53 protein-coding genes and 1 tRNA gene (1 of these 54 cut by a window edge) are annotated in these 57,166 nt (G+C 60.6%); 32 read left to right on the top strand and 22 right to left on the bottom strand.

Features of this window, described 5'->3' with window-relative positions; translation table 11 throughout:
- A protein-coding gene (locus JJD66_RS06345) for an AraC family transcriptional regulator (protein WP_198715545.1) crosses the window boundary here: on the bottom strand, window positions 1-558 show its 5' portion. Its footprint begins 252 nt before the window's first position; the window shows 558 of its 810 coding nt (coding positions 1-558); it begins with the start codon at window positions 556-558; the stop codon falls past the left edge of the window.
- A gap of 187 nt (window positions 559-745) precedes the next feature.
- Between JJD66_RS06345 and JJD66_RS06340 the strand changes: the two genes are divergently transcribed.
- From JJD66_RS06340 to JJD66_RS06320, 5 genes are all read left to right on the top strand, one after another.
- Complete coding sequence (locus JJD66_RS06340; RefSeq protein WP_200647791.1) at window positions 746-2,371, top strand: APC family permease; 1,626 nt, start codon at window positions 746-748, stop codon at window positions 2,369-2,371.
- 11 nt (window positions 2,372-2,382) lie between these two features.
- Entirely contained in the window at window positions 2,383-3,309 is a 927-nt protein-coding gene (locus tag JJD66_RS06335) for a 4-hydroxyproline epimerase (RefSeq protein WP_105226922.1), read from the top strand.
- Window positions 3,310-3,346: 37 nt separating this feature from the next.
- The gene (locus JJD66_RS06330) at window positions 3,347-4,294 is read left to right on the top strand and encodes a dihydrodipicolinate synthase family protein (RefSeq protein ID WP_200647790.1); all 948 of its coding nucleotides are present in this window, start codon (window positions 3,347-3,349) and stop codon (window positions 4,292-4,294) included.
- A 163-nt stretch (window positions 4,295-4,457) separates the two neighbouring features.
- Window positions 4,458-6,023: an aldehyde dehydrogenase (NADP(+)) gene (locus tag JJD66_RS06325; protein ID WP_200647789.1), complete on the top strand. Its 1,566-nt coding sequence runs from the start codon at window positions 4,458-4,460 to the stop codon at window positions 6,021-6,023.
- Between the two features lie 2 nt (window positions 6,024-6,025).
- Entirely contained in the window at window positions 6,026-7,273 is a 1,248-nt protein-coding gene (locus JJD66_RS06320; protein ID WP_200647788.1) for an NAD(P)/FAD-dependent oxidoreductase, read from the top strand.
- 3 nt (window positions 7,274-7,276) lie between these two features.
- Here JJD66_RS06320 and JJD66_RS06315 read toward each other — a convergent pair whose 3' ends face one another.
- From JJD66_RS06315 to JJD66_RS06300, 4 genes are all read right to left on the bottom strand, one after another.
- The gene (locus tag JJD66_RS06315) at window positions 7,277-8,191 is read right to left on the bottom strand and encodes an ADP-ribosylglycohydrolase family protein (RefSeq protein WP_200647787.1); all 915 of its coding nucleotides are present in this window, start codon (window positions 8,189-8,191) and stop codon (window positions 7,277-7,279) included.
- Window positions 8,192-8,228: 37 nt separating this feature from the next.
- Window positions 8,229-9,212, bottom strand: coding sequence for a GlxA family transcriptional regulator (locus JJD66_RS06310; RefSeq protein ID WP_050516238.1), 984 nt, complete (start codon window positions 9,210-9,212; stop codon window positions 8,229-8,231).
- Window positions 9,213-10,135: 923 nt separating this feature from the next.
- A complete protein-coding gene (locus JJD66_RS06305; protein ID WP_034127532.1) occupies window positions 10,136-10,744 on the bottom strand; it encodes a LysE family translocator in 609 nt (202 codons plus the stop codon).
- Between the two features lie 122 nt (window positions 10,745-10,866).
- Window positions 10,867-11,316 (bottom strand): winged helix-turn-helix transcriptional regulator, encoded by a 450-nt coding sequence (locus JJD66_RS06300; RefSeq protein WP_198715539.1) that lies wholly within the window; start codon window positions 11,314-11,316, stop codon window positions 10,867-10,869.
- Window positions 11,317-11,412: 96 nt separating this feature from the next.
- Between JJD66_RS06300 and JJD66_RS06295 the strand changes: the two genes are divergently transcribed.
- Window positions 11,413-12,354 carry an aromatic alcohol reductase gene (locus JJD66_RS06295; protein ID WP_200647786.1) on the top strand — a complete coding sequence of 314 codons (942 nt, stop codon included), beginning with the start codon at window positions 11,413-11,415 and terminating at the stop codon, window positions 12,352-12,354.
- A gap of 50 nt (window positions 12,355-12,404) precedes the next feature.
- Here JJD66_RS06295 and JJD66_RS06290 read toward each other — a convergent pair whose 3' ends face one another.
- From JJD66_RS06290 to pvdQ, 4 genes are all read right to left on the bottom strand, one after another.
- A complete protein-coding gene (locus tag JJD66_RS06290) occupies window positions 12,405-12,572 on the bottom strand; it encodes a hypothetical protein (RefSeq protein WP_168220174.1) in 168 nt (55 codons plus the stop codon).
- 218 nt (window positions 12,573-12,790) lie between these two features.
- Window positions 12,791-13,510, bottom strand: a complete 720-nt coding sequence (locus JJD66_RS06285; protein ID WP_234452168.1) for an META and DUF4377 domain-containing protein — start codon at window positions 13,508-13,510, stop codon at window positions 12,791-12,793.
- 350 nt (window positions 13,511-13,860) lie between these two features.
- Window positions 13,861-13,934: transfer RNA gene (locus JJD66_RS06280), tRNA-Cys, on the bottom strand.
- A gap of 214 nt (window positions 13,935-14,148) precedes the next feature.
- Entirely contained in the window at window positions 14,149-16,428 is a 2,280-nt protein-coding gene (pvdQ, locus tag JJD66_RS06275) for a bifunctional acylase PvdQ (protein ID WP_198715536.1), read from the bottom strand.
- Window positions 16,429-16,666: 238 nt separating this feature from the next.
- On the opposite strand from pvdQ, the gene JJD66_RS06270 reads away from it, so the two are divergent.
- Window positions 16,667-17,047, top strand: coding sequence for a hypothetical protein (locus tag JJD66_RS06270; RefSeq protein WP_034127544.1), 381 nt, complete (start codon window positions 16,667-16,669; stop codon window positions 17,045-17,047).
- Window positions 17,048-17,057: 10 nt separating this feature from the next.
- Here JJD66_RS06270 and JJD66_RS06265 read toward each other — a convergent pair whose 3' ends face one another.
- Complete coding sequence (locus tag JJD66_RS06265) at window positions 17,058-17,252, bottom strand: hypothetical protein (protein ID WP_014718591.1); 195 nt, start codon at window positions 17,250-17,252, stop codon at window positions 17,058-17,060.
- A 174-nt stretch (window positions 17,253-17,426) separates the two neighbouring features.
- Between JJD66_RS06265 and JJD66_RS28260 the strand changes: the two genes are divergently transcribed.
- A complete protein-coding gene (locus JJD66_RS28260; protein WP_254914091.1) occupies window positions 17,427-17,558 on the top strand; it encodes a hypothetical protein in 132 nt (43 codons plus the stop codon).
- Between the two features lie 122 nt (window positions 17,559-17,680).
- Here the strand turns inward: JJD66_RS28260 and JJD66_RS06260 are convergent, their stop codons facing one another.
- The 5 genes from JJD66_RS06260 to JJD66_RS06240 are packed head-to-tail and all read right to left on the bottom strand — an operon-like array spanning window position 17,681 to window position 22,086.
- Window positions 17,681-18,442, bottom strand: a complete 762-nt coding sequence (locus tag JJD66_RS06260) for an ABC transporter permease (RefSeq protein WP_054897391.1) — start codon at window positions 18,440-18,442, stop codon at window positions 17,681-17,683.
- A complete protein-coding gene (locus JJD66_RS06255; protein WP_200647785.1) occupies window positions 18,439-19,638 on the bottom strand; it encodes an ABC transporter substrate-binding protein in 1,200 nt (399 codons plus the stop codon). The genes JJD66_RS06260 and JJD66_RS06255 overlap by 4 nt, the downstream gene beginning before the upstream one ends.
- A complete protein-coding gene (locus tag JJD66_RS06250; RefSeq protein ID WP_034127546.1) occupies window positions 19,625-20,428 on the bottom strand; it encodes an ABC transporter ATP-binding protein in 804 nt (267 codons plus the stop codon). Before JJD66_RS06250 ends, JJD66_RS06255 begins: the two co-directional genes overlap by 14 nt.
- Window positions 20,425-21,486, bottom strand: coding sequence for an acyl-CoA dehydrogenase family protein (locus JJD66_RS06245; protein WP_200647784.1), 1,062 nt, complete (start codon window positions 21,484-21,486; stop codon window positions 20,425-20,427). The genes JJD66_RS06250 and JJD66_RS06245 overlap by 4 nt, the downstream gene beginning before the upstream one ends.
- 39 nt (window positions 21,487-21,525) lie before the next feature.
- On the bottom strand, window positions 21,526-22,086 hold the full coding sequence (locus JJD66_RS06240) for a carboxymuconolactone decarboxylase family protein (protein ID WP_054897387.1): 561 nt from the start codon (window positions 22,084-22,086) through the stop codon (window positions 21,526-21,528).
- A gap of 103 nt (window positions 22,087-22,189) precedes the next feature.
- On the opposite strand from JJD66_RS06240, the gene JJD66_RS06235 reads away from it, so the two are divergent.
- Window positions 22,190-23,095 (top strand): AraC family transcriptional regulator, encoded by a 906-nt coding sequence (locus tag JJD66_RS06235; protein WP_057975801.1) that lies wholly within the window; start codon window positions 22,190-22,192, stop codon window positions 23,093-23,095.
- Here JJD66_RS06235 and JJD66_RS06230 read toward each other — a convergent pair.
- Window positions 23,092-24,003, bottom strand: coding sequence for a LysR family transcriptional regulator (locus tag JJD66_RS06230; protein ID WP_198715533.1), 912 nt, complete (start codon window positions 24,001-24,003; stop codon window positions 23,092-23,094). The genes JJD66_RS06235 and JJD66_RS06230 overlap by 4 nt on opposite strands.
- Before the next feature lie 116 nt (window positions 24,004-24,119).
- Between JJD66_RS06230 and JJD66_RS06225 the strand changes: the two genes are divergently transcribed.
- From JJD66_RS06225 to JJD66_RS28310, 19 genes are all read left to right on the top strand, one after another.
- Entirely contained in the window at window positions 24,120-25,115 is a 996-nt protein-coding gene (locus JJD66_RS06225) for an aldo/keto reductase (RefSeq protein WP_200647783.1), read from the top strand.
- A gap of 133 nt (window positions 25,116-25,248) precedes the next feature.
- Window positions 25,249-25,707: an SRPBCC family protein gene (locus JJD66_RS06220; RefSeq protein WP_200647782.1), complete on the top strand. Its 459-nt coding sequence runs from the start codon at window positions 25,249-25,251 to the stop codon at window positions 25,705-25,707.
- 93 nt (window positions 25,708-25,800) lie between these two features.
- The gene (locus tag JJD66_RS06215) at window positions 25,801-26,247 is read left to right on the top strand and encodes a DUF411 domain-containing protein (RefSeq protein WP_034127552.1); all 447 of its coding nucleotides are present in this window, start codon (window positions 25,801-25,803) and stop codon (window positions 26,245-26,247) included.
- A 3-nt stretch (window positions 26,248-26,250) separates the two neighbouring features.
- Window positions 26,251-26,694, top strand: a complete 444-nt coding sequence (locus JJD66_RS06210; protein ID WP_198715531.1) for a YqaA family protein — start codon at window positions 26,251-26,253, stop codon at window positions 26,692-26,694.
- A gap of 56 nt (window positions 26,695-26,750) precedes the next feature.
- The gene (locus tag JJD66_RS06205) at window positions 26,751-27,752 is read left to right on the top strand and encodes an alpha/beta fold hydrolase (protein WP_200647781.1); all 1,002 of its coding nucleotides are present in this window, start codon (window positions 26,751-26,753) and stop codon (window positions 27,750-27,752) included.
- 25 nt (window positions 27,753-27,777) lie between these two features.
- Window positions 27,778-28,731 carry a D-2-hydroxyacid dehydrogenase family protein gene (locus JJD66_RS06200; protein ID WP_200647780.1) on the top strand — a complete coding sequence of 318 codons (954 nt, stop codon included), beginning with the start codon at window positions 27,778-27,780 and terminating at the stop codon, window positions 28,729-28,731.
- Between the two features lie 455 nt (window positions 28,732-29,186).
- Window positions 29,187-30,743 carry a glycogen synthase GlgA gene (gene glgA / locus JJD66_RS06195; protein WP_073521523.1) on the top strand — a complete coding sequence of 519 codons (1,557 nt, stop codon included), beginning with the start codon at window positions 29,187-29,189 and terminating at the stop codon, window positions 30,741-30,743.
- A gap of 31 nt (window positions 30,744-30,774) precedes the next feature.
- Entirely contained in the window at window positions 30,775-32,520 is a 1,746-nt protein-coding gene (gene treZ / locus JJD66_RS06190) for a malto-oligosyltrehalose trehalohydrolase (RefSeq protein WP_200647779.1), read from the top strand.
- Window positions 32,517-34,601 carry a 4-alpha-glucanotransferase gene (gene malQ / locus JJD66_RS06185; RefSeq protein ID WP_105226946.1) on the top strand — a complete coding sequence of 695 codons (2,085 nt, stop codon included), beginning with the start codon at window positions 32,517-32,519 and terminating at the stop codon, window positions 34,599-34,601. Before treZ ends, malQ begins: the two co-directional genes overlap by 4 nt.
- On the top strand, window positions 34,598-37,348 hold the full coding sequence (locus JJD66_RS06180; RefSeq protein ID WP_200647778.1) for a malto-oligosyltrehalose synthase: 2,751 nt from the start codon (window positions 34,598-34,600) through the stop codon (window positions 37,346-37,348). The genes malQ and JJD66_RS06180 overlap by 4 nt, the downstream gene beginning before the upstream one ends.
- Before the next feature lie 23 nt (window positions 37,349-37,371).
- The gene (locus JJD66_RS06175; RefSeq protein ID WP_003191595.1) at window positions 37,372-37,641 is read left to right on the top strand and encodes a DUF2934 domain-containing protein; all 270 of its coding nucleotides are present in this window, start codon (window positions 37,372-37,374) and stop codon (window positions 37,639-37,641) included.
- 121 nt (window positions 37,642-37,762) lie between these two features.
- Window positions 37,763-39,922, top strand: coding sequence for a glycogen debranching protein GlgX (glgX, locus tag JJD66_RS06170; RefSeq protein ID WP_054897376.1), 2,160 nt, complete (start codon window positions 37,763-37,765; stop codon window positions 39,920-39,922).
- A gap of 1 nt (window position 39,923) precedes the next feature.
- A complete protein-coding gene (locus JJD66_RS06165; protein ID WP_200647777.1) occupies window positions 39,924-40,922 on the top strand; it encodes an acyl-CoA dehydrogenase family protein in 999 nt (332 codons plus the stop codon).
- A complete protein-coding gene (locus tag JJD66_RS06160; RefSeq protein WP_200647776.1) occupies window positions 40,919-41,677 on the top strand; it encodes a PIG-L deacetylase family protein in 759 nt (252 codons plus the stop codon). The genes JJD66_RS06165 and JJD66_RS06160 overlap by 4 nt, the downstream gene beginning before the upstream one ends.
- The gene (locus tag JJD66_RS06155) at window positions 41,674-42,273 is read left to right on the top strand and encodes an SAM-dependent methyltransferase (RefSeq protein WP_200647775.1); all 600 of its coding nucleotides are present in this window, start codon (window positions 41,674-41,676) and stop codon (window positions 42,271-42,273) included. The genes JJD66_RS06160 and JJD66_RS06155 overlap by 4 nt, the downstream gene beginning before the upstream one ends.
- Complete coding sequence (locus JJD66_RS06150) at window positions 42,270-42,929, top strand: glycosyltransferase (protein ID WP_200647774.1); 660 nt, start codon at window positions 42,270-42,272, stop codon at window positions 42,927-42,929. The genes JJD66_RS06155 and JJD66_RS06150 overlap by 4 nt, the downstream gene beginning before the upstream one ends.
- A gap of 337 nt (window positions 42,930-43,266) precedes the next feature.
- Window positions 43,267-44,028 (top strand): PIG-L deacetylase family protein, encoded by a 762-nt coding sequence (locus tag JJD66_RS06145; RefSeq protein WP_200647773.1) that lies wholly within the window; start codon window positions 43,267-43,269, stop codon window positions 44,026-44,028.
- Window positions 44,029-44,240: 212 nt separating this feature from the next.
- Entirely contained in the window at window positions 44,241-46,394 is a 2,154-nt protein-coding gene (locus tag JJD66_RS06140; protein WP_200647772.1) for a TonB-dependent siderophore receptor, read from the top strand.
- A 184-nt stretch (window positions 46,395-46,578) separates the two neighbouring features.
- Entirely contained in the window at window positions 46,579-48,066 is a 1,488-nt protein-coding gene (locus JJD66_RS28310) for a methyl-accepting chemotaxis protein (RefSeq protein ID WP_198715519.1), read from the top strand.
- 57 nt (window positions 48,067-48,123) lie between these two features.
- Here the strand turns inward: JJD66_RS28310 and JJD66_RS06130 are convergent, their stop codons facing one another.
- Both JJD66_RS06130 and JJD66_RS06125 read right to left on the bottom strand, forming a co-directional pair.
- The gene (locus JJD66_RS06130; protein ID WP_200647771.1) at window positions 48,124-49,029 is read right to left on the bottom strand and encodes a LysR family transcriptional regulator; all 906 of its coding nucleotides are present in this window, start codon (window positions 49,027-49,029) and stop codon (window positions 48,124-48,126) included.
- Between the two features lie 68 nt (window positions 49,030-49,097).
- Window positions 49,098-49,871 (bottom strand): SDR family oxidoreductase, encoded by a 774-nt coding sequence (locus tag JJD66_RS06125; RefSeq protein ID WP_105226955.1) that lies wholly within the window; start codon window positions 49,869-49,871, stop codon window positions 49,098-49,100.
- Between the two features lie 183 nt (window positions 49,872-50,054).
- Between JJD66_RS06125 and JJD66_RS06120 the strand changes: the two genes are divergently transcribed.
- The gene (locus tag JJD66_RS06120) at window positions 50,055-50,411 is read left to right on the top strand and encodes a VOC family protein (protein WP_034127570.1); all 357 of its coding nucleotides are present in this window, start codon (window positions 50,055-50,057) and stop codon (window positions 50,409-50,411) included.
- A 78-nt stretch (window positions 50,412-50,489) separates the two neighbouring features.
- Here JJD66_RS06120 and JJD66_RS06115 read toward each other — a convergent pair whose 3' ends face one another.
- Entirely contained in the window at window positions 50,490-51,011 is a 522-nt protein-coding gene (locus JJD66_RS06115) for a DUF2867 domain-containing protein (RefSeq protein WP_200647770.1), read from the bottom strand.
- Window positions 51,012-51,081: 70 nt separating this feature from the next.
- Here JJD66_RS06115 and JJD66_RS28420 point away from each other — a divergent pair, with 70 nt between their 5' ends.
- Window positions 51,082-51,324: a DUF6429 family protein gene (locus JJD66_RS28420; protein ID WP_442800173.1), complete on the top strand. Its 243-nt coding sequence runs from the start codon at window positions 51,082-51,084 to the stop codon at window positions 51,322-51,324.
- Between the two features lie 76 nt (window positions 51,325-51,400).
- Window positions 51,401-52,021, top strand: coding sequence for a LysE family translocator (locus JJD66_RS06110; RefSeq protein ID WP_200647769.1), 621 nt, complete (start codon window positions 51,401-51,403; stop codon window positions 52,019-52,021).
- A gap of 223 nt (window positions 52,022-52,244) precedes the next feature.
- On the opposite strand, the gene JJD66_RS06105 is transcribed toward JJD66_RS06110, so the two are convergent.
- Window positions 52,245-52,760 carry a GNAT family N-acetyltransferase gene (locus tag JJD66_RS06105; protein ID WP_200647768.1) on the bottom strand — a complete coding sequence of 172 codons (516 nt, stop codon included), beginning with the start codon at window positions 52,758-52,760 and terminating at the stop codon, window positions 52,245-52,247.
- 117 nt (window positions 52,761-52,877) lie between these two features.
- Entirely contained in the window at window positions 52,878-54,092 is a 1,215-nt protein-coding gene (locus tag JJD66_RS06100; RefSeq protein WP_200647767.1) for an aldose 1-epimerase family protein, read from the bottom strand.
- 498 nt (window positions 54,093-54,590) lie between these two features.
- Between JJD66_RS06100 and JJD66_RS06095 the strand changes: the two genes are divergently transcribed.
- Window positions 54,591-54,893, top strand: a complete 303-nt coding sequence (locus tag JJD66_RS06095; RefSeq protein ID WP_200647766.1) for a hypothetical protein — start codon at window positions 54,591-54,593, stop codon at window positions 54,891-54,893.
- A gap of 239 nt (window positions 54,894-55,132) precedes the next feature.
- On the opposite strand, the gene JJD66_RS06090 is transcribed toward JJD66_RS06095, so the two are convergent.
- Window positions 55,133-57,091, bottom strand: coding sequence for an AAA family ATPase (locus tag JJD66_RS06090; protein WP_200647765.1), 1,959 nt, complete (start codon window positions 57,089-57,091; stop codon window positions 55,133-55,135).
- Window positions 57,092-57,166: the final 75 nt, after the last annotated feature.

Genomic DNA, 57,166 nt, shown 5'->3' with positions numbered 1-57,166 from the left:
GCGCTCCAGTTGCGCCACGGAAATCCCGGCGATGCGGGTCAATTCACCCAGGGTGACACGGCGGTTGAAGTGGCTGCGGATGTGTTCGTCCACCGCCGCCAGACGCTGATAGGCCGGGTGGGTTTCACTGGCTGATTGCAGGTCTACCGAGATCCCGGCCAGGCCGATGATCGCACCGAGCTGGTTGTACAGCGGCCACTTGTGGGTCAGGCACCAGCCGGGTTCGCGGGTGCCGTAGAGATGCAATTCGAGTTGATCTTCCAACACCAGGCCCTGCGTCAGCACGCGCCGGTCCTGTTCGGTATAGCCGGGGCCCAATTGTGCGGGAAACACTTCAGCGCTGGTCTTGCCCAGCAGCGGTTGCAGTTGTTTGAGGCCGCAGCGTTGCACCAGGGTGCGGTTGGCGAGCACGTAGCGAGCGTCGATGTCCTTGATGAAAATCGCAGCATTGGGCAGTACATCAAGCATCGGCAGCAACTGCTCTACCCCGCTTAATAGCTGCTCAATGCTGTGGGGTCGGCTGCCCTGGAAAAGGCTCGCGAACGCGCTCTGCAACATGACTTTCTCAGCCCCTTTATTCGTCGACAGCCAGCAGATTGAGGCATGGGGCGAGCGCTGTCGAGCACGGCAAATTGTGCTGAATTCGTCATCCATCCCTGCGCAAAACATCAATCGTCAGCCTGCCTGATGGGTTCAGGATAGCGCCACTGCATGCCTATCCAATAACTCACAAGAAGGCGCCGCTATGTCAGGCCAAGGCAAGTTCAAGAAACAGCTGTCACTGATGGACCTCACCTTTATCGGGTTGGGAGCCATCTTCGGTTCGGGTTGGTTGTTCGCCGCCAGTCACGTGTCTGCCATCGCAGGCCCGGCGGGGATTTTTTCCTGGCTGCTGGGCGGTTTCGCCGTGCTGTTGCTCGGCATCGTCTACTGCGAACTGGGCGCCGCCCTGCCCCGCGCTGGCGGCGTGGTGCGCTACCCGGTGTACTCCCATGGCCCGCTGCTGGGCTACCTGATGGGCTTTATCACGCTGATCGCGTTTTCCAGCCTGGTGGCGATTGAAGTGGTCGCCTCGCGCCAATATGCGGCAGCCTGGTTTCCCCAGCTGACCAAGGCCGGCTCCAGCGACCCCACCACCTTGGGCTGGCTGGTGCAGTTTGCCTTGCTGTGCCTGTTCTTTGTGCTCAATTACCGCAGCGTGAAGACCTTTGCCATCGCCAATAACCTGGTGAGCGTATTCAAGTTCATCGTGCCGTTGCTGGTGATCGGCGTGCTGTTCACCTTCTTTAAGCCGGAGAACTTCCAGGTACATGGCTTTGCACCGTTCGGCTTGTCGGGCATCGAGATGGCCGTGTCGGCAGGCGGGGTGATCTTTGCCTACCTGGGCCTGACGCCGATCATTTCGGTGGCCAGCGAAGTGAAAAACCCACAGCGCACCATCCCCATCGCCTTGATCCTCTCGGTATTGTTGTCTACGGCCATCTATGTGCTGCTGCAAACCGCGTTCCTCGGCGGCGTGCCTACCGAAATGCTCGCCAATGGCTGGGCCGGCATCAGCAAGGAACTGGCCCTGCCCTATCGCGATATCGCCCTGGCACTGGGCGTGGGCTGGCTGGCCTACCTGGTGGTGGCCGATGCAGTGATCTCCCCCAGCGGCTGCGGCAACATCTACATGAACGCCACCCCGCGCGTGGTGTATGGCTGGGCGCAGACCGGCACCTTTTTCAAGATCTTCACGCGCATCGATGAGAAGTCCGGCATCCCGCGCCCGGCGCTGTGGCTGACCTTTGGCCTGTCGGTGTTCTGGACCTTGCCGTTCCCGTCCTGGGAAGCGCTGATAAACGTGGTGTCCGCCGCCCTGATCCTCAGTTATGCCGTGGCCCCGGTGACAGTCGCCGCCCTGCGCCGCAATGCACCCGACATGGCGCGCCCGTTTCGGGTCAAGGGCATGGCGGTGTTGGGCCCGCTGTCATTCATCATCGCTGCGTTGATCGTGTACTGGTCGGGCTGGAACACCGTGTCCTGGCTGCTGGGCCTGCAAATCCTCATGTTTGTTGTGTACCTGCTGTGCGCACGGTGGGTACCGACCGCGCACCTGAACCTCAAGCAACAGGTGCGCTCCTCGGCCTGGCTGATCGGCTTCTACGCCGTGACCATCCTGCTCTCCAAACTCGGCAGCTTTGGCGGTATCGGTGTGATCAGCCACCCGTTTGACACCTTGGTAGTGGCGGCCTGCGCCCTGGGCATTTACTACTGGGGCGCCGCCACCGGCGTACCCGCCCGCTTGGTACGCCTGGAGCAGGAAGAGGACGAAAGCGAGGCCGTCAGCGATGCGCACTACAGCGCCCCACTGTCCCCGACTACCTACTGATGGAGCGCCTTATGAAACGGCTGCACGTGATTGACTCACACACCGGCGGTGAACCTACACGCCTGGTCATGAGCGGTTTCCCCGCGCTGGTTGGCGACACGATCGCCGACCAACTGGAACACCTGCGCACCCACCACGATCAATGGCGCCGCGCCTGCCTGCTGGAGCCACGGGGCAACGATGTGCTGGTGGGCGCGCTGTACTGCGCGCCAGTCACGCCGGGGGCGACCTGCGGGGTGATCTTCTTCAACAACGCCGGCTACCTCGGCATGTGCGGCCACGGCACCATCGGCCTGGTTGCCTCGCTGCACCACCTGGGGCTGATCCAACCGGGCGTGCACAGCCTTGACACGCCGGTCGGCCCGGTCGCGGCCACCTTGCACGAAGACGGCAGCGTGACCCTGCGCAATGTGCCCGCTTACCGCTATCGCAAGCAGGTGCCGGTTGAAGTGCCTGGGCATGGCGTGGTGCTGGGCGACATCGCCTGGGGCGGCAACTGGTTCTTCCTGGTGTCGGACCACGGCCATGAGTTGCAGATGGATAACGTGGAGGCCCTGACCGACTACACCTGGGCCATGCTCAAGGCCCTCGAAGCCCAAGGCATCCGTGGCGCAGATGGTGCGCTGATCGACCATATCGAACTGTTCGCCGACGACGCCCACGCCGACAGCCGCAACTTCGTGATGTGCCCCGGCAAAGCCTATGACCGCTCCCCCTGCGGCACCGGCACCAGCGCCAAGCTCGCCTGCCTGGCCGCCGACGCAAAACTGGCCGCAGGAGCACCCTGGGTACAAGCCAGCATCACCGGCAGCCAATTCCTGGGCCGCTATGAATGGGACGGCGAACGCGTACGCCCATTCATCACCGGCCGCGCCTACATGACCGCCGACAGCACTTTGCTGATCGACGAACAAGACCCGTTTGCCTGGGGCATCTGAGCCCATTATTCATTCAACTGAAACCGGAGTTAGCACCATGAGCGACAACATCTTCACCGGCTGCATGCCCGCCCTGATGACCCCTTGCACCGCCGAGCGCCAACCGGACTTCGACGCACTGGTGGCCAAGGGCCGCGAGCTGATCGACATCGGCATGAGTGCCGTGGTGTATTGCGGTTCCATGGGCGACTGGCCGCTGCTCACCGAGGCCCAGCGCCAGGAAGGCGTGGCGCGCCTGGTGGCTGCGGGTGTGCCGACCATCGTCGGCACCGGTGCGGTGAACAGCCGTGAAGCCGTATCCCACGCAGCCCATGCCGCCAAAGTCGGCGCCGATGGTTTGATGGTGATTCCCCGCGTGCTGTCCCGAGGGGCTTCGGTCACTGCGCAAAAGGCCCACTTTGCAGCAATCCTCAACGCCGCCCCCAACCTGCCGGCGGTGATCTACAACAGCCCCTACTATGGTTTCGCCACCCGCGCCGACCTGTTCTTCGAACTGCGCCGCGAGCACCCGAACCTGATCGGCTTCAAGGAGTTCGGCGGCGCCGCCGACCTGCGCTACGCCGCCGAAAACATCACCTCCCAGGATGATGATGTGACCCTGATGGTCGGCGTCGACACCCAGGTGGTACACGGCTTCGTCAACTGCAACGCCACCGGCGCCATTACCGGCATCGGCAATGCACTGCCGCGCGAGGTGCTGCAACTGGTGGCCCTGAGCAAAAAAGCCGCCAAGGGCGATGCCAAGGCGCGTCGCCAGGCCCGTGAGCTGGAAGCTGCGCTGGCGGTGTTGTCGTCATTCGACGAAGGCTGCGACCTGGTGCTGTATTACAAGCATTTGATGGTGCTCAACGGCGACCAGGGTTACGCCCTGCACTTCAACGAAACCGACGGGCTCAGCGCTGCCCAGCGCCGGTATGCCGAGCAGCAGTACGCGCTGTTCCGCCAGTGGTATGCCAACTGGTCGGCCGAACAGAACGTCGCTTGATTTTGTGTAGGAGCGAGCTTGCTGTGGCGAGGGAGCTTGCTCCCGCTGACTGCGCAGCAGTCTCCGGCTTTTATTGGGGGCGCTTCGCACCCCAGCGCAAGCAAGCTTGCTCGCCACAAAAGCTCGCTCCTACAACACCTCTTTTGTTTTCCAGGATGTCCCCATGACTCTGACAGGCAAGATGCTGATCGGTCAGCAATCCATTTGCGGCCATTGCGATGCGATCCGAGCGATCAACCCCGCCACCAACACCCCACTGGAACCCGCCTATGCCGGCGGGGATGAGCAGCACGTCGACCAGGCCTGCGCACTGGCGTGGGCCGCGTTCGACGCTTACCGCGAAACCACCTTGGCAGATCGCGCCACGTTGCTTGAAACCATCGCCACCCACATCGAAGCCCTGGGCGATGAGTTGATCGAGCGTGCCTGCGCCGAAACCGGCTTGCCTCACGCACGCCTTCAAGGTGAACGCGGCCGTACCTGCGGGCAACTGCGCGCTTTTGCCCGCACCGTGCGCCTGGGCGAATGGCTCGACGTGCGCGTCGATACAGCACAGCACCAACCCCTGCCCCGTGCCGACCTGCGCCAGCGCCATATCGCCCTGGGCCCGGTAGCCGTGTTCGGTGCCAGCAACTTCCCCCTGGCCTTCTCCGTGGCGGGCGGCGATACCGCATCGGCCCTTGCCGCCGGTTGCCCGGTGATCGTCAAGGCGCATAACGCGCACCCCGGCACCAGCGAACTGGTGGGCCGCGCCGTCGCCCAGGCGGTGAAAGATTGTGGCTTGCCGGAGGGTGTGTTTTCACTGCTCTATGGTGCGGGTAACGAGGTGGGTATCGCATTGGTGCGCCACCCGCGCATCAAGGCCGTGGGCTTCACGGGGTCGCGCAGTGGCGGTATTGCCCTGTGCCAAGCGGCGCAGGCACGCCCGGAGCCGATCCCGGTGTACGCGGAAATGAGCTCGATCAACCCGGTGTACCTGTTTCCTGCCGCGCTTGAAGCCAGGAGCGAAGCCTTGGCCGAAGGATTCGTCGCGTCGCTGACCCAAGGCGCCGGCCAGTTCTGTACCAACCCTGGCCTGGTGATCGCCCTGCAAGGCGCCGCTCTGGACCGTTTTATTCAGTCTGCCAGTGAGCGGCTCTCGCGTTGCCCGTCCCAGACCATGCTCACACCGGGCATCTTCAGCGCCTACGAAACCGGCCTGAAGACCCTGGCCCAGCACGCCAACGTCGCCGCCAAGGGCTTGCCAGCGACCGGGCCGAACCAGGGCCAGGCCCATCTGTTCGTGACCCAGGCCGAGGCGTTCCTGAGCAATGAACACCTGCAAGCCGAAGTATTTGGCACCGCCTCACTGGTGGTGCAATGCTGCGATGTCGAGCAAATGCGCCAGGTGTCCGAGCACCTGGAAGGTCAACTCACCGCCACCCTGCACATGGATGACCACGACCTGCCACAGGCGCGGGCATTGCTGCCGGTGCTGGAGCGCAAGGCTGGGCGCCTGCTGGTGAACGGCTGGCCGACCGGCGTAGAAGTGTGCGACGCCATGGTGCATGGCGGGCCCTTCCCAGCGACTTCGGATGCGCGCAGCACATCGGTGGGCACGGCGGCAATTCTGCGGTTCCTGCGCCCGGTGTGTTACCAGGACTTCCCGGACGCCTTACTGCCCGCCGCGCTGCAGCACGACAACCCGCTGCGGTTGCGGCGCCTGCTCGACGGCCAGCGAGAAGCATAATCATGGCCGATCCCAAGCAAGCAGATATCGTAGTAGTCGGCGCCGGCATTATCGGCGTCGCCTGCGCCTTGCAGCTGGCACGCCAAGGCCGCCAAGTCGTCGTGCTCGACCCGCAGGCACCCGGCATGGGCGCCTCCTACGGCAACGCCAGCCATCTGGCGACGGAACAGGTGTTTCCCATCGCCGACCTGTCGATCTTCAAGCGCTTGCCCGCCATGCTCCTGGACCCCATGGGCCCGCTGCGCCTGGACTGGGCCTACCTGCCCCGCGCCCTGCCCTGGTTTATACGCCTGCTGCTGAACCTGCGGCCAGCGCGTTACCAGCGCACCGTGGCAGGCCTTCGCGCGCTGAACGAAGGCAGCCTGGGCGCGTGGCAACGCTTGCTGCAATCGATGGGTCAAACGCAATTGCTGCGTGAAGACGGTTCGCTATTGGTGTTTGAGCGCGCCGAATCCCGCACAGCACTGGATGCATTGCAGCACCGCATGACCCAGCAAGGTGTCGCAGTGGACTTCTGGAGCGGCGATGCGGTGCGCAAGGCTGCGCCGCAACTGAGCGACGCCATACAAGGCGGGTTGTTCTTCCCCGCTACCGGACACTTTCTGGACCCGTACACGGTGGTTGGCGAACTGGTGAACGCGGCCAAGGCTGAGGGGGTGCAATTTCTTCAGCAGCGCGTTCTGGACGGACGGCTGGAGGGTAGCGGCGTTTCCCTGATGACCGACCAAGGCGTACTGACAGCGCAGCAGGTGCTGATCGCCTGCGGCGCCCACTCGGCCAAACTCACCGCAGCTCTCACCGGCAAACAAGTGCCGCTGGACACCGAACGCGGTTACCACCTGATGCTGCCCCACGAACAACAACGACTGCCCTTCGCGGTCACTTCGCTGGAGCGAAAATTCATCATGACGCCCATGACCGGTGGCCTACGCCTGGCCGGCACGGTCGAATTCGCCGGCCTCGACCGCCCGGCCAATATGCAACGGGCCTGGCAGTTGCACCGTTTGAGCAAAGGGTTGTTCCGACACGAACTGAGCGACAGCGAAGCCACGCCCTGGATGGGGTTTCGCCCTTCCCTGCCCGACTCGCTGCCGATCATTGACCGGGTGTGCGACGGCAAAGTGCTGCTTGCATTTGGTCACCAGCACCTGGGGCTGACACAAGCGGCGGTGACGGCCGAGCGGGTTGGGCAACTTGCTGCGGGTGAGCAGGTGCCAGAACTACAGCCTTATCGGCTGGATCGTTTCTGAACCTTACTGTGGTAGGCGCGAAGTGCTGAATAACGCATCAGCCGTTTCTTGGATTTCATCGCGCATCCATAGCTTGTTCAACCAACCGACAGGGATAGCCTGGACGCCGTAATACGCCCCCGCCAGTTGCCCAACGATTGCGGCAGTAGTGTCTGCGTCATCCCCAAGGTTGGCGGCGGCCAGTATCGCTTCAGCAAAGTTGGAGGTCTGATCGAAACACCAGAATGCGGCCTCCAGCGAAGCCACCGCATAACCTGAGCCAACGATTTGAGCAGAGGTTTTATCGCGATAGTCGCCAGAGGCGATAGCCTTGACCTTAGGAGCCGACAGCGCGGTGTGGGAAAAACTCAGCACGTGCTTCTTTGGCACGCCGCTCAGGGCATTGCTGATAGCCTCGGCCAGCAGCAGGCAGCATTCGATAGCCTCATGCGCGGCATGCGTAGTTCGCGAGCTTTGCTCGGCAAACAGGTGGATGTCCGCCCTATCTGGAAAGTAAAACAACACGACAGGTGCGAGACGCATCATTGAACCATTGCCGGCCGAATACGGATGCGTTGAGCCCGCAAAAGCGTTGCCACTTTGCTGAAATTGCTCCAGAGCTTCGCGAACCGTCATGCCGATATCAAAGCACTCTCCGGTAGAACTCAAGTAACCCCACTTCCACCAATTCAGATAACGTCCCATCTGGTCCATCGCGTCAAAACCACCTTTGCGCAACAGGCTTTCGGCCAGACACAGTGCCATGGACGTATCGTCAGTCCATTGGCCAGGCTTGAGGCTAAACGGTCCGCCGCCTAGCATATCCGTCACCGGAGAAAAGCTGCCGCGGGGCATGAATTCAACCGTCGTCCCTACAGCATCGCCACACGCCAGCCCAAGTAGGCTGCCGCGATAACGATCCAAAAGCGTGATGTCCATTGCCACTCCTTGTGAAAATCTTTCTACACCCGCCAGGCTACTTGACCAACCGCTTCTCCTTGGAGGGGCGATAGCCGAAATACGCGCTGTAGCATTTGCTGAAATGGCTCGGCGAGACAAACCCGCACGCCACCAGCACATCCACTTGGGATAACTCGGTGTGCTGCAACAGGCGTCGCGCCTCAGTGACGCGCAGTTCCATGTAGTAGCGTTGCGGCGTGGTGCCCAGTTGTTCTTTGAACAGGCGCTCCAACTGGCGGCGGGAACGGCCGGCGTAGACGGCGAGTTGATCGAGTTCCAGGGGTTCTTCGAGGTTGGCGTCCATCAACTTCACCACCTCGCGCAACGGCGCGCTGACACACATGTTTTCAGTGGGTTTGATACGGCGGTAGCGCGACTCTTCGAACGCCAGGATATCTTCGATGCCTTCGACCAAGGCTTTGCCATGCAGGCTCTTGATCCAGTCCAAGGCCATATGGAAAGCCCCCGAGGGGCTGGACGCGGTGAGGCGGTCGCGGTCGATCACGTAGGGTTCGCTGGTGACCTGCGCCGCCTTGGACACTTCGGCCAGCGCCGGGCGATGTTCGGGGTGGATGGCACAGCGGTAACCCTGCAGCAGCCCCGCACGCCCGAGGAACCACGAGCCGTTCCACAAACCGGCGAGGCGCACGCCCGCTTCACCCGCACTGCGCAGCCATTGGATAAATGGCTCGCTCGCCTTGAGTTCGGTGCGAAAACCACCGCAGATCACCAACAGGTCCAAGTCCTGCAAGCTCGCCAGCATCAGGTTCGCATCCGGGCGAATGACCAGGCCCAGGTCGCTGATCACTTCGCCCTCACCCCACCCGAAGGTGCGCGTAGCGAACAGATCGGGGCGCAACAGGTTGGCGGTCACCAGCGTGTCGAGGGTCTGGGTGAAGGCCGGCAAGGAGAAGTGTTCGAGCAGCAAAAAACCGACACGGGTGACCGAGGTTGATTGCTGGGGGTTATCACTGAGGTAGCGCAGGTTCTTGCCTTGCATGCCACCGCTGAACTGGCGTCTTTCCATCGAGGGTCGGCCCACGCTTATTGTTGTGCAGTGGGCGCTATCTTAGGGGCAAATGCGGTGCCTGTCTCAGGTGACGCTCGAGGCTGGCAGCGGCCATTGCACTGATCTTGATAAAAACTGTTCGCTTCAAAAGCCACGGCCCAGGCGCTGCGCGGTGATCTGATACGGTTTTTTCTTTTCGATCTGCGCCTGTATTGAAAACCGCTTGAGGCGGACAATAGCCCCATCCCGACACTCCTGTCGTCCCCTTCCCCTCGGAGGCCTTATGACCAAGATGGCAATTTTCCTGTTCGGCTTTTTGGTATTGACCATTGGCATCGGCATGTTGGCGACCATCTCGCCGGTCTAAGCCCGCATTAGTGTGGCGAGGGAGCTTGCTACCGTGACGGCCTGACAGCCGACGCCTATCTCCATGACACCCTGCAATCCAACTGTGGGAGCTGGCTTGCCTGCGATGGCGGCCTATCAGCCGACACTTCTCTACCTGACACCCCACAATCCAACTGTGGGAGCGGGCTTGCTCGCGAAGGCGGCCTGGCGGTCAATACAGTTGGATTGTGTACATATCCATTGCTGAGGTAACGGCCACTTAGGGTTCCGCCTGACGGCGGGTCACTTTCGAAAAGCGCGAAAGTAACCAAAGCGCTCTTGCCCCACCACTCGGCACCTCGCTTAGGCTCGGTGTGCCCGTAATCCGCCAGTGATTTGGGGGGCCGCCGCCCCGCGCCATCCATGGCGCGGGGCGGCTAAACCGGCATCCCTGCCGGTTTACCCCCCAAATCCCTGTCGAATTCCGGCCAGCGGGGTTTAACGGGGCGCTTCAGATCAAAAGCAGGTCAAGATCAAGATCAAGAGCAAGAGCGGCTCGCTTCGCATCGTGGTTACCTACGCCCGACTCAGCCCACAAACAGCATCGGATACAGCGACAGCACCAACAGCCCGGCCATGGACCAGTTGAACATCCGCAACCAGCGCGGCTCACGCAGCAAGTTGCGCAAGCCGCTGCCACACCCCACCCATACGCACACGCTCGGCAAATTGACCACCGCAAACACCAGGGCGATCACCAGCACATTGGTGACATAACCCTCGGCCGGCGTGTACGTGGTGATCGCCCCCAGCGCCATGATCCACGCCTTGGGGTTGACCCACTGGAAGGCCGCCGCACCGAGGAAGGTCATCGGCTTGCCATGTTCATCCGGGTTATCAGACATGCCGCCCGCATTGGCAATCTTCCACGCCAGATACAACAAATACGCGGCGCCGACATACCGCAACAGCGTATAGGCCCATGGGAACAGCTTGAACACCTCGCCCAAGCCCAGCCCCACACAGATCACCAAGAGCATGAAGCCGATACTGATCCCCAGTGCATGGGGCATCGAACGGCGAAAGCCGAAATTCACGCCTGAGGCCAGCAACATCGTGTTGTTGGGCCCAGGGGTGATCGAAGAGACAAACGCGAACAGCACGAAAGCTGATAACAGGCTGGTAGACATGATCATGGCGCGGCATCCAAGCGGTGGTGATGTGCCTGCGACAGTAGGGGGTTATGGCGCGCTGCGCCCCGTACAGCTAGGGATGGATCGAGGCGTACACTTGCAAAGCCTTCATCGAGAAGTAGCGCTTACCGAGGCGCATCGGGAACCGGTGTGGGAACCTGCCATGCCGGTTTTTTGCCCTCCTGACTGTCGAAAATACGCCGAGCCTTGCGAAAGTCCTCCACGTTTTCCACCACCCAGGTCCAGATAGGCGACATGCGAATCAAAAGCTCTCGGCCCAGGGGCGTCAGCTCGTACTCGACGCGTGGCGGAATTTCACCGAACTCGCGCCGAACCAACAAACCATCGCGCTCCATGGTACGAAGCGTCTTGGTCAACATGCGCTGAGTCACACCCGTCATCTGTCGTTTTATCTCGGCATGACGCATTGCACCGTACACACCCAGGGCATGCAGGATGCCCAATGCCCAGCGGCTACCGGCGTGTGCAAGAACTTCACGCCTGACGCCATCGTCCTCCTCCCTGAGCGACTGGCAGATAACTTCTGCCTGGCTGAGCGTTTCTTGATCGGTCATTTCTACCCCTGGTATCACACGTGTGCCTTCTTATGAGCGCTGCCGAATCGTGCCAGCATGGGCTCATCTTATCGCCAACAGGTCTGCGGAGAAATCATGCCTGAAATGACCCCACTTCCCCCTCAATCGATCCTCGTTCTAGGTGCCGGCGAACTCGGCCTGCCGGTTTTACACAACCTGGCGCGGGAAGCCAACCGCGCGCCCGGCTCCACCATCAGCGTGTTGCTCAGGGAGTCGACCATCAAGACTCAAGAGCCAAAGAAAAAGGCAGAGGTCGATGAGCTGCGCAGCCTGGGCATCCAGATGGTCGCCGCAGATCTGGTGAACGACTCAATCGATCAACTTGCCAAGGTCTTCGCACGCTTCGATACCGTGATCGGCTGCGCGGGCATGGTCGCGGGCCGAGAAACCCCGATGAAGCTGGCGACCGCCGCGCTCAAATCCGGCGTGAAGCGCTACTTCCCCTGGCAGTTTGGCGTGGATTTCGAAGTGATTGGCCGGGGCAGCCCCCAGGATCTGTTCGATGCCCAACTGGATGTGCGTGAGTTGCTGCGCGCCCAGGACAACACTGAATGGGTCATCATCTCGACAGGCATGTTCACCAGCTTCCTGTTCGAGCCGGTGTTCGAGGTTGTCGACTTCGACAACAACACAGTGAACGCCCTGGGCAGCCTCGAGAACAGCGTGACGCTCACGACACCGGACGACATCGGTACGCTGACAGCGCAAATCGTGTTCTTCGAACCGCGCATGCGCAATCAGATTGTCTATCTCGCCGGCGACACCGTCACGTATGGGCAGGTTGCGAGCATGCTGGAACGCGTTCTGGATCGCCCGTTCAAACGCAACGTGTGGACGGTTGACTATCTCATGCAGGCACTGGAAAAAGACCCCACGCACCACATCAAGAAGTACCGTACTGTATTCGCACAAGGCAAAGGTGTGGCCTGGCCTAAGGCGGCCACGTTCAACGAGCAACAATCGATTCCTGTCACCACTGCTGAGCAGTGGGCTCGGGAAAACCTTGCAGTTCATTGAAAAGCGGATGCTGAAGCCAGCCGTAAAGGCTGGCACGGGTGAAGGGACGGTTAGCGGCTCTGAGCTTCACGCTGCTGGCCAGAAACATGTTGTTTTTTTACATGCTTACGTGACTTGAGCTCGTATTGATGGTGAATAAACCAGGCGATCAACGATAACCCAGTGACGCCAAAAACCAAGACCAACAGCTCTAGTGCAGTACCTTCATGTGAAAACATTTTTCGTTCCTCGTCCTGAAGCCGTATGACCTAAAAAACAGCCACACCGAAATTGTTTGTAATAATTCAAACATTTTCAGGGTAGTCGGCAAATCCGCACGTGACAACCCCTGATCGACCCAGAACCCTTGATCTAGACATGTCACTCGTCGAAAACACGTCTAAATCACAGGCAATAAAAAACCCCGTAGACGCTGATCTACGGGGTTTGTGTTCGCTTACTTGCTGCCAGAAGCGTCCTGCTCGACCACCATATCCAACACATAGACCGTCGAAGGCGCATCCGCTGGCGGATTCTTCCATTCGTACTGCTTGACCCGCAGCACAGTGCGCACGCCGTCATGATGCACAAAGCCTTCGATAGGCTGGTAAAGCGGATGCCAGGTGTCTTGGGTCGCCAGTTGCAGGCCCGCGTCGTCATAGCGACGCTCGCGCACTTGCAGGCACTGATAATCTGGAATCAAAGGATGGCTGCACTTGACCGTCTTGGCCGCCACCTCCAGAAACTTGACCTCACCCTCGCTACCGTAGCGGGTCTGCGGGGTGGCCTCGCCTTGCAGCTTGAGCACCGAGCCATCCGTTGTCGTCAGTTGCAGCATCGGCGCCACGTTATCGCCGGTGATCACAGCGCGCAGATCGCCCTTGAACAGCCGCCCTACCTGGGCATCAAGGTCCATCAGGCTCTTGTCACAGGCCATCAGCGTAGAGGCCAGTGGCTGAACCTTCAGAACCCCGTCCTGATAGTGAAAGCCGCCGAACTGACGATTGCAGCCACCGCTGATGCTCAGGTTCTTGTCACCGAAGGCAACGCGCAACTTGCGCTCGATGCCTTTGTTCATCGCCACAAGAGGCTTGCCCGACGCGTCCGTTGCCGAGACCAGGTTCCAGTCGTAAGCGGATAAGGTTGGCTGGGCTACAGCGGCTGAGGTAGTAGGCATTGAAGGTGATTCTTCATGGCTTTTGGAAGGGGCGGCACAGCCTTGGATGAGTGCAGCACACACGGCTACAAGAAGAATTTTTTGTTTCATGGGTCACTCTGTCAGCTTTGATGAGTGCGGGCGTTATCCTGCGCTGGCAGGATAAGCGCGCGGCTAAACCGGCATGAGGAGGTCGCTTGAGGCTTTACTGAGCGTAGACCCAATGCGCGCTTGGCGGACCTCTTCCTTGGCCGATAGCAATCGGACATCATTTGCTTCGATCAGTTTCACGGAATCAGGGCGGTGGTGGTATTGCTGCATTTTAGGCAATAAAAAACCCCGTAGACGTTAATCTACGGGGTTTCCAAGAGTGGAGGCCGAGGTCGGAATCGAACCGGCGTAGGCGGATTTGCAATCCGCTGCATAACCATTTTGCTACTCGGCCTCAAACGATCAATGCCCTGGTTGCTGACATTCACCGCATACAAACTTGAGTGGGCTACGTGAAGCCTGCCTCTACTCTAACTCATTGAATACATTGAAGTTTTTAATGCTTCGTTGCGTTCGATGGGCGCCATTATGTACTCATTTGCCTAGGCCTGCAACCCCTTGATTTCAAAAAATATTCTGCCTTGACATCAAGGGGTTGCGCCTCTGCCCTACTCCTTCACTGTGTGGATTTGGTAGTGCGGGTCTGCCTTGATCTGGGCCTCGGTGAAGGGCAATGGGCGCAGTTTTTTCTCGGAGAAGGCTTGGGTCTGGTCCTTTGAATAGGCGGACGCCGGGTTGCTGGACTCGGAGAATGCCAGGACGCCGACTGCGTTGGGACCTTTGTCGTCGAAGCTGACGATTTGCAGGTAGCTGGTGCCGCTGACGACTTCGCGCTTGCCGTCGGCGCGGGGCACGGTTTGCATGGCATTGTAGATACCGAGTTCTTGCGGGCCGCCGTGGATGGGGGTTTGGCCGGAGACTTGGATATCGCCCCAGCGGGTCTGCCCCAGTTTGCTGACCTCAGCGCTGGAGGCCAGCATGGCTGCGCGCAGGGCCTTGGCGACCGGGGCGCGGTCGATGGCGAGGCCGCTAGGGGTGGTCAGGGGGTGGGCCGGGTCGAAGGCCACGCGCCAGGCGTCAGGGATTTGCTGCAGGTGCTGCACTAGGTTGATGAAGTGCACCAGGCCGACGCCGCTGTCGAGGTTGGCGCGCTGGTCCCAGTTTTTCAGGCTGGTGCACAGCGGCTGTAGCGTAGCGGCGTCAGCGCCCAGGTGTTTGGCGCAGAACGTCAGCAGGTCGGGCATGACTTGGCCCGCCAGGTACACCTCGTTGTCCATGACCATGTCTTGCAGATCAGTGACGGTGATCGGCCGCTGCTCAAGGGTTTGCAGGCGCTGGAGCGCGAAGCGCGCACGCGGGCCGAGGCTGATGTTGTCCTGGCTGATCACCGGCGAAAAGCCACTTAGCGGCGCCTTGGGGTTGGCCATCCAGGCGGAATCGTTGGAGTGTTGCACGTAGTCGGTGCGTTGCAACTGGGGCAACTGGTCGGCCGGAAAGATACCCGGCTGGGCCGCGCGCGGGTCGATGTCCCACGCGCAGGCGCTGTGGGCGCCGTCGAGCATGATCATTTGCAGGCCGGCCCGTGGGTCGCTGCATTTTGCCAGCTTGGCGGCGCTGACGTTGGGCACTACCGACAGGTTCATGTACAGGCTTTGGCCCTGGTCATCGGCGGCCAGGGTGTTGACCCAGGGGATGCCTTGCAGGGTATGCACTGAGGTTTGCAGCTCCTTGAGGCTACCGGCGCGGTTCATGGCGTACCACTGTTGCAACACCCGGTCGTTGCCCAGGTTGGCGTCGCGCAGGCTGAAGGCGTAGTGGTTGTCCCAGTCGAGCTTGCCCGGCCATTGCACCACGGGGCCGAACTGCGAACTGTAGACGGTGTGGGTCACGGCCTTGAGGCTGCCGTCGGCTTGCTTGACCTGTACCGTTACGGCGGTTTTATCCAGGGGGATGGACTTGCCGTCCAGCAGGTAACGGGTGGCGTCCTTGGGGTCGAGGGTCAGGCGGTACAGGGTGAAGTGTTTGGACGTGTCCACGGTGTGGGTCCACGCCACATGCTGGTTGAAACCGATGTTCACCACGGGCAGCCCTGGCAGTGCGGCGCCCATCACATCCAACTGGCCCGGGATGGTCAGGTGCATCTCGTAAAAACGCATGCCGCCCACCCACGGGAAATGCGGGTTGGCCAGCAGCATGCCACGGCCATTGAATGAGCGGTCACGGCCCACGGCAACGGCATTGCTGCCTCGATCCAGCGTGAAGCGTTGCTGGTTGGCGGCGGCCATGGCAAAGGCTTTGGCACCGGGCTGCACACTCGCGGTGGCCTGCGGTGGTGCTGCCCCGACCAAGGCTTCGGCGAATTGGCCGATGCCCCCTTCTACCAATAGCCTGCGGGTCAACTTCACCAGGTCTTGCACTACCAAGGGCCGTACCCACGCGGCCTGGCACTGTGCGGGTGCGCCCTTATCCTTGAGATAACGGTTGTAGCCGGCCACGTACCCTTCGATGCGCTGTTGCATCTCGGGCGTCTGGGCTTTCCAGAACGCCGCCACAGTCTCGGGTGTATTCAACCAGTTGAAGAACACATCGCTGGCGAGGTTGTTGCGCTCTTCCAGGGTCGCCTGGTCCGGCCCGAAAAACCTGGCGCGCTCGCCATTGACCGTGACCACTTCATTGGCCAGCAGGCACAGGTTGTCCTGGGCATAGGCGTAACCCATACCCACCCCCAGGCCACGTTCATCAGAGGCGCGAATATGCGGCACGCCATAACTGGTACGCCGTATATCCGCCGACGTTTGCGTCACTTGCTCGCGTGCCGATACGGCCAGGCTCAAGGCGAGTAACAGCCCTGTCGCGCCCACTCTGGACAACCCCTTGGAAATAATCACGCCGACTCCACAGTCAAATTGAACAGCCTCACGAGGGATGTTTACCCCACCGTAAGAACGCACATGGCCGGGAATAATTTAGCCGCACAAGGTTGCCTGTCGACGGCGCAGGGGATGTGACAAACCTGATACCGACAAATTTTCTACATCCATCGTTTCATGATTTGCGTCACTCGTTCGTCTTATTACCCAAGAGCACCATCTTTTTCCTGATCAGGCTCTGAAAAGGAGTTTTTGCATGTATAACCCGCAAGTGCCCACGGATGGACATTCAAAGGCCGCAGATACCCACTATGGCAACGACGCACGGGCATTCGGCAACGCGCCCGAACAGCAGGGCAACCAGCGCATCCGCCATTTACTCAAGTGTTTCGGTTTGCGCACCAGCCTGATCCGGCTGAAGGTCATCGACGCCCTCCTCACCGCCGCCGACAACCAGCGCACCCTCGGGGTCCGCGGCGTGCACAGCCACTTGCTGGAGCTGGGCATTCCGTTGTCGTTTCTCAGCGTGCGCGAGGTACTCAAGCGTCTATGCAGCGAGGGCGTGATCACCCTCAACGCTGACAAGAGCTACAGCCTCCATGAAGAGGCTGCCAAGGTACTCGAAGGTCGTGCCTGACTGACGCCCGTCAGAAGTTAGGCTTGACCTTGCGGCGCATGATGCCGTTGATCACGACGACGACCACGGCAATCGCGATGGCCAGGTACTGGAAGGTTTTTTCGCTGATCACGCCTGTGTTCTGCAGATAAGACAGGCCAAACATCGCGCCCAGTACAGCCAGGGCAATCAGAAGCGAGTATTTCAAGCGTTGCTTTTGGGTCATGACGAGTTCCTGAACCTGAAGAATGTATCCACTGTGTATCGCCGTGCATGCCAAGCACATACCCAGTCACGGGGATGGCGCGGTTTCGGCAGGGTCTTATGTTACAGGCGATGAAAAGTTTTGGCTTGCCCTCCGCCTGACAGGCCTTGCGAATACCCCTTGGAGAACCGTGAAATGCTGCGACGACTCATCCTGCTGGTTCCACTGATGATCATGCTGAGCCTGGGCGGTTGTTTCTTCTTCCCGCGCGGCGGGGGCTGGCATGATCACCGCTATGAGGGTGGTGGCGGTTACCAACGCCGCTGATCTGCATCCGGATAACGCTTCGTGCACAACGCGTGCAGCACGCTTGGGGGCTTCACGCGTTACTGTATCGACACTACCTACTCGTCAGGCGGGTTCGGAACCCCGACGCCGGTTTCAACCACTTAGCCGCCATGCACCCACCGTCGATGCAACCAACGCGCAAACGCATCCAGCGCAAACCCCAGCACCCCGATCACCACCACCATCGCCATCAACTCCGAGTAGGCGAGCCGATCACGGGTGTCGAGGATGTAATACCCCAGCCCCGCACTGACCCCAAGCATTTCGCAGGGCACCAGCACGATCCACAGGATGCCGATGGCCAGGCGCACGCCGGTCAGCACATGCCCTACCACGCCAGGAATGACCACCCGGCGCAAGGTTTCCCAACGCGTGGCGCTCAAGCTCTTGCTCAACTGTAACCAGCGCGGGTCGAGCTGACGCACGCCCGCTGCGGTGTTGAGCATGATCGGCCAGACAGCGGCAAAGGCCAGCAGGAAATAGATTGGCTGGTCGCCCACGCCCATCAGCATCACCACGATCGGCATCCAGGACAGCGGCGAAATCATCCGCAGAAACTGGAACGCTGGCGTGGTCGCCGCCTCCAGGTTACGCGAACTGCCCACCAGCAACCCGAGGGGTACGCCTACCAACAACGCGATAAACAGCCCGACGAAAATACGCTTCAGGCTCACGGCGATATGCAGGTACAACTCACCCCGCCCGAGCAATTCCCACAAGCTGCTGGCGGTGGCCGCCAGGGAAAAGCGCGCCGACAGGCCATCGGCCTCGCCGAACACTTTCACGCCCAACCACCACAGCACCAACAAACCCGCCAAGCCACTCAGCCCCAGCCACCAGCCGGGGATTCTGCTGTTGTTCAAACGCCGATCTCCTCGTGCCGCTCATAACCATCCGGCAAACCGAAGGTCCGCATGCCACCCACGGCTTCGATCGCGTTGCGCACGAAGCGGTCGTCCACCAGGTCCTTGGCCACGAAGGCTGGGTCCAGGCCCGTGAGAAACTTTTTGTCGCCTTCGATCAAGGTGTCCTTCAAGCGCCGCACCAGTTCTTCGGTGTAGCTGGGGAACGGGTACGGTTGGAAGTCGATGCGGTGCTCGTCCCAGTTGGCATGCTGGATCGCACCGTCGGCCACATAGGTGGCGCGGTCGCTGGCCGCCGGCGCCAGGACTTTGCTCAACACCGGCTCGGCATGGGGCGTGTAACGGTTCGGGCCATCCTTGGACAGCAGCTTCACCGCCTCTTCACGGTTGTCCCGGGTCCACACCTGGGCCTTGACGATGGCGTTCACCACCTTCTGCGACCACTCTGGACGGTTGGCCAGGTCGTGCTCGTGCATGAACACCACGCAGCACGCGTGGTTGCGCCACACGTCACCCGTGAAGCGCTGCACGCGACCGACCTTGAGGTTTTCTGCCAGGGCATTGAACGGTTCGGCGACGATGTAGCCGTCGATGCGTTTGCTCGCCAAAGCCGGAGGCATGTCCGACGGCGGCAACACGATCAGGTTGACCTCATTGGCAGCAATCGAACTGCCGGTGGCACGAGTGACCGGCGTGAGGCCGTTATCGCGAAACAGTTGCTGCACCACCACGTTATGAATCGAGTACCAGAACGGAATCGCCACCGACTTGCCACCCAGTTGCTTCACGTCGGTAATACCTGGGGATACGGTCAAGCCCGAACCGCCCACATGGTTCCACGCCACGACTTTGGCCGGCACTTTACTGCCGTAGCGCGCCCATACGGTCATTGGCGACAGCAGGTGTATCACGTTGACCTGGCCGGAGATAAACGCCTCGATCACCTGGGCCCAACTGCGCAACAACACGGGGCGCTCGGCCTTGATGCCTTCGGCTTCGAACAGGCCGTTGTTGTGGGCCACCAGCAGCGGCGTGGCGTCGGTGATAGGTAGATAGCCAATGCGCACCGGCGCGTCGGGCTCGTTGGCGGCACGCGCCTGCAGGCTGCTCAGCAGAGGCAAGGCGCCGGCGGCACTGAGCACGGCGGAGAGTTTGAGAAAGTCACGGCGCGAGTGGGCCAGGTCATCCAGACACATAAGTAAACTCCTGTTGTTCAAGGGGGTTGGGTTGAGGGCGGCTCGCCTGCCGTAAGGTTTTCAAAATTTCGATACGCAGCGCGCCGATGGCCTCGACCTGTTCTTCCCGAGGGTGCGGCAAATCGATAGCCCACTCGCCCAACGTCCGCGCCGGGCGGTTACCCAGTAGCAGGATGCGGTCCGACAGCAGCAGTGCTTCGTCGATGTCGTGGGTGATCAATACCGCCGCCGAACCCTGCTCACGATTGACCTTGAGCAACAGGTGCTGCATATCGGCGCGGGTGACTTCGTCCAGGGCGCCGAAGGGTTCGTCGAGCAGCAACACTTGTGGCTGACGCGCCAGGCAGCGAGCCAATGCCGTGCGCTGGGCCATGCCACCGGACAATTGCGCCGGGAACTGCTGGCGCGCAGGTTCCAGCCCTACCGCCGCAATGGCGTGGTCGACACGCCGGCGGCGCTCTTCACCACTCAAGTGCGGTTGGCGGGCGAAATCCAGACCAAAGGCGACGTTCTTTTCCAGGGTCAACCAAGGCAGCAGGCTCGGGTCTTGAAAGGCCACCACCACGCGCGGATGCGGGCCGCTCAATGGCTCGCCCAATACCTGCACACGGCCAGATTGAGGTACCTGCAAGCCAGCCAGCACCCGCAGCAGGCTGGATTTGCCCACGCCGCTGGGGCCCAGGATCGACACCACTTCACCCGGTTGCAAGTGCAAGTCGAAGCCTTGCAACACCGGCCCGCTGCCGTACCCCAGGCAAATGCCCTGGGCCGTCAATACCGCCTGGCTCATAGACTGGCCTGGCGGTGCAGCTCGGTACGCAGTTGCACCAGGCTGGGCGTCACAATCGGCACAAAGGCCGACTCGCGCCAGCGCCGCGCAAAACCGCTGCCGTGGGCGGTAAGGTAGGCCTTTCCGCCACTGGCTTGCAGTTCAAGCTGTACGGCGCTGGCGGCGGTTTCGGCCAAGGCGATACGCAGTTTGAACAGCGGTATGGGCTCGGCGGTAAAGCGCCCGGCCAACAGCCCCTTTTTAAGCTCGCTGACCAGATGATCCAGCGTTACGCGCAGGGCTTCCAACTCGTCGCGCAACACGGTACGACTGGCGCCCAAATGGTGGGCTACTTCAGCCAGGGAACGCCGCGCCAAACCAATCGACATGCCGCACTGCAAGCCTAGAAAGGCCGGGCGTACCGCCGGTAAAAACGTGCGCGCATCCTCGTGCAGCAACCACTCGCGACTCAGCTCCACGCCTTCCAGGCCAAGCGCCGCGGTGTTGCTCGATTGCAGCCCGAGCAGCTCCAGGTCGCGGGAGCGCTGCAACCCGGCCACCGAATCCGGAATGGCCAGGATAAATGGCGCGCCGCCCCCGGCATGCTCGATGGCCGCCGCAGCGACAAAGCCATTCTTGCGCAAGTTGGTCACCCAGTGCAGGCGACCGTTGAGGGTCCAACCGTGGTCGTTGGGCTCGGCGCTGATCTGCAACGTCTCGATACCCGACAGGAACTTCATCGCATTCGACAGCCCGGTGGCGCCGGCCAACTTGCCGCTGAGCAGGTCTGGCATCAGCTGCTCGCGCAAGCGCTGATTGGGGCTCTGCAGCAAGTACTCGATAAACGAGCGCTGGCCCCAGCACACAAACGCCGCCGCCAGGGAATGGCTGGCCACATTGGCGATGGCCTCGACCGCACCCGCCACATCCCCGCCCAGGCCGCCCAGGTGGGTGGGCACGCCGATTCTCAGAATATTGGCTTCTGCCAGCCGTGGTAGCACTTCCTGTGGATCGCAACTGCCCACGTCCAGGGCCTGCGCTTGAACATCGAGCCAACGGCTCAAGATTGGGTCAAGCATTCATGTCTCTCCTTTTACAGCAGGTGGGCCAACGCCGAATCAGTTGGCCGGTTTTTCCCAACGGTATTGCGCCAGCTCCGGGTTCAGCGGGGTGCGGGCAAACACGTTGGCGAAGTTGCACAGGGTTGCCAGGCTGACACCCAGGATGACTTCCAGCGCGTGGCCGTCGGTGTAGCCAGCGGCGCGGAACGCCTCAAAGCCCGCGTCACTTACATCCCCACGGGTGGCGATCACTTCACGGGTAAACGCGGCAAGTGTCTCATAGCGTGCGTCAGGCAACTCACCCCGGCGGCGCAGGGCCTCGATCACCTCCTCGGGCAACTTGGCTTTGTTGCGGGCAACCGCCGTGTGGCCAGCGACGCAGAAATCACAACCGTGGGTAGTGGCGGCAATCAGTTGCACCACTTCACGGTCGGCCAGGCTCAGCTCGGCCTTGGCATTCAACCCGGAGACGGTGATGTAGGTTTCCAGCGCAGCCGGTGCGTTGGCCAGTACGCCCAGTAGGTTGGGGATAAAACCCGAGCCTTTCAGCGCGTTTTCCAGAAAGGGCTTGGCGGCTTCCGGTGCGGTTTCAGGCGTGAGCAACGGTACACGGGACATGAAGTGGACTCCTGTTGGGTTTGAATGCCCCAGTCTGTTGGTTCTAAAAAAAGCGCTCAATAGGCTAAAGTAGCGATTACTTGCTCTTGAGTCTTTCCATTAGATGAATTCGTCCGATGTACTTGTCGATTGGTTATTAGATAGCCTCGAACTCAACACCAGCCTGTTTCACGTCGGCCGTTACTGCGGTGACTGGCACGCGAGCACCCATGGCCTGGCGCAGGCGAGCTTCCACTTGATCGTGCAAGGCGAATGCTGGCTGCATATCGACGGTGATCCAACGCCCCAACACCTGAACAATGGTGACGCGGTATTCCTGCTGCGGGACTTTGCCTTCAGGCTTTCCGGCCAAGCCACGGCAGCCGGCGCCCAGCAGTGCCCACGCCGCTCGATGCTGCCTCTCGATAGCACGGCCACGGACGGCGTAGGATTAGTCTGCGGTTTCTTTCACTTCCAATCCGGATTGTCGACGCTGATTGTCGACACCCTGCCCAGCTGGATCATCCTGCGCGCCGGCGACCCGTCGCTGATGGCTGCACGCAACCTGTTCGAATTGATCCTGCAAGAATGCGCACGCACCCCAGCGCCCTCTTCCGCGCTGCTTGAGCGCCTGTGCCACTTGCTGTTCCTGTATGTGCTGCGCCAGCAAGTGCTCGATAACACCGAGCTTGGCGGCCTGGCGGCGCTGGGCCGGGCACCCGCGTTCGCACATTTGCTGGAGCAATTGATCGCCCGCCCCGCCGAGCCCTGGAGCCTGGAAAGCATGGCGGCCTGTACCGGGTTGTCGCGCTCGGCGTTTTTCAAGCGCTTCAGCGAACTGTGTGGGCAGTCGCCCGGGCAAGTACTGCTGATGATCCGCATGCGCCACGCCTGTGGGTTGCTCAAGGCGGACCAGACCGTGGCCGAGGTTTCGCTGGCGGCCGGGTATCAATCGGTGGCGGCGTTTACCCGAGCCTTCCATAAAGTCACCGGGCAACAGCCTGGCGCCTATCGCAGAGCGCAAGCCTAGCCTTGCAAGCCGGTGCCGGGCCGAGCGCACAACTGCACTAGCCAATCGACGAACACCCTCACCCGCTGCGACAACTGCCGATGGGGCGGGTATAACGCAGTCAGCGCCATCTTCGGCACTGCCACATCCGGCAGCACCTGCACCAGCGTGCCATCGGCCAGTTGGCGCAGGGCGTGATAACGAGGCGCCTGGATCAGCCCATAGCCGGCTTCGCACGCAGCGAAGTAACCGGCAGAGCTGTTCACGGCAACCACTTTCGGCAGGTTGATCGGATGCAACTCGCTGCCCAGCAGAAATTCCAGGCCAAAACGTTTACCGCTGGCGCTGGAAACGTACTCGACCATTTGGTGTCCAGCCAACTGCTCCAGGCAAGTGGGCGTGCCCATGCGTTCAAGGTACGCGGGGCTGGCCAGGGTCAGTTGCTCCATCATCGCCAACGGCCGCGCCACCAGCGATTCATCCAGGGCCGGACCACCGCGCAACACACAATCGACGCCTTCGCGAATCAGATCCACTGGCCGGTCATTGAGGCCGATCTCCAACTCGATCTGTGGGTACAGCGCGGTGAACGTTGGCAAGGCCGGAATCACAATCAAGCTCCCAATGCCTGAGGGCATATCGATGCTCAATGTGCCCCGGGGGTTCTGGCGCCGCGTGGAGAACACCGCCTCGGTTTCCTCAAGATCAGTCAGCAATTGCACACAACGTTGGTAGTACGCCGCGCCATCCAGGGTCGGGCTGACGTGGCGCGTGGTGCGCTGCAGCAGTTGCACGCCGAGATGGGCCTCCAGTTGCTTGATCAGGATCGTCACCGAGGCGCGTGGCAATTGCAGGCTGTCGGCGGCCTTGGCAAACCCGCCCAATTCAACAATCCGAGTGAACACGCGCATGGCGTTAAAACGATCCAAGAGAATGCTCCTGTGGAAGATTGTTTAGATATTACGAACAGTGATAGCACTTTTAGCCGGTTTATCTGCATTTTTTCAAGGGTAACAATGGGCCCCTCATCACAAGGAGCTTCCCTATGCACACTCGACAACTCGGTAAAAACGGCCCGCATGTGTCCGCCATCGGCCTTGGCTGCATGGGCATGACCGATTTCTACACACCTGGCACCGATACCACCGAAGCCACCGCAACCTTGCACCGCGCCCTGGAGTTGGGCGTCAACTTTCTCGATACCGCGGACATGTACGGCCCGCACACCAATGAGCAACTGATCGGCAAGGCTATTGCCGGCAAGCGCGACCAGGTCTTCCTGGCCAGTAAATTCGGGATTGTGCGCGACCCTGCCAACCCCGTAGTGCGCGGGGTGAATGGCCGGCCCGAGTATATCCGCAACGCCATCGACGGCACTTTGCAACGCCTGGGGGTGGATACGCTGGACCTGTACTACCAGCACCGTATCGACCCCGACGTGGCCATCGAAGAAACGGTCGGCGCCATGGCCGACCTGGTGAAACAGGGCAAAGTGCGCTATCTGGGCCTGAGCGAAGCGTCCGCCGCTACTCTGGAACGGGCGCATAAGGTCCATCCCATCAGCGCCCTGCAAAGCGAATATTCGCTGTGGAGCCGCGACCAGCAAGACAACGGCTGCCTCGCCGCCTGCCAGCGCCTGGGCATCGCGTTTTTGCCGTACAGCCCGTTGGGCCGAGGTTTTCTCACCGGCGCCTTGAAGAGCCCGGATGATTTCGGCGCCGATGATTACCGACGCTTCAGCCCGCGCTTTCAGGGTGAGAACTTTGCGAAAAACCTGCTGCTGGTAGAACAGGTCAAGAGCCTGGCGGCAGACAAAGGTGTCACGGCCGGGCAACTGGCGCTGGCCTGGGTATTGGCCCAAGGCGATTACATCATCCCGATTCCCGGCACCAAGCGGCGCACCTATCTGCAAGAGAATGTGGAGGCGCTGTCGATTTCCCTCAGCGCGGACGAACTGGCTGCGCTGGATGCGATCTTCCCTGCCGATGCAACCGCAGGCCTGCGTTACCCCAAGGAAGTGCTGGCCATGCTGGATATCTAGCGTCTGCTGGAAACTCTTGTGGGGGCCGTTCTCAGCGGGATTGACGAACGGCCTGCCGACGCCTGTGCAAAGCGCGGGCGTCAGACTATCCTCACAGCTCCTAGTGTAAAACCCGCCACACAGGAGGTGTGTCATGCACGCGACTGAGCATTCGGTCCGCTTGGAGCAGATCAGTCAGGAACGCTTCATCCAGGCGCCGATCGAGGCGGTTTATGACTATGTGACCCAGCCCGACCGCTGGCACGAGTGGCACCCCACCTCCCTCAGCGCCGACACCGGCATCACCGGCTCATTACCGGTCGGCACGCGTTTTACCGAGATCATCGACCTGCTGGGCATACGCGTCCCCATGAGTTACCGCGTACAAATCGCCCGCCGCCCCAGCGAGTTCAAGACCGTGTTCACCTCCCTGGCGGTTGACGGTTGCATCCATTACTGCTTGCGCGCTCATCAGGGCGGCACGCTGTTCAAGCGGGTGCTGACTTACGAGACCGAACTGCAACTGGCGTCTTTGCATGAGCGCATGGTCGCGTTGTCGGCGATTGCGTTGGACCGGCTCAAGCAGCGGCTGGAACATCAGGGCTTCGTATAATTTAGAAACATTACCGCGACGTCACATTGCAAACATGCCTGCAAAAGCAGGGAGAATGCCCGGCTTATTGCCGCGCCTTCAGTGAGACCCACGATGAAAACCCCATTGCGATTGGCCCTGCTCAGCGCCCTGTTTACCACCACCCTGGCCCAGGCCGCCGAACTGATCCCCATCGATGTACACCGCGACGCCAACTGCGGCTGCTGCAAGAAGTGGATCAGCCACTTGGAGAGCAACGGTTTCAAGGTCAACGACCACGTTGAAGCCGACATGAGCGCGGTGAAACAACGCTTGGGCGTGGCGCCACGCCTTGGCTCCTGCCACACCGCAGTGATCGATGGCAAGTTCGTCGAAGGCCACGTACCTGCCGAGCAGGTCCTGGCTCTGCGCAAGCGCAACGACCTGCTGGGCCTTGCCGCACCGGGCATGCCATTGGGCTCGCCAGGCATGGAAGTAGACGGACGCAGCGAGGCGTATCAAATCATTGGCCTGACCCGCGACGGCGAAGACGTCGTGGTAGCGGACTACCCGGCTCACTGACCGGTGTTGATGGGGTACGTGGGGCTGTTCGGCGCGGCATTTGGCGCCGCGACGTTATTGCCCCTGCAGTCAGAAGCTGTGTTGGTCGGCCTGCTGCTCAGCGGGCATTACAACCTTTGGCTGCTGCTAGGCATCGCGACCCTGGGTAATGTGCTGGGCTCGCTGGTCAATTGGCTGCTGGGGCGCTCGGTCGAGCGCTTCAAAGAGCGACGCTGGTTCCCGGTGAGCGCCAGTCAGTTGAACAAGGCTCGCAGCCATTACGCGCGCTGGGGGCACTGGACGTTGTTGCTCAGTTGGGTGCCGATCATTGGTGATCCGCTGACGTTGGTGGCTGGGGTGATGCGTGAGCCGTTGTGGCGTTTTCTACTGCTGGTAACCCTGGCGAAAAGCCTTCGGTATGGCGTAATCGCAGCGCTGACGTTGCAGTGGGCGTTAATCCCCCGTTAATCCCCCGTTAATCGCGGGCAAAGAGCATCCGGGCATCTGTCTCGGAGCCAAAACCCATGCCTTTTATCCGTACATTATGCGTAGCCGGTTTGTTTTCGGTCAGCGCGGCGCCCGTGTTAGCTGACACCTACGGCCCTGAGTTGCAGGGCTTTGAATACCCCTACCCTTTGAATCATTTTGCCTTCCAATCCCAGGGCAAATCCCTGCAAATGGGCTACATGGACGTCCCCGCCACCGGCACTCCAAACGGCCGCAGCGTGGTGCTGATGCACGGCAAGAATTTTTGCGGCGCCACCTGGGAAGGTTCGATCAAGGCGCTGAGTGACGCCGGCTACCGCGTCATCGCCCCGGACCAGATTGGTTTTTGTACCTCCAGCAAGCCCGACCACTACCAGTACAGCTTCCAGCAATTGGCGACCAACACCCATCAACTGTTGGAAAAGCTCGGCATTCAGAAGGCCACGGTGATCGGCCATTCCACCGGCGGCATGCTCGCCACACGCTATGCGCTGATATACCCCCAGCAAACCGAACAGCTGGGGCTGGTGAACCCCATTGGCCTGGAAGACTGGAAAGCCCTCGGCGTGCCCTACCAGAGCGTCGACCAGTGGTACCAGCGCGAGCTGAAACTGAGCGCCGACGGTGTACGCAACTATGAGCGCACCACCTATTACGTGGGGCGCTGGAAACCCGAGTACGAGCGCTGGGTAGACATGCTCGCCGGCCTGAACAAAGGCCCGGGGCATCTTCAGGTTGCCTGGAACTCGGCGCTGATTTACGACATGATCTTCACCCAACCGGTGTACTACGAGTTCAAGGACTTGCAGGTGCCCACCCTGCTGCTGATCGGCACCAGCGACACCACCGCCATCGGCAAAGATGTGGCGCCGGCGGCGGTCAAGGCCAAAATTGGTCATTACGAGGTACTGGGCAAGCAGGTGGCCAAGCTGATTCCGCGCGCCACGTTGGTGGAGTTCCCCGGCCTGGGCCATGCGCCCCAGATGGAAGAGCCGGAACAGTTTCATAAAGCCCTGTTGCAGGGGTTGAACGCCCTTTAATTGCCACTTTTCGAGGCCCGCGTGCATGTCGATACAGATCGCAGTGATGGATGATTGGCAAAACGTGGCCAGCGACGTGGCGGATTGGTCGGCGCTGGCCAGCGTAGGCAAGGTGCATTTTCTCCACGACTACCCCGCCGATACCGCCACCATGATCGAGCGCTTGAAAGGGTTCGAGGTGATTTGCCTCATGCGCGAACGCTCAACCTTTGACAAAGCCCTGCTGCAAGGGCTGCCCCAGCTCAAATTGCTGGTGACCGGCGGCATGCGCAATGCCGCCATCGACCTTCCCGCAGCCAAGGCCCTGGGCATCCAGGTATGCGGCACCGACAGCTATAAACACGCAGCTCCGGAGCTGACCTGGGCCTTGATCATGGCCTCTACACGCAACCTGCTCGCCGAAGCCAACTCACTGCGCGGGGGCGGATGGCAGGTCGGCCTGGGCGGCGATCTGCATGGCAAGACCTTGGGCATCCTGGGGCTGGGCAGCATTGGCCAGAAAGTCGCAAGGTTCGCCCAGGCCTTCGGCATGCGGGTGATAGCCTGGAGTGAAAACCTCACGCCCGAGCGAGCGGCTGAATCGGGGGCGACCTGGGTCAGCAAGCGCGAGCTGTTTGAGCAGGCGGATATTCTGACCATCCATCTGGTGCTCAGCGAGCGCAGCCGTGGTCTGGTGGATGCGCAAGCGTTGGGTTGGATGAAGCCCACAGCGCGCCTGGTAAATACCGCACGCGGGCCGATTGTGGATGAGCAGGCACTGCTGCAAGCATTGCGCAGCGGACGCCTGGCCGGGGCGGCGCTGGATGTGTATGCCCAAGAACCGTTGCCGGCTGACCACCCGTTTCGCCGCTTGCCCAATGTGCTGGCTACGCCACACGTGGGGTATGTAAGCGAGCAGAATTACCGGCAGTTCTATCAGCAGATGATCGAAGATATCCAAGCCTGGGCCAAGGGTGTGCCCATTCGCGTGCTCGCCTGACGCACTATTAAAGTGCACCCCCCCCTGTGGCGAGGGAGCTTGCTCCCGCTGGAGTGCGCAGCGCTCCCAAAATTTTGGGGCCGCTACGCGCCCCAGCAGGAGCAAGCTCCCTCGCCACAGGGGCATATCGTTAAAAGTTTTTTGTCCTACAAAATCTGCATGAAAACCCAGCAGGTGCTGGGATCTGTCCTAGACTCATGACCGATGGGTCCGTTCCAAAACAAAAACCCCGCAAAAAATCTAAACTTTCGAAACCTGCCGCTGGTCAAGTTTTAGGTAAGGGCGAGCACGCGCGCTTCGGGCCGAATGCCCGCTCATCCAATCTTTTTAAGCCGACGTTGCAACTGGCATACGCCTTGCCAGCTTGTATAGCGCTTGTGTGCCTGACCGCAGGATGCGGTCACTCGGAGCTGATGGCAGCGGGCCATTAGCCAACCAACAGATGGGAGTGCATTATGATCAGTGCCGCAGTAGATACTCAGGGAGAGCGTTTTAGTCAGCCGGCAGGAGGGCCAAAGTCTTTGGCCGACCTGCCCAACACTGTGCGGCCGGTCGTGAGTCAGAATCCGAATCGAAAGAAAGTCTTGTTTGTCACTTCCGAGTTCGCGGACCTGGTGAAAACCGGCGGCCTGGGCGACGTCTCCGCGGCCCTGCCCCGCGCCATGGCGCACCTGCATGACGTGCGGGTGCTGATTCCGGGTTACCCGCAAGTGATGGAAAGCGATAACCCGATTCATATCGTCGGTGAACTGGGTGGCCATGCCGCGTTGCCACCGTGCAAGATCGGGCGCATGGACCTCAAGGACGGCCTGGTCATCTATGTGCTGATCTGCCCCGAACTGTATGAGCGCGAAGGCACGCCCTACGGCGCCAACAACGGCCGCGACTGGCCGGACAACCATATTCGCTTCGCCCGCCTGGGCTTGGCCGCCGCGGACATTGCCGCCAACCTTGCACAAATCCACTGGTGCCCAGACCTGGTGCACGCCCACGACTGGCCTGCGGGCCTGGCCCCCGCGTATATGCACTGGCGTGGGTCACGTACGCCAACTCTGTTCACCATTCATAACCTGGCCTACCAGGGTGTGGTCAGCCTGGCCTCGACGCCTGAATTGGGCATTCCGCCCCACGCCCTGCAACAGGAAGGCATGGAGTTCTACGGCAAGATGTCGTTTCTCAAGGCGGGCATGGCGTATTCCAGCCATATCACCACCGTGAGCGCCACCTACGCCCAGGAGATCACCACCCCGGAATTCGGTTGCGGCCTGGATGGCTTCCTCGCCAGCAAGACCCAGCAAGGCCTGCTCAGCGGCATTCCCAACGGCATCGACGAAAGCTGGGAAACCTCCACCGACACGCACCTGACTCACAACTTCAACATCGGCGATTGGGAAGGCAAGGCCATCAACGCCGCCCATGTGCGTGAGCTGTTTGAGCTGCAGCCATCCAGTGGTCCGCTGTTCGCGGTGGTCTCGCGCCTGGTGTACCAGAAAGGCCTGGACCTCACCGAAGCCGTCGCCGGTTTCATCGTCGAAAACGGCGGCCAGATTGCGATCATCGGCCGTGGCGAGCCGGAAGAAGAACAGGCGATGCGTGAATTGGCGCTGCGCTTCCCGGGTCAGGTGGGGGTGCGCATCGGCTTCAACGAGACCGATGCCCGCCGCATGTTCGCCGGCAGCGATTTCCTACTGATGCCGTCGCGCTATGAGCCCTGCGGCCTGAGCCAGATGTACGCGCAACGCTTCGGCTCGTTGCCGGTGGCGCGTAACACCGGCGGGCTGGCGGACACCATTGAGGATGGCGTCACCGGGTTCCTGTTCAATGAATCCACGGTACAAAGCTACGAAGAGGCGCTGCGCCGCGCCTTCAAGGTGTTTGCCTTCCCCGGTCTGCTCAATGCCATGCGCAGCCGTGCCATGACCCAGCCGTTCAACTGGTGCCAGGCCGTGGAACCCTACGCCGAACTCTACGAACAACTGGTGGCCAAGGCCCTGGGGAAATCGAACAAGTAGCGACTGGAACAACTAAGGGAGGTCTTCATAGATGCCGTCAAGGACTCTGGAAACCTGGCCCCACGGCGCAATCATGCTGGACGCGCACCGCACGCGCTTTGCGTTATGGGCGCCAGACGCATTTTATGTCAGCGTTGAATTGGAACAGGGTAAAACCATCGTCATGCTGCCCCAGGCCGGTGGTTGGTTTGAAGTCGAAATCGCGTGCCCTGCCGGCACGCTTTACCGCTTTAACATCGATGGCGAAAACACGGTGCCCGACCCCGCCTCCAGGGCCCAGGCGCTGGACGTGCATGGGTGGAGCCGAGTAGTCGCCCCCCTCGCCTATGAATGGCGCCACAGTCAGTGGCAGGGTCGCCCGTGGCACACGGCGGTGATCTACGAGCTCCACGTCGGCGCCATGGGCGGCTACGCTGCCGTTGAGAAACACCTGGCACGCCTGGCCGAACTAGGCGTCACCGCGATTGAATTGATGCCTTTGGCGCAATTTCCCGGCGAACGCAATTGGGGCTATGACGGCGTGCTGCCGTATGCGCCCCACGCCGCCTACGGCACTCCCGAGCAACTCAAGCAGCTGATCGACAGTGCCCACGGCCATGGTTTGGCCGTGATCCTCGATGTGGTCTACAACCACTTCGGCCCCGACGGCAATTACCTGGGCCAGTACGCCCAGGGGTTCTTCCAGGAGGACGTGCACACACCCTGGGGCGCCGGCATTGATTTCGAGCGTCGTGAAGTGCGGGATTTCTTCCTCGATAACGCCTTGATGTGGCTGCTCGAATACCGCTTCGACGGCCTGCGCCTGGATGCCGTGCACGCCATCGACAACCCTGGGTTTCTGCAGGAACTGGCACAACGGGTACGCCAGCAGGTGGACGGCGGGCGCCACGTGTGGCTGATGCTGGAAAACGAACTGAACCAGGCCAGCCTGTTGCAGCACGATTTCGACGCCCAATGGAATGACGACTTTCATAACGTGCTGCACGTGCTGCTCACCGGTGAAACCGACGCCTACTACAGCGACTTTGCCGAGCAGCCCACCGCCAAGCTGGCGCGCTGCCTGGCCGAGGGGTTCATCTACCAGGGCGAGACGACACGCCATGGCCATGCGCGCGGCGAACCCAGTGCGGATCTGCCCCCCAGCGCCTTCGTCGCGTTCCTGCAGAACCACGACCAGGTCGGCAACCGCGCCCTCGGCGAACGCCTGCACCGGCTGTGTTCGCCCCAGGCACTGAGCGCTGCGACCGCCCTACTGTTGCTGTGCCCCATGATCCCGATGTTGTTCATGGGCGACGAGGTGAATGCCGCCGAGCCGTTCCTGTTTTTCACCGACCATCATGGCGAACTGGCCGAGGCGGTGCGTGAAGGGCGGCGCAATGAATTTGCCGACTTCGCGGCGTTTCACGACCCCAAGCAACGCCAGCGCATCCCCGACCCCAACGCGCTGCAAACCTTTTTACAGTCGGTGCCCTCCTTCGTCGAGAACGACCACACCCAGCTCTACCGCCACCTGCTGAGCCTGCGTCACGTGCATCTGGTGCCGCACTTGCCCGGCACCGTCTCCCTGGGCGCGCACGTGCTGGCTGACCATGCCGTCACCGCGCGCTGGCGCCTGGGCAACGGCCGTGTGTTGCAGATCGACCTGAACCTGAGTGAACAGCCCCTGGATCATCCGGCACCCCACCCGATTATTTTCCAAACGCCTGCCCCGCAAGGTGCGCACTTACCGCCCTTGAGCGCACGCGTTTGCTTATCCCCTGTTGGAGACATTCTTTGAGCGAAGCGAACCTGGAAATTCTCGCCAGCCGCGCGGGCCTGGCCGTCGATTGGATCGATGCCAACGGTCGCCCGCAACATGTAAAGCTTGACGCCCTGCGCGCTGTTCTCAAAGGGCTGGGGCACCCGGCCGACAGCGATGCTGAGATCGACGCGAGCCTGCTGCAACTTGAGCAGGCGCAGCAGGACCGGCACCTGCCGCCCTTGATGACCACCGACAGCGGTGCGGGCCTGGACCTGGCGCACTATTTCGCCCCGGACACCCCGTGTCGCGTCAGCCTGGAAGGCGGCGAAACCCTGGAGCTGCGCCTGGACGGCGAGGCCGTATTGCCCGGCGTGATTGCCCTCGGCTACCACCAGGTGCATATCGACGGGCAAACCTTCACCCTGGCCGTCGCGCCCAGCCACTGCTACAGCGTGGCCGACGCGGTCGACAGCCAACCCGCTCGCGCCTGGGGCCTGAGCGCCCAACTCTATGCCTTGCGCCGCCTGGGCGATGGCGGTTTTGGCGACACCCTGGCTCTGGAGCACCTGGTGCGTTCCGCCGCCGAGCGTGGCGCCGACGCCGTGGCAATCAGCCCGATGCACGCGATGTTCAGCGCCGACACTGAGCGTTTCAGCCCCTATTCACCCTCCAGCCGCCTGTTTCTCAACAGCCTGTATGCTTCGCCGGCGTGCATCCTTGGTGAACGTGAAGTGCGCAACGCCATAGAAGCGGCCGGGTTGGCTGACGAGCTGCATGCCCTGGAACAGCTCACGCTGATCGACTGGCCGGCCGCCGCCAAAGCCAAGCAACGCCTGCTGCGCACACTGTATGAAGACTTCCGCCACGGCGCGCATCCCCAGCATGCCGATTTTCAAAGCTTCCGCCAGGCCGGCGGCGAAGCCCTGGAAAACCACTGCCGCTTCGAAGCCATACAGGCCCAGCGTGCTGCCGCGGGTGAGGACCTGGACTGGCGCCAATGGCCCGAAGCCTGGCGTACGCCACAGAGCCCGGCCCTGGCGCAGTTCGCTGAGGACAACCGCGACGAAATCGGATATTTCGCCTTCACCCAATGGCTGATTGCCCGCAGCCTTGAGCGCGCACAACAGGCCGCCCGTGGCAGCGGCATGGGCATCGGCCTGATCGCCGACCTGGCGGTGGGCGCCGACGGTGGCGGCAGCCAGGCCTGGAGTCGCCAGGATGAACTGCTGGCCGACCTCACCGTCGGCGCGCCACCGGACATTCTCAACCGCGCAGGCCAAGGCTGGGGCATCTCTGCCTTTTCCCCTGAGGGCCTCAAGCGCAATGGCTATCGCGCCTTTATCGAAATGCTGCGGGCCAACTTCGCCCATGCCGGCGGCTTGCGCATCGACCATGTGATGGGCCTGCAACGCCTGTGGGTGATCCCTCTGGGCGCGTCCCCCCGCGAAGGTGCCTACTTGTATTACCCGGTGGACGACCTGCTGCGTTTGCTCGCCCTGGAATCGCACCGCCACCAGGCCATCGTCCTCGGTGAAGACCTGGGCACCGTGCCCGAAGGCCTGCGCGAAAAGCTCAGCGCCCGTTCGATCCTGGGCATGCGTGTGCTGCTGTTCGAACAGAACCATGACGGCCAGTTCAAGCCCATCCTCGATTGGCCCGACAACGCCTTGGCCACCACCAGTACCCACGACTTGCCGACCCTCAATGGCTGGTGGCACAGCCGCGATATCGAATGGAATATCCAGCTGGGCCTGATCGATGCGCCCACCGTGGACCAATGGAGCGAACACCGCCTGCGCGAACGCCAGGCACTGCGCCAAGCCTTGAGCCAGGACCCGCAGAACTTCATCGACGAGATCCGCAACGACACCGACCATATGATCGACGCCAGCGTGCGCTACCTGGGCCATACCCGTGCGCCACTGGTGTTGTTGCCCTTGGAAGATGCATTGGGCATCGAAGAGCAAGCCAACCTGCCGGGCACCCTCGACACCCACCCCAATTGGCGCCGACGCTTGCCTGGCGAAGCCGCCAGCCTGCTCGACAATGACAGCGCCGCGCGTCGCCTTGAACTGCTGGCCGTGGCGCGCAACCAAGCCTATGAGCGTGACCGATGAACGCACTGCCCCTGCGCGCCACCCAGCGCCTGCAATTTCATAAAGGTTTTACCCTCGATGACGCGGTGCCGCTGGTGCCGTACTTTGCCCAACTGGGCATCAGCCACCTGTATGCTTCACCGCTGTTAAGCGCCCGCGCCGGCTCCATGCACGGCTACGATGTGGTCGACCCGACCCGCGTCAACCCGGAGTTGGGGGGTGAAGCGGCGTTGCGTCGCCTGGTCGCCGCGCTGCGTGAGCACGACATGGGGTTGATCCTCGATATCGTCTCCAACCATATGGCCGTGGGCGGCGCGGATAACCCTTGGTGGCTGGACCTGCTGGAGTGGGGCCGCCTGAGTCCCTATAGCGAGTTCTTCGACATCCAGTGGCACTCTCCCGACCCGCTGCTCAAGGGCCAGTTGCTGATGCCCTTCCTCGGCAGCGACTACGGCGAAGCCTTGCAGAACGGCACGCTGGCGCTCAAGTTCGATGCCGCCCAGGGGAGTTTCTACGTCGAGCATTACGAACACCGTTTTCCGATTTGCCCCAGGGACTACGGCCTGATCCTGGGCAGTGATGAGTTACTCAAACCGCTGGCCGAACGTTTCGCCGCCCTCGCCTACCAGCACGACGCCTACGCCGAAGCCGCCACGCTCAAACAAGCCCTGGCCGAACGCTCCAGCGAACTGTTACCTGCTATTGAGCAACGCCTGGCCGCATTCGACAGTCGCCAGCCCGAGGGCTTCGAGCGCCTGCATCAGCTGCTGGAACAACAGACCTATCGCCTGGCCAGTTGGCGCACAGCCGCAGACGACATCAACTGGCGGCGCTTCTTCGACGTCAATGAATTGGGCGGCCTGCGGGTCGAACGCGCGGCGGTGTTCGAAGCCACCCATGGCAAGATTTTCGAGCTGATCAGCGCGGGGCTGGTCGACGGGCTGCGCATCGACCATATCGATGGCCTGGCCGACCCGCGTGGCTATTGCCGCAAATTGCGCCGCCGCGTAGACGCGCTGTCACCCCAGCGCCACTTGCCCATCTTCGTCGAAAAGATCCTTGGCGAAGGTGAAACCCTGCGTGAAGACTGGCAGGTAGATGGCACCACCGGCTACGAGTTCATGAACCAGTTGTCCTTGCTGCAACACCATCCCGAAGGTTTTGCACCGCTGGCCGAGATGTGGACGCGTCACAGCGAGCGGCCCTCAACCTTCGGCGAGGAAGCGCGGCTGGCGCGCCAGCAGATCCTCAATGGTTCGTTGGGCGGCGACTTCGAAAGCGTGGCCCAGGCGCTGCTGCAAGTGGCCCGCGATGACGTGATGACCCGCGACCTGACACTGGGCGCCATCCGCCGGGCCTTGCAGGAACTGATCGTGCATTTCCCGGTGTACCGCACCTATATCAGCGCCAAGGGCCGCAGTGCGGCCGACGACAAGGTGTTCCAGTACGCCATGGAGGGTGCACGCAGTACCCTCAACGAAGGCGACTGGCCGGTGCTCGACCACCTGGAGCAATGGTTGGGTGGCCAGCCCTGGCGCAATCGCCCGGTAGGCCGAGCGCGCAAGATGCTCAAGCATGCCTGCGTGCGCTTCCAGCAACTGACCTCGCCCGCCGCCGCCAAGGCTGTGGAAGACACCGCCTTCTATCGTTCGGCGGTGTTGTTGTCGCGCAACGATGTGGGCTTCAGTACCGAGCAATTCAGTGCGCCATTGGCAGACTTCCATGCAGCCAATCAACAGCGCTTGAAGAGCTTCCCCGACAACCTGCTGGCCACCGCTACCCACGACCACAAACGCGGCGAAGACACCCGTGCGCGCCTCGCGGTGCTCAGCGAGTGCGCACCCTGGTATGCCGAACAGGTCGAGCATTGGCGCCGCCTGGCCGACCCCCTGCGCGAGAGCGCCGACAGCCCTTCGGCGGGCGATGAGTTGATTCTCTATCAGGTGCTGCTGGGCAGTTGGCCGCTGGAGCCCAACCCCGATCTGGCGGCGTACCAGCAACGCCTCTGGCAGTGGCAGCAAAAAGCCCTGCGCGAGGCCAAGTTGCAGAGCAGTTGGAGCGCGCCCAACGAGGCTTACGAACAGGCGGTGGAAGCGTTCCTCAAACGCCTGCTGCTCAGTGAAGCCGGTGCGCCGCTGCGCAGTGCACTGGACAGCGCTGCACAGGCCATCGCCCCCGCAGGCGCCCTGAATGGGCTGGCGCAAACCTTGCTTCATTTGACCGTGCCGGGTGTGCCGGATATTTACCAGGGCGATGAGTTCTGGGACTTCAGCCTGGTCGACCCGGACAACCGTCGCCCGGTGGACTTCGCTGCGCGGCAACGTGCATTGCAGGCACCACCGGACATCGGCGAACTGTTGTTCAACTGGCGCGACGGGCGTATCAAACAGGCAGTGATCGCCCAGGTACTGGGCCTGCGTAAAGCCTGCCCCGAGCTGCTGCACCATGGCAGCTATACACCTTTGGAAGCGGTGGGCCAGCACGCCGAGCGCGTGGTTGCGTTTTACCGTGAACATCAAGGCAAGCAGTTGCTGGTGGTGGTGCCGCGCTGGTCTTATCCGTTGCTTGAAAACGGGATGTTTCCCCAGATCAATGCGCAGGTTTGGGGCGATACGCGGGTGAAATTACCGTTCGCCGCCCCTGCACAAAACTGGAAGGGACTTTTTCAAACGGGCGTAGTCACACCCAACAAGGAGCTGTTGATCAGCGCTGCCCTGGGGGATCTCCCGGTCAATGTCTTTATCAATCCTGATAATCAAGAAAGCTGAAAATTTTCTGTGAGGAGTTTGTGATGAGTAAAGAAGACAAACGCATTCGCGAACTGGCGCATCAGATCTGGGAGTCTGAAGGCAAGCCCGATGGCGCCCACGATCGCCACTGGGAGATGGCGCGCAAGCTGGCGGAAGCCGAGGCGCTGACGCCGAGCAAGCCTAAACCGGCCGCCAAGCCGAAAACCGCGCCCAAGGCTGCGGCAAAGCCCAAACCTGCCGCGCCTGCCGCCGCCAAACCTGCGGCGAAGAAACCTGCCGCCCCGAAGAAGCCCAAACCGCCCGCCCCATGATTTCTCGGGCCTGCAGCACGCATTGCGCGCTGCAGGCCCTTTTCCGTCCAAGCCATGCGCTGAAGCACCGTCAGTACGGCGGCGTTCGGCCCGAAAAAAGACCCCTTGCAGGAGCAACTCGATGAGCAAACCCGACAACACCACAGCGACGCCGGTTCATGAGCCGTCGCGGATCCGTGAAGGTTTGCCCTTCCCCCTCGGCGCCACCTGGGATGGACTGGGTGTGAACTTTGCGCTGTTCTCCGCCAACGCCACCAAGGTGGAGCTGTGCTTGTTTGACGATACCGGCGAGGTCGAACTGGAGCGCATCGAACTGCCCGAATACACCGACGAGATCTTCCACGGCTACCTGCCCGATGCTCACCCCGGGCTGATTTACGGCTACCGCGTATACGGTGCCTATGACCCGGCCAACGGTCATCGCTTCAACCACAACAAGCTGCTGATCGACCCCTACGCCAAGCAACTAGTGGGCGAACTCAAATGGTCCGAAGCGCTGTTTGGCTACACCATCGGCCACCCGGACGACGATCTCAGTTTCGATGAACGCGACAGTGCGCCCTTCGTGCCCAAGTGCAAGGTCATCGACCCGGCACACACCTGGGGCAACGACCAACCGGTACGGGTGCCGTGGGACCGCACGATCATCTACGAAACCCACCTGCGCGGCATCAGCATGCGTCATCCTTCGGTCGGCGAGTCGGTGCGGGGCACCTGCGCCGGCCTGATGGAAGATGACGTGCTCAAGCATATCCGTCAGTTGGGCATTTCCTCGGTCGAGCTGCTGCCCGTGCACGCCTTCGTCAACGACCAGCATCTGCTGGAAAAAGGCATGACCAACTACTGGGGCTACAACAGCATTGCGTTCTTTGCCCCCGACCCACGCTACCTGGCCAGCGGCAAGATCGCCGAATTCAAGGAGATGGTCGCGCACCTGCACGAGCAAAAGCTGGAAGTGATTCTGGACGTGGTCTACAACCACACCGCCGAAGGCAACGAGCGCGGCCCGACCCTGTCGATGCGCGGCATCGACAACGCCTCCTACTATCGCCTGATGCCCGACGACAAGCGCTTCTACATCAACGATTCCGGCACCGGCAATACCCTGGATCTGAGCCACCCGTGCGTGCTGCAAATGGTCACCGACTCCCTGCGCTACTGGGCCACCGAGATGCACGTGGACGGCTTCCGCTTCGACCTGGCGACCATCCTCGGGCGCTACCGCGACGGATTCGATGAGCGCCACAGCTTCCTCGTGGCGTGCCGCCAGGACCCGGTACTGCGCCAGTTGAAACTCATCGCCGAGCCCTGGGACTGCGGCCCCGGCGGCTACCAGGTGGGCAACTTCCCGCCAGGCTGGGTGGAATGGAACGACCGTTTCCGCGACACCGTGCGTGCGTTCTGGAAAGGCGACGACGGCCAACTCGCCGATTTCGCCGGGCGCATGACCGCTTCGGGCGAGATGTTCAACCACCGCGGGCGCAGGCCTTACAGCTCGGTGAACTTCATCACCGCCCATGACGGGTTCACCCTGCACGACCTGGTGTCGTACAACGACAAACACAACGAAGCCAACGATGAGAACAACCAGGACGGCAGCAATAACAACCTGTCCTGGAACCACGGCGTCGAAGGCCCTACCGACGACCCGGAGATCAACGCGCTGCGCCTGCGTCAGATGCGCAACTTCTTCGCCACTTTGCTGCTGGCCCAGGGCACGCCAATGATCGTCGCCGGGGACGAGTTCGCTCGCACTCAGCACGGCAACAACAACGCTTATTGCCAGGACAGTGAGATCGGCTGGGTCAACTGGGACCTGGATGATGACGGCAAGGCCCTTCTCAAGTTCGTCAAGCGCTTGATCAAGCTGCGCCTGGCGTACCCGATCCTGCGGCGTGGGCGCTTCCTGGTGGGCGACTACAACGAAGACATCGGCGTGAAGGACGTCACCTGGCTGGCGCCGGATGGCAACGAAATGACTACCGAGCAATGGGAAGACAGCCAGGGCCGCTGCCTGGGCATGTTGATGGATGGCCGCGCCCAGGAAACCGGGATTCGCCGTGCCGGGGCCGACGCCACGCTGTTGCTGGTGGTCAACGCCCATCACGACCTGGTCAATTTCCGCCTGCCGCCGGTGCCGGAGGGCGAGTTCTGGACGTGCCTGCTCGACACCAACGACCCGGCTGTGCGTGGCCAGGAACGCTTTGATTTCGAGCATGAGTACGCGGTCACCGCTCGCTCGCTGCTGCTGTTTGAACTGCAGCACGAAGGCGAGGTGTGAAATGGCGTTGCACGGTTTCCTTCAGGGCTACCGGGGCTATGCCGACACGCAAGCCCTGGGTAATGCCCTGAGGGCCCTTCAAGAGGAAGGCCTTGATCAACTGCCGTTGCCGGGCAGCGGCCAGACCCTGTCCCGCTTGAGCCAATTGGCCCAGGTGGCCGGGCATGACCTGCGCCTGTGCAAGTTGTTCGAAGGCCATACCGATGCCCTGGCGATCATTGCCGAACTCGACAGCCCCTTGCCGCCGCTGGGCAGCACCTGGGGCATGTGGGCGGCCGAGCCGCCGACGGCCAAGGTGCGCGTGCGTCGCGACGGCCAGCGGCTGCTCGTCGAGGGGCGCAAAGCCTGGTGTTCCGGTGCGGCGGTGGTCAGCCATGGCTTGCTGACGGCCTGGGACGAAGAGGACCGCCAACAATTGGTAGCCGTGGCGATGGATCAACCGGGCATCAGGGTGACGAACGAGGGTTGGAAGGCGGTGGGCATGGCGGCGACCGGTAGCGTCGACATCCTGTTCAGCGCCGCCAGGGGGATTGCCGTGGGCGGCCCGGGCGACTATCTGTCCCGTCCGGGCTTCTGGCACGGTGGGGTCGGCATTGCCGCGTGCTGGTACGGCGCGGCGCAACGCCTGGGTGAAGTGCTGCGCGCCCAATGTGCCAGGCGTGCGGAGCCCCATGCACTGGCCCACCTCGGCGCGGTCGACAGAGCCTTGAACAGCGCCGCCTGCGTGTTACGCGCCAGCGCCGCGCAGATCGACCGCCAGCCTCGCGCCGATGCGCGACAACTGGCGCAACAGACGCGCGCCTGCATCGAGGACACCGTCGAGCAAGTGATCCAGCATGTGGGCCGTGCGGTCGGCGCCGGGCCGTATTGCAAGGACCCGCACTTTGCCCAGTTGATGGCCGATTTACCGGTGTATGTGCGGCAAAGTCATGCTGAACGCGACTTGGCCGCCCTCGGTGAGCAGGTCGCCAGCGAGCCCGCTGGGAGATGGGCGCTATGAGGCCCAATCCGATTGTTGGCCAGGGCACCCCGTTGAGCCATTGGCAAAACAGCGCACGATTGGCCGAGTTGCCGCACATCAACGTCGCGCAGTTGGTGCCGCCTGGGCATCGAGCGGTGATCGTCGCCCCGCATCCGGATGACGAGGTGCTGGGCAGTGGTGGTCTGCTGCAAGGGCTGGCTGCGCTGGACCGCCCTATCCAGTTGATCTCCGTCACCGATGGCAGCGCCAGCCACCCTGGCTCGCGGCGCTGGCCAGTGGAGCGTCTGAGTGTGGTGCGTCCGCAGGAATCGGCCCAGGCTTTGCACCGCCTTGGCTTGCCGCTGCACAGTTTGAAATGGCTGCGCGGCGGGTTTGCCGACAGCCATGTGGCCGAGCGCGAAACCCAGCTCTGCGAATTTATCCAGCGCCACCTCAAACCCAACGACGTCGTGTTTGCGACGTGGTGCGAGGATGGCCATTGCGACCATGAAGCCGTGGGCCGCGCCAGCGCCAAGGCAGCCAAGGCCGTCGGTGCAGCGCTGTGTGAACTACCGGTATGGACCTGGCACTGGGCCACCGCCGAAGACCACAAGGTGCCCTGGCATCGGGCGCGCAAGATCCCGCTGACCGCCGAGCAAGTAGCACGCAAACGCCATGCGATCCACGCCTTCGCCAGCCAGTTGGAGGGCGACCCGCAAATCGGTTTGCCTGCGGTGCTGGCGCCCTATGTGGTGGAGCGCTTGCTGCAACCTTTTGAGATGGTGTTCGTATGAGTGTAGCAACCCCCTACTTCGACCAGTTGTTTGCGGGTAATGACGACCCTTGGGCTTTTCGTCAGCGCTGGTACGAACAACGCAAGCGCGCCCTGACCTTGGCCGTGCTGACGCGGCCGCGCTATGCGTCGATATTCGAGCCGGGTTGTGCCAATGGGGAACTGAGTGCCGAGCTGGCGCCGCGTTGCGACCGCCTACTGTGTTGCGACACCGCCACCGCTGCGGTGCGTCTGGCACAGGCGCGGCTGGAGCATTTTCCCCACGCCCGCGTGGAGCAGGGTCGCCTGCCGGAACAATGGCCCGGCGGGCAATTCGAACTGATCGTATTGAGTGAGCTTTGTTATTACCTCGATGTAGGTGATTTTAATCGTCTGATCGATTGCGCCCTCGCCGCCTTGACCGCTGACGGGCAAATCCTGGCCTGTCATTGGCGAGTGCCCATTGACGGTTGCCCGCAAACCGCCGAACAGGTGCACGCCGTGCTGCAACAGCGTCTGGGTGTAGCACCGCTGGTGCAGTACCAGGACCCGGATTTCCTGCTCGACCTGTGGAGCCTCGATGGCACCTCGGTCGCTCGCCACGAGGGTTTACGATGATCGGTATTCTGATCCCGGCACATAACGAAGAAGCCCTGTTGGATGATTGCCTGAGGGCTGCGCGGATCGCCGCCGACCACCCGGGCTTGCTGGGGGAAGCGGTACAGATTCTGGTAGTACTCGACAGTTGCAGCGACGCCAGTGCAGCGATTGCCCAGGCCCATCAGGTGCATTGCGTTCACGTGCAGGCGCGCAATGTCGGCCACGCCCGCGGCGTGGGTGCAGGGTACTTGCTGGAGCAAGGCGCGCGGTGGATTTCCTGCACCGACGCCGACAGCCGTGTCGCCCCTGACTGGCTGGTGGCCCAACTGGCCCAAGGCTGCGACGCGGTGTGTGGAACAGTCACCGTGGACACCTGGAGCGAAGGCTTCGACCCGGCCGCGCAGATTCGCTATCAGCAGGCCTACCAGGCCCGCGATGGGCATCGGCATATTCATGGGGCCAACCTGGGCGTGAGTGCCCGCGCCTATGTAGAGGCCGGTGGGTTTGAACCGCTGGAATGCCACGAGGATGTACAACTGGTACGTGAATTGGAGCGTTGCGGTGCCTCCATTGCCTGGAGCCATGCGCCGCAAGTGGTGACCAGTGCGCGACTGGATTGCCGGGCTGAGGGTGGGTTTGGTGATTACTTGAAGAGCTTGATGCGGGCTGGGTGAAAACAAAAACGTTTAACCGCTGACTGACCCAATATTCCCGTCGGCTGGGGCTCCGTCATCGCAGGCAAGCCAGCTCCCACAGGGATCTGTGCCAGGCGCTGATTTTGTGGGCAACATAGCCCGCTGTGGGAGCTGGCTTGCCTGCGATGACGTCAGCCCAGCAAACATCGCATCAAAGTTGTGCAGATACCCATGCCTGTCTATGCTCCTAACGCCTCGCATGGCATTCCTGGATTGGCATGCCGCGCACTCACCCAGCGGAGCCTGCGGTGAAGACAAGAGCGTCGTCCCGTCAATGGAGCACGACCCGGTATCAACCGACAAGGATGTGACACCCATGAAGCCTGCCTCCTTAAGCGAAGGCCGTCGCGGCCCCGTGCAAATCTGGAACAGTGCGCCGCAGTTGGCGCAAACCCCCATCATTTCCCTGAACAGCCTGGTACCGCCCGGCGCTCGCGTCGTGGTGATCGCCCCTCACCCGGGCGATGAAGTGCTGGCGTGCGGCGGTTTGCTGCAACTGCTCAGCACCCGCGAGCATCCGCTGCAATTGATCTCCATCACCGATGGCAGCGCCAGCCATCCCGACTCTCAGGTATGGCCGGCCAGCCGCTTGAGCGTGGTGCGCCCCCAGGAAAGCGCAGAGGCCCTGCGCCGATTGGGTATGCCCTTGCACAGCCTGAAATGGATTCGTGGCGGGTTTTGTGATGATGCACTGGCCGCCCGTGAACAGCCCATGAGCCAATTCATCGCGCGCTACCTGCAACCTGGCGACGTGGTGTTTACCACCTGGCGCAACGACGGCAATGACGACCATGACGCCGTCGGTCGCGCGAGTGCCAAGGCGCGCAGCCTGGTAGGTGCGCAACTGTATGAACTGCCGATCTGGGCCTGGCATTGGCCGGCCCGGGAAAGCGCGGTAATGCCCTGGCAACGTGCACGCAAGGTCCGCCTGGACACCTGGACCGTCGCGCGCAAGCTGCACGCTGCCCACGCCTACGCCAGCCAGTTGGTGGGCGACCCACAAATAGGCTTACCGCCGATGCTCGCGCAGATATTGCTGGAGCGCATGCGCGAGCCCTACGAAATCCTGTTCACCTGAACACCACCCTGTAGGAGCGAGCTTGCTCGCGAAAAACCTCAACGATAACGTGGGTTTCCGGAATCAACGCGGCGCCTGTGAGTCTTTCGCGAGCAAGCTCGCTCCTACAGAGTTAGGGCTTTTCCCTACAGACTCAATCTGCCAAACTGATGCGAATAATTATCAACAGATTTACTATTCGCCACGGAAGGCACTTGGGGAGCCCTACTTTCATGTCTGTGCAACAACGCGGCGGCAACGTTTTTACACCCAGTCTGATGGCAATCACTATCGCCTTAGCAACCTCCAATGCGGCCATTGCCGCCGACGCCGAAGCACCGGCCACCATCGAGCTGGGCGCTACCCAGGTCTCGGGCCAACAGCTTGGCGCAACCACCGAAGGCAGCGACTCCTACACCACCGGCTCGATGAAGACCGCGACCAAACTGCCGCTGACCCTGCGCGAAACCCCGCAGGCCGTCACCGTAATCACGCGCCAGCGCATGGATGACCAGGCCATGACCAGCATCAACGACGTGGTCAACGCCACGCCGGGGCTGTTCCTCAATTACTCCAACGGCCCTGGGCGACAAGCCTTTACTGCACGCGGTTTCGATATCGACAACCTCATGTATGACGGTATCCCCAGCGGCTACAACGGTGCGTCGGTAGGCGCCCAGCCGAACCTGGCAATGTTCGACCGCGTCGAAGTGGTGCGCGGCGCTACCGGCCTGGTAACCGGCGCTGGCAACCCTTCGGCCGCCATCAACCTGATCCGCAAGCGGCCACTGGATGAGCAGAAAGTTACCCTCACCGGCGCCGTCGGCAGCTGGGACGACTACCGTGGCGAGCTCGACGCCTCCAGCCCGCTCAATGACAGTGGCACCTGGCGCGGCCGCGTCGTCACCTCTTACCGCGATGCCAACAGTTTTATCGACAAGGCCGAGCAGGATCATGGCCTGTTCTATGCCGTCACCGAAGCCGACCTGAGCGAAGACACCACCCTGACCCTCGGTTACTCGAACCAGAAGGACAAGACCAACTACTTCTGGGGCGCTTCGATGGTCGGCCTGGATGGGCGCCACCTGGGCCTGTCGCGCTCCTATAACCCAGGCACCGATTGGGAGAACAAGGACCAGGAAATCAACACCGTGTTCGCTGAGCTGCGCCAGCGCCTGGCCAACGACTGGAGCCTGCAGGTCAACGCCAACTATGCCGAACAGAACGCCTTGTTCTCCGGCTCCTACCAATCGCGCTGGACCAACGACACCCTCGCCCGCACGGTGTACCAGGCCAGCTACGATGAAAACCAGGCCGGGCTCGACGCCTTTGCCAGCGGCCCGTTCGAGGCGTTCGGCCGTACCCATGAACTGGTGGTGGGCGCCAGCAAGCGCATCTACGACATGACCACCCACAACTACAGCCCGTACGACCTCAACTGGCCGATCAATGCCGGCAAACCGAACTTCACCCGCACCAACAACGTTCGCGAAGTCACCACCCAGGACGGTTTCTACCTGACCAGCCGCCTGAGCCTGGCCGACCCGCTGAAGCTGATCCTCGGCGCTCGCCTGGACTGGTACGACTACGACAACCGTGATGGCGCCGGCGACTACAAGGTCACCCGCAACCTCACCCGCTACGCCGGCCTGATCTACGACCTGGACGACCAGCACTCGGTGTATGTGAGCTACAGCGACATCTTTACGCCACAAAAAGACAAGAGCACAGCCGGCACCCCACTCAAGCCCATCGTCGGTAAAAATTATGAGGTTGGCATCAAAGGCGAATATTTTGGTGGCGCGCTGAATGCCAGCGTGGCGCTGTTCCGCGTCGACCAGGAAAACCGCGCCGTGGCCGTGGTGGTGCCCAACTGCCCGCAGGCGTCCTGTTCTGTGGCCTCGGGCGAAATCCGCAGCCAGGGTATCGACTTCGAACTGCAAGGCGCCTTGACCGAAAACTGGCAGGTCGGCGGCGGCTATACCTATGCGCGCACCCACACCATCAAGGACGACGCCAACCCGCAGAAGGTCAACAAGCAGTTCGACACCGACATCCCGGAACACCTGTTCAAAGTGACCACCCGCTACAACTTCCAGGGCCCGCTGGAAAAACTCCGGGTCGGCGGCAATATCTCCTGGCAGAGCCGCATGTACAACGACATCAAGCTAGCGGATGGCAGCAGCTACCGGCTCCAGCAGGGCGGCTACGCCGTCACCGATTTGATGGCGGGCTACCGGGTCAATCAGCACCTGGATTTGCAACTCAACGCCAACAACATCTTTGATCGCCACTACTACCAGTCTATCTCCAACGATGTGGACTATGGCGGCGACTCCTATGGCAGCCCCCGCAACATGATGCTGACCGCCAAGTACAGTTTCTGAGCCTCATGCCCACCTCGGCTGCCCGCTCGGGCAGCCGTTCTTAAAGTCCCGCGCCCGCGTGCCGATAACGCGTGGGTAACCGGCAACAATCCTGAACATCTGCTTCACTCCACAGCGGCGCGCCTGTGTGGCACACCGCGTGCTTGTTTGACCTCGACGCCCCCCTCTCATGGAGTAAGAGTGAATGCCCGTCCGTTTCCTAGAGCACTATCGCAAGGCCGACCGCATCATGCTGGCATTGATCTGGCTGATGTGCCTGTTCTCCCTCGGCCTGGCGTTCTGGCACGACACCCTCATGCAGGCCGTGATCGTCGGTGGGGGCACCGGCGTGGTGCTCACGGCGCTGTATCGCGTCATCGGCGGCACCCGCGTGATGCGCTGTGCACTGGGCGCCGGTTTGATGGTGATGGCGGCGTTGCACATCAACCAGGCGCACGGGGTGATCGAATCCCACTTCGGCATTTTCGCGCTGTTGGCGGTGCTGACCTTCTACCGTGACTGGCTGCCGATTTTGGTGGCGGCACTGACCATCGCAGTGCATCACGTGGTGTTCCATGCCTTACAACACCAGGGTTTCCCTGTGTTTGTGATGGAGCATCACGGCGGCTGGACGATGGTCTTCGTCCACGCCTTCTATGTGGTGATGGAGACCGTCGCCCTGCTCTACCTGGCCGTCCATAGCCAGGCCGAAGCGGTGGAGAGCCAGGAAATGCTGGAGAAGATGCTCGCCGTTACCTCGCAGTTCACGGTGGAAACCGCCCAAGGTGAAGGCAAGGCCCACGTGTCCCTCGCCAAGCGGTTCGACCACTTCCTGCAGCAACTCACCCACCTGATCGACGGTGTTGCCCGCGACTCCCATGGCCTGGGCCAGCTCGGCCAGGAACTGGCCAGCGCGAGCGGCACCCTGGAAAAAGGCGCACGGCATCAACTGGCGCAGATCGGCGAAATGACCGGTTCGATGCAGCGCATGGAAGACGCCATGGGCCACATTACGGTGCAGGTCGAACAGGCAGTGGAACATGCAGGCCAGGCCAGCCAGCAGATTGTGCGCGGCCAGGAAAGCGTCGGCCGCGCCCAACATGAAATCAGCCAATTGGCCTCGCGCATCAACGGCACGGAGTCGACCGTGGAATCCCTGGCGGTGCAGGCAGAGCAAATCGGCTCGGTGCTGGAAGTGATCAGCAGCATCGCCAACCAGACCAACCTGCTGGCCCTCAACGCCGCCATCGAGGCCGCCCGCGCCGGCGAGCAAGGCCGTGGCTTTGCCGTGGTTGCCGATGAAGTGCGCAGCCTGGCCCAGCGCACCGCCCTCTCCACCCAGGAAATCAAGAGCATCATCGAGGGCCTGCAACACGGCAGCCGACAAGCCGTCGAAGCCATGCACGCCAGCCGCGAAGGCGTAGAGCGCTGCGTGGCAGACAGCCAAGTGGCCGTGGACATGCTACGGGCTGTGGGCGAGGACATCGCGCACATCGACCAACTCAACGGCCACATCGTCACCACCACCCGCGAGCAGACCTCGGCCAACCTGGAGATCGTCGAGCGCTTGCAGTCGGTGCAAAGCATCGCCCAGAACACCGCCGACGACGTCGAGACACTCGCCCGCAGCAGCGAACGCCTGCCACCGATCGCGGTGCGGCTGGATGCGTTGGGGCGCAGGTTTCATCCTTGAGCCCGACCCGGAACATGGCGAGTCAGAGAGAACAGGTGGGCATACCGCTGGAGTGCATCAAGGCTCCAGATGCGGAGCCATCAAGGCGGCAAACCAATCGATGAACGCGCCAAGGCGACGAGAGCGTTGGCGGCGAGTCGGGTACAGGACTGAAACGCACATGGGGGCCGGCCGATAGGCCGCCATCACCTCCACCAATTCGCCGCTGTACAATAAATGCTGAACATCGAACAACGGCACCTGAATCAAGCCAAGCCCTGCACAGCATCCTGCGATATAGCTTTCGGCATTATTGACCACCACACGGCTCGGCATCATGACAGCCTGCGCGGTGCCATCGACGCAATATTCCCAGGCCGTTTCCTGCCCGCCTGCGCTCGTGCTGTAGCCGATACAGACATGCCGGTTTTGCAGATCGCAAGGCTGTGTGGGCACCCCGAATTCCGCCAAGTAGGCGGGGCTCGCGCAATTGACCAGCAACACCTTGCCCAACGGTTTCACCACAAGGCTGCTGTTCTGCGGGGTGCCAAAACGAATGACACAGTCAACGCCTTCCTGTACCAAATCAATGGTGCGATCGGTGGAGCCCAGGCCGAGTTGGAGCCCAGGGTAGCGGCGGAGAAACTCGGCCAACGCAGGCATCACCAGGCGCCGCGCTATGCGGCTGGGCACGTCCACTTCCAGACGGCCCATGACCTGTTCCTGATGGCTGTTAAACAGTTGGTCGATATCATCGATGCCCAGCAAGACCTGGCGCGCCTTCAGCAGTAACTGGGTGCCATCGGCGGTCAGGGAGACCTTGCGGGTTGTCCGGTGCAGCAGTCGAGTGCCGGCATTGGCCTCCAGCTGTTGAATGGCGGCCGACACGCTTGCGCGTGGCAGCCTCATCAGCCGTGCCGCTTGTATGAAACTGCCAAGCTCTGCGACCTGAACGAAGACGCGGTACTGTTCGATTCTATCCATGGGCTCTCAATGCTCGGGGGGCACGGATCGATCGGCGCTCACCACGTCTGCGCCTGTGCGTTGACCGTTTACTTGGTGGTGTAGCCGCCATTGATCAAAATTGTCTGGCCAGTCACCCACCAGCCGTCACTGACCAGGTTACGGATGAACGGGACCACATCCTCAATATCTGTCAGGCCCGTGCGCGAGAACGGCGACAGCGCGGCAGCCGTCTTGTGGTAACTGACCGCATCCTCACCTTCGGCCGGGTAGAAGAACGGCGTGTCCATCGGCCCCGGCCCTACTGCTGTGACCGAAATACCCCGAACGCCCAGCTCCTTCGCCGCCGCTCGCGTAAATTGCTCTACCGGCGCCTTGCTGCCGGCATATGCAGCGTAAAAGGGTGTGAAAGCGCCCAGCAGTGAAGTGACAATAGTGCAGATCTTGCCATTGTCATTGAGGTGCTTGCCGGCTTCCTTGATAAAAAAGAACGCAGTCTTGGAATTGACGGCCATCATCTCGTCGTACTCCGCCTCCGTGATTTCAGCCATTGGCTTTTTCAGCACCTTGCCCACGGTATTGATCGCGATGTCCGGCCTGCCGACTGCCGCGACGGCATCGTTGAAGAGTTTTTCCATCGCTCCCGCCGTGGTCAAGTCTGCTTGCAAGGCCACAGCCTTCGCGCCTAGCGCCTCAATTGCGGTGACGGTTGCGTTCGCGTCAGCCTGGCTGGAAGCGCTGTTGTAGTGCACGACCACAGCCTTGGCGCCATGCTTGGCCAGATCGCGGGCGATCAACCCGCCGAGGTTCTTCGCACCACCCGCGATCAGTGCAACCTTGCCGTTGATTGAATGATTAGGCATGACAACATTCCTTTAATTGGGAGAAGTACGCCGCCATTCTAGAGTGGCCCTCGACAAAGATAAGCACACCTTGGCTGGATGCAGTGTTCAGAGATACTGCCTAATCACAAAGGCCCTACCGGTGAATGAATAGGATGTGAGGTACGCTACACTCCGGCCTTGCACACCGGCCAAGGAAGCCCCATGAGTACTCGTGGCAGAGACCGACAGATCGACAATATCGAATTCAACGTAAGCGACATTGCCCGCAGCAAAGCCTTCTACGGCGCCGCATTCGGCTGGACGTTCGTCGACTACGGCCCCACCTACAGCGAGTTCAGCGATGGCCGGCTCACGGGTGGTTTCACCACCGGCGAGCCTGTGCGGCCGGGCGGCCCGTTGGTTATCGTGTACGCAGATGACTTGGACAGTGTGCAGCAGCGGCTTCAACAGCTGGGTGCGGTGATAACCCGCCAGACATTTTCGTTTCCCGGTGGCAGCCGGTTCCACTTTACCGACCTGGATGGGTATGAACTGGCAGTGTGGAGCGTTGCGCCGTGATCCAGCGCTTTCGCTGTATCGCTGAAGCTCGACATCTCCAACCGAGAACAGGTTGCGTTGTGTGAGCCTGTTCTGGGTTCAAAGCTGTTGCAGCTTGCGCTGCAAGCGGGTCATGTACCGATTGACGATCAGTTTGTGCGCCGGCCCCACCGGTAGCATGTAAAGGCGCCCGAAGGTGTTGTGGGTGATCACCGATGAAGTGATCGTCAGCACACGATCAGCAATTGAAAGGCAAATCATCACATCCAGGTGCCGGTCACGCTCAGTCAGCACCAGCCTATCCGGCGCGCAGTCCTCTACCAAGAAAAAATCAAGCCGCTCACCCGCTTGCACCGTCACGCGCCGATTGCCGGAGAACCCGCCGATGCGCTTTACGCCAAACCTTGAAGAAATCCCATCCCTGATCCGAAAGGCCAATCGCAACAGCGGCCCTGATTCGGCAGTCATGATGTTCCAGGCATCCAGCGCGCTGATCTCAGCCGACAATGGCACCGACCTGTAATCGTAATAATCGAGTTCGGACGCTGCACCCAATGTGTGACTTCCAGAGCGAGTCGCCAAGATTTTTCCGTCCATGACCAAAACAGGAATTGGCATCATAACGCTTCAAGCGAATGCTGCGCTAAGCTCGACAGGGTCTGTGTAACTCAAGCGGAGTACCCATTATGGAATACGACGAAAAACTGATGAGGAAGTCGTACTTGCCCTGCTGACCACCTTCAGCTTTGATAACGGCAACTCATGGAAAGGCCACGACTTTCAAATAATGAACCGACTCCACGAGCAAGGTTTTATCAGTAATCCGGTGAACAAAAACAAATCCATTTGGTTGACGCAGGAAGGCTTGGAACGGGGCAGACAAATTGCCGATCGGTTGTTTGGCGCGGCACCTGAAGCGCTCGCGGAGCCATAAGCCCAGCCACGGAGTGTTAAACCGCGCTTCATGCGTTTATCCTCAAGACTCCCCGACCTGCCAACCCGGAGCCGCCATGGACCTCGCCACCCTCGCCCTCTTCCTCCCAGCCTGCTTCGCCCTGAACATGGCCCCCGGCCCCAATAACCTGCTATCCGTGAGCAACGCTACCCGCTATGGCTACCGCACCTCCTGCCTCGCCGGTCTCGGCCGCCTGTTGGCCTTCGCTGGCATGATCGCCCTCGCCTCCGCCGGGTTGGCGGTGGTGCTGCAAACCTCGGAGTTGTTGTTCTACGGGATCAAGATTCTCGGCGCAGCGTACCTGTTTTACCTGGCATATCAGCTATGGCGCGCAGACCCGCAGCAGCAGGTAGACACCGCAACGGGGAAGGTGGGCCTGTGGGCCTTGGCACGGCAGGAGTTTCTGGTGGCGGCGGGCAACCCCAAAGCGATCCTGATCTTCACCGCCTTCCTCCCGCAATTCGTGGTGCCCGGCCAACCCATCACCGCGCAATTTGCCCTGCTGGGTGTGATGTTCCTGGCCTTGGAATGGGTGGCTATCAGCGCCTACGCCTATATGGGCCTGCATATGCGCCGCTGGTTTGCCGAGCCGAAGGGCAAGCGCCTGTTCAATCGCTGCTGCGCGGGTTTGTTGTCAGCGGCCGCGGCGGTGTTGTTGACTGCGCGTAAGGCATGAGTGAGGTGTGAATGCCCCTGTGAAGTTGACCGTCATCGACATCCACCTACCTTCAGTAAGACGCTGCACCTGTGGCGAGGGAGCTTGCTCCCGTGACGACCTGGCAGCCGACGCTGACATAACTGATGCCCCGCGATCCAAATGTGGGAGCTGGCTTGCCTGCGATGACGGCCTGGCAGCCGACAAAGATCCCACTGATGCCCAAGTTGCGTAAATACCTAGGCTATCTCAACGGCAAACAATACCTCACCTCCACCAGCGCCACACCGCCCCTCTCCAGATGGCGCTCAGTCCCGGCCTCCTCGACACACCCCACCCGGCGATAAAATCGAATAGCCCGTTCATTACCGGCCAAGACCCACAGCGTTAAACGCTCATAGCCTTGCGCCAACAGGTCTTGCAGGCCGGCATTCCACAAGGCCAGCCCGACACCGGTGTGCCAATGCTCGGCGAGCACGTAGATGGCCATGACCTCACCTGCATTGGCCTGCACGGCGTCTTCGTCACGGCTGGCGCCAACGGATATCCAGCCGACAATCTGCTGGCCCACCTCGGCAACCCATACCGTCGACTCACCCGAGGCAAGCGAGCGAGTCCAATGGGCTTCGCGCCGAGCAAGCGTTACTTGCAATCCGCTCAAGAACTGGGCGGGCATCAGGTCACGGTAGGCGTCTTGCCAACTGCGGATATGCACCTGGGCAATGACCTTTGCGTCGGTGGGTAATGCTCTGCGAATCACGGATAGGCTCCTGAAATACGGTTATTTCAGTATGCATGCCCATCGATGACAGTTGGAGGGCGCGGATTCCGGCGTCGATGAAGAACGCCGGGGCCCGCGTGAAGGCTCCAGCCAATGTCACCCCTTGGTCAGATCCACCAAAGGCGTCTGCCGCACCTCAGTCTCCCGCCCACCCTGAATCTCGCTGACCTGCTTCAAGGCCTTTTCAACAGCCGCCTTATCCGCCAACAAGCTGTAGCTGATACGGAACTGCTTATGTTCCTTCGCCCCGATCGTAGGCACCAGGTTCAATGGCCGCTGATAACGACGGTTATAGGAAAAACTCGTCCCCGGCTCCAACCCCGTGACATAGCCCTGCCCCTGGGTATCGGTGTTCTTCCACAGCGAAAACACCGGCAGTGTCTGCGTATTGAAACCCACCGAAACCCCCAGACTGCCGGCCTTGTTATGCAACACCGTCAAGGTATCGCCCTTGGCATCGGCATACGGCACCACGTTGTAGACCGTTTCGTCATAGTCCTTCGTCGGTGCGCGATAGGTTTGCCAATCGGCCAGTTCGCCCTTGGCCTTGTCGTTGAACGGCGACACCTGCTTCACCGGCGCAACGAACCGCGCGCCCTGCTCCAGGAACGGCGTGCTGAAGTTACTGTGATACAGCGCCTGGTATTCCTTCGGATAATCGCCATTGTTGGTCAGCGTGTCGTTGAGGGCGAACACCACACTGCCAGGCTCGGTGACCAGTTCGGTCGCAACAGAGAAATCGACCTTCTTGAACGCCTGCTCTTTCAACTCGCCACGCAGGGTGATGGCATACGGCGGTTTTTCATCGATATGCAGGGTGACTTTATTCGCAGGGATATTGGCCGCCCGACCGTGCAGGGTCAGCAGCTCGCCGTTGTCGATGCCAGGATGCCCGACCCATTCGTAGCCGCAGCGGGTGACCAATTCATTGAAACCTTCCAACCAGCCCAGACCACCGCGGCCATTGAGCTCGATGAAGGAAGGATTGACCACTTCCTTGACCGGCGAATCCCAACCCATGCGCACATTGCCAACCGACGCCTGCAACACGTTCATTCCACGGGTCGGTACTACCGAGAGTTTCATCGTGCCGTTGTCGATATCCACGATGCTCACACCCTCCTGCCGACCACCGTGCAGGGTGCGCAAGGTAACGCTGAAGGGCTTGTCGGTTTGGATGCCGAGCTGCTGGCTGGTGACCTGCCAGTTCTGGGCGGCTTTGTCCGTGTCGAGCAACACGTAATCCCAGGCCAGGGCGTGGGATGCGGCAGAGAGTGCGCTGAGGGCAACGAGGAGTTTTAGCGGGGTCATGGCGGTCGCCTTTATTGGAGTTGTTTGCGCTTTATAAACTCGATGAAACGTTTCAGCAAGCTTAAAAAGCATGACGTGGCATAGAAATGTCAAAAAGGTTTGAGGGAGTATTCAGGAGATTGGAACGGTGCGATTACAAGCACGATGGACAGCAAAATGGATGGATTGATTTACCTGCTGGGTCGTCATCAGCTTCAGCGTATCGAAGCCGTTTACAACCTCAAGGTTGATCCTCCAACGTATTGACGCTTATAGTCCGCCCCGTCGCCCATATGGCGATCAGGTTTGGCGACCTGACTATCGGATGCAAAAGCAATGCGCTTTTTTGCAGATGCTGCTGCACATTCGCAAAGCTGCCTCAATGGCAGCTGTGCGCGGGAGACCTTCGGGTCTGCCGGGTCTCCGATACCGGTTCGCCAACCTGCGTACAGCTGCCACCCGATCGTTTGGCGACGACTGGGTGGTGGTTAAACTGCGGTATTTATCGGAGATTCAAAGATGAAAAGATATATCCCCCTCACCGGAATCGATCTGGTTCCAGCGTCCCTGCTTATTGACTCAGAAGCACCGCTTGATGTGCTGCAAGCGATGGCTGACTACCGCGTTCGCACCGTAACTCAAGTGCTGGAAAACATTGCCTTTCGGGTTGAAGTGGACGCTGACCGCGTTGTGCTTTCAGACTTCGCACAATTGTTGGCTATACCCTTGCGTGACGGATGTGACCTGATGGATGTCATCGGACGGCGATTGCGGAAGGAGGCTTCCGAGGTGGAAGTTGCGCCTGCCGAGACCGTCAGCTAGCGGATGATCCCCGCGCGCTGGAGTCGAACAGGCCAGCGCGTGGGGATAAAGTGAGCGTCGCCTCGCTGACTGCAATCGGCCAGAAGCGGACGGTCACCCAGTAAATAAATCTGCCCCTTTTCCACCCACATGGTTTCGTGATGGCGCTGGTTTCACCCGTCCTGACGAGGAGAGAGCCTGGCTAATAGCCGATGAGACGGAGTACTCGCCATATGGTGAATGCCCGTCTCATGTCGGATTTACTTATTCATCGCCTGGTAATGCTCTCCATACCCTGACTCTTCGAAAATCAACCTCAAGCCGTCCTTGAATACTTGATGGTCAAATTCCTTGATATCAAAAATATTTTGTCCCAACGAATGGGATTCTCGATTCATGTATCTGTAGAACGTCACGAATTTATCGCCTGACAGGGCTGGTTTTTGGAAAACATTATTAAAGTCTTTCTTTTGAACAAAATTAAAGAAGTACTCGACAATGTTGCGCATGCAGTTTGCAATTAGCGCGGGCGGTGAGGCTTGGTCCTTTATAACTGACCAGTAAGACTGGTAATCATTCTGGATTTCCTCATAGCTCATTGAAATTACAGAGCTTCCTTTTGCATTTTTGATAACCCTGAAAAGATGCTGTGTCTCGGCCCGCTTCTCTTTGTTAGTATGCGTTAGCTCATAGAAAAAATACAGACTATGAGTCAGAACAAACACTTGGGCATAGCTTTTATCATTGATGAAATATCTCTTGATCAACTGCCCGATATTGAAAACATAGAGGTGGGAAAGGCTTGAGATTGGGTCATCAATCACCACTACTTTCGTCTGCGGAACAGCATTGGCCGTCTTCTGCCCTTTACAAAGCTCAATGAAGTACAGAAAGCTAATGACTGTTTTCTCGCCCTCACTTAGCGAGTGAAATGCATTTCCTTGATCACTGGCCCTTGAAACACGATAGAAGTTCTCGCCATGTGATATCACAGAAAAGCCATCGATGCCGATCTCTACCAGTCCGCGATTTATATTTTCGATAGACTCTTCGATATTAACAGTTTGCTTTCTAAGATTAGAAATTTTGAGATTAGAGGCCTCGATAGATTTATTTATCTTGCTGGCGTCTTGACTGATTTGGCTGGCCTCATTTTCAATGCCAGTGGCCGATTGAGAGTAGGCAGAAATGGTTTGATCGTAGTCCCAACGCATCAAAGCCCAAAAACGAGCCTTTATATCGTCCCGAGTTTTTTTCTTGTTCGTGAGTTTGTCATTATGCGATTCGATCAATGTGTTCAGGTCGTTGAGTAAACCGTTAAGCACATCAACAGTTGCCTTGGTGTCGGTAAGACTAACTGCCGCGCTCGGGCTCTTGATCTTGTTGCCAATAAGCAGGACGTTCTCACGTACTGACGCTTTCAAAGCTTCAAATGCGATATTCCATGCTTCTGCTAGTTCTTTACTCGCAAGCGCAGAGTTTGAGATGTCCTGCAGGTTCAGGCTAGAGGTTAGTGTTTCATAGATACTTTTCATTGACTCCAGCGAGTTCACATCATCCTTGTAAGCCTCATCGAAGACTGAACTTATGGAGTCAATAAAGCTTTTGGTGATCGTTTCTTGCTGGCAAAAGGGGCACTCCTGTTTATCTTTGTCATTCGAAACGAACTGGAGCCCCTCCTTCACCCAATCAAAATTCCCTGCCTTGGCTATGAACTCGGCGACTGAACCTTCTTGGCTGCCAACAATGATCTTCGACCAGAGCGAATTGCCCTCAATACTTAGCCAACCAGCAGAAATATTTGGAATTTTATTATACGTGACAGCACCCTCACCTTCGATTGATGAGGCCTCTGTCTTTAAATTATCGGCCGTGTAGTCCGGTGAAGCTTCTGGCAAGGGAAGCCCAAGAACGTGCTGAAAAAGAAGATCTGTCTTTTTCAAGCCATCCAGGCAAAACTCCAATACACGATCTCCACCAGCATACTTCGTTTTTATTTCCCAGATCTTTGTGCTCGCTTTCGATTTCTCTTGATCTAATTTGGCAGAGTTTGCTGAAGAGGCTGCTGAGTTTTCCTGTTGCGCAGCACGATGTTTGTCCAGCTCTTTCGTTTCTGCTTCAATTTGCTGGAGTGCGACCTTGTTCTCTTTCGAAAGAGTAAAAATTCGGCGGTTGCAGAAGCTGAGTGCAACACGGTTATTGATTTGAAGCTGGAGCATGATGCCGCATAGCCATGGCTTCCTGCATCACCTCGCCCATGACTTCGATCGGGCACTTGAAATCGAAGCGTTTAC

This window comes from Pseudomonas sp. MF6751 (genome assembly GCF_016613265.1).
Lineage (GTDB): Bacteria > Pseudomonadota > Gammaproteobacteria > Pseudomonadales > Pseudomonadaceae > Aquipseudomonas > Aquipseudomonas fluorescens_BV.
Note: the sequence above shows the minus strand (reverse complement) of the source record. Positions and strands in the feature narration are given on the sequence as shown.

Bases quoted from the DNA above. Each gene is read 5' to 3' on its own strand.
- JJD66_RS06315 (WP_200647787.1), bottom strand. From the start codon at position 8,191: ATGGACATCACGCTTTTGGATCGTTATCGCGGCAGCCTACTTGGGCTG.
- JJD66_RS06270 (WP_034127544.1), top strand. From the start codon at position 16,667: ATGTATAACCCGCAAGTGCCCACGGATGGACATTCAAAGGCCGCAGAT.
- JJD66_RS06265 (WP_014718591.1), bottom strand. From the start codon at position 17,252: ATGACCCAAAAGCAACGCTTGAAATACTCGCTTCTGATTGCCCTGGCT.
- JJD66_RS06110 (WP_200647769.1), top strand. From the start codon at position 51,401: ATGGACCTCGCCACCCTCGCCCTCTTCCTCCCAGCCTGCTTCGCCCTG.
- JJD66_RS06290 (WP_168220174.1), bottom strand. From the start codon at position 12,572: ATGTTTTCACATGAAGGTACTGCACTAGAGCTGTTGGTCTTGGTTTTT.
- JJD66_RS06200 (WP_200647780.1), top strand. From the start codon at position 27,778: ATGTCGATACAGATCGCAGTGATGGATGATTGGCAAAACGTGGCCAGC.
- JJD66_RS06205 (WP_200647781.1), top strand. From the start codon at position 26,751: ATGCCTTTTATCCGTACATTATGCGTAGCCGGTTTGTTTTCGGTCAGC.
- JJD66_RS06140 (WP_200647772.1), top strand. From the start codon at position 44,241: ATGTCTGTGCAACAACGCGGCGGCAACGTTTTTACACCCAGTCTGATG.
- JJD66_RS06120 (WP_034127570.1), top strand. From the start codon at position 50,055: ATGAGTACTCGTGGCAGAGACCGACAGATCGACAATATCGAATTCAAC.
- JJD66_RS06130 (WP_200647771.1), bottom strand. From the start codon at position 49,029: ATGGATAGAATCGAACAGTACCGCGTCTTCGTTCAGGTCGCAGAGCTT.
- JJD66_RS28310 (WP_198715519.1), top strand. From the start codon at position 46,579: ATGCCCGTCCGTTTCCTAGAGCACTATCGCAAGGCCGACCGCATCATG.
- glgA (WP_073521523.1), top strand. From the start codon at position 29,187: ATGATCAGTGCCGCAGTAGATACTCAGGGAGAGCGTTTTAGTCAGCCG.
- JJD66_RS06175 (WP_003191595.1), top strand. From the start codon at position 37,372: ATGAGTAAAGAAGACAAACGCATTCGCGAACTGGCGCATCAGATCTGG.
- JJD66_RS06100 (WP_200647767.1), bottom strand. From the start codon at position 54,092: ATGACCCCGCTAAAACTCCTCGTTGCCCTCAGCGCACTCTCTGCCGCA.
- JJD66_RS06240 (WP_054897387.1), bottom strand. From the start codon at position 22,086: ATGTCCCGTGTACCGTTGCTCACGCCTGAAACCGCACCGGAAGCCGCC.
- JJD66_RS06340 (WP_200647791.1), top strand. From the start codon at position 746: ATGTCAGGCCAAGGCAAGTTCAAGAAACAGCTGTCACTGATGGACCTC.
- JJD66_RS06235 (WP_057975801.1), top strand. From the start codon at position 22,190: ATGAATTCGTCCGATGTACTTGTCGATTGGTTATTAGATAGCCTCGAA.
- JJD66_RS06255 (WP_200647785.1), bottom strand. From the start codon at position 19,638: ATGTGTCTGGATGACCTGGCCCACTCGCGCCGTGACTTTCTCAAACTC.
- JJD66_RS06310 (WP_050516238.1), bottom strand. From the start codon at position 9,212: ATGCAAGGCAAGAACCTGCGCTACCTCAGTGATAACCCCCAGCAATCA.
- JJD66_RS06155 (WP_200647775.1), top strand. From the start codon at position 41,674: ATGAGTGTAGCAACCCCCTACTTCGACCAGTTGTTTGCGGGTAATGAC.
- JJD66_RS06320 (WP_200647788.1), top strand. From the start codon at position 6,026: ATGGCCGATCCCAAGCAAGCAGATATCGTAGTAGTCGGCGCCGGCATT.
- JJD66_RS06285 (WP_234452168.1), bottom strand. From the start codon at position 13,510: ATGCCTACTACCTCAGCCGCTGTAGCCCAGCCAACCTTATCCGCTTAC.
- JJD66_RS06215 (WP_034127552.1), top strand. From the start codon at position 25,801: ATGAAAACCCCATTGCGATTGGCCCTGCTCAGCGCCCTGTTTACCACC.
- JJD66_RS06145 (WP_200647773.1), top strand. From the start codon at position 43,267: ATGAAGCCTGCCTCCTTAAGCGAAGGCCGTCGCGGCCCCGTGCAAATC.
- JJD66_RS06305 (WP_034127532.1), bottom strand. From the start codon at position 10,744: ATGATCATGTCTACCAGCCTGTTATCAGCTTTCGTGCTGTTCGCGTTT.
- JJD66_RS06125 (WP_105226955.1), bottom strand. From the start codon at position 49,871: ATGCCTAATCATTCAATCAACGGCAAGGTTGCACTGATCGCGGGTGGT.
- JJD66_RS06115 (WP_200647770.1), bottom strand. From the start codon at position 51,011: ATGATGCCAATTCCTGTTTTGGTCATGGACGGAAAAATCTTGGCGACT.
- JJD66_RS06090 (WP_200647765.1), bottom strand. From the start codon at position 57,091: ATGCTCCAGCTTCAAATCAATAACCGTGTTGCACTCAGCTTCTGCAAC.
- treZ (WP_200647779.1), top strand. From the start codon at position 30,775: ATGCCGTCAAGGACTCTGGAAACCTGGCCCCACGGCGCAATCATGCTG.
- JJD66_RS06225 (WP_200647783.1), top strand. From the start codon at position 24,120: ATGCACACTCGACAACTCGGTAAAAACGGCCCGCATGTGTCCGCCATC.
- JJD66_RS06245 (WP_200647784.1), bottom strand. From the start codon at position 21,486: ATGCTTGACCCAATCTTGAGCCGTTGGCTCGATGTTCAAGCGCAGGCC.
- glgX (WP_054897376.1), top strand. From the start codon at position 37,763: ATGAGCAAACCCGACAACACCACAGCGACGCCGGTTCATGAGCCGTCG.
- JJD66_RS06220 (WP_200647782.1), top strand. From the start codon at position 25,249: ATGCACGCGACTGAGCATTCGGTCCGCTTGGAGCAGATCAGTCAGGAA.
- JJD66_RS06160 (WP_200647776.1), top strand. From the start codon at position 40,919: ATGAGGCCCAATCCGATTGTTGGCCAGGGCACCCCGTTGAGCCATTGG.
- JJD66_RS06095 (WP_200647766.1), top strand. From the start codon at position 54,591: ATGAAAAGATATATCCCCCTCACCGGAATCGATCTGGTTCCAGCGTCC.
- JJD66_RS06150 (WP_200647774.1), top strand. From the start codon at position 42,270: ATGATCGGTATTCTGATCCCGGCACATAACGAAGAAGCCCTGTTGGAT.
- JJD66_RS06330 (WP_200647790.1), top strand. From the start codon at position 3,347: ATGAGCGACAACATCTTCACCGGCTGCATGCCCGCCCTGATGACCCCT.
- JJD66_RS06180 (WP_200647778.1), top strand. From the start codon at position 34,598: ATGAACGCACTGCCCCTGCGCGCCACCCAGCGCCTGCAATTTCATAAA.
- JJD66_RS28260 (WP_254914091.1), top strand. From the start codon at position 17,427: ATGCTGCGACGACTCATCCTGCTGGTTCCACTGATGATCATGCTGAGC.
- JJD66_RS06250 (WP_034127546.1), bottom strand. From the start codon at position 20,428: ATGAGCCAGGCGGTATTGACGGCCCAGGGCATTTGCCTGGGGTACGGC.
- JJD66_RS06300 (WP_198715539.1), bottom strand. From the start codon at position 11,316: ATGACCGATCAAGAAACGCTCAGCCAGGCAGAAGTTATCTGCCAGTCG.
- JJD66_RS06295 (WP_200647786.1), top strand. From the start codon at position 11,413: ATGCCTGAAATGACCCCACTTCCCCCTCAATCGATCCTCGTTCTAGGT.
- JJD66_RS06165 (WP_200647777.1), top strand. From the start codon at position 39,924: ATGGCGTTGCACGGTTTCCTTCAGGGCTACCGGGGCTATGCCGACACG.
- JJD66_RS06335 (WP_105226922.1), top strand. From the start codon at position 2,383: ATGAAACGGCTGCACGTGATTGACTCACACACCGGCGGTGAACCTACA.
- JJD66_RS06325 (WP_200647789.1), top strand. From the start codon at position 4,458: ATGACTCTGACAGGCAAGATGCTGATCGGTCAGCAATCCATTTGCGGC.